Origin of the sequence: Staphylococcus sp. GDY8P119P, assembly GCF_017892075.1 — a bacterium.
In the GTDB taxonomy this organism is placed as follows: Bacteria; Bacillota; Bacilli; order Staphylococcales; family Staphylococcaceae; genus Staphylococcus; species Staphylococcus ureilyticus.
In genome coordinates, this window is record NZ_JAESKJ010000007.1 from 115,344 (window position 1) to 173,014 (window position 57,671).

General features: G+C 30.5%; 41 protein-coding genes and 1 riboswitch (2 of these 42 cut by a window edge). Of the genes, 13 read left to right on the forward strand and 28 right to left on the reverse strand.

All coding sequences use genetic code 11. From position 1 onward, the window contains the following. Window positions 1-459: the 5' end (the start) of a poly-gamma-glutamate hydrolase family protein gene (locus KA830_RS10070; protein ID WP_210134230.1), read on the reverse strand. It extends 1,173 nt beyond the left edge of the window; 459 of the gene's 1,632 nt are visible here — the first part of the coding sequence; the start codon lies at window positions 457-459; its stop codon lies off the left edge, out of view. Between the two features lie 289 nt (window positions 460-748). On the opposite strand from KA830_RS10070, the gene KA830_RS10075 reads away from it, so the two are divergent. After that, window positions 749-2,284, forward strand: coding sequence for a trypsin-like peptidase domain-containing protein (locus KA830_RS10075; RefSeq protein ID WP_204179837.1), 1,536 nt, complete (start codon window positions 749-751; stop codon window positions 2,282-2,284). 487 nt (window positions 2,285-2,771) lie between these two features. Here KA830_RS10075 and KA830_RS10080 read toward each other — a convergent pair whose 3' ends face one another. Further along, window positions 2,772-5,621 carry a YhgE/Pip domain-containing protein gene (locus tag KA830_RS10080; RefSeq protein ID WP_204179838.1) on the reverse strand — a complete coding sequence of 950 codons (2,850 nt, stop codon included), beginning with the start codon at window positions 5,619-5,621 and terminating at the stop codon, window positions 2,772-2,774. Window positions 5,622-5,838: 217 nt separating this feature from the next. On the opposite strand from KA830_RS10080, the gene KA830_RS10085 reads away from it, so the two are divergent. Further along, window positions 5,839-8,034, forward strand: coding sequence for an amidase domain-containing protein (locus KA830_RS10085; RefSeq protein WP_204179839.1), 2,196 nt, complete (start codon window positions 5,839-5,841; stop codon window positions 8,032-8,034). Window positions 8,035-8,196: 162 nt separating this feature from the next. Here the strand turns inward: KA830_RS10085 and KA830_RS10090 are convergent, their stop codons facing one another. Then, a complete protein-coding gene (locus tag KA830_RS10090) occupies window positions 8,197-10,191 on the reverse strand; it encodes a hypothetical protein (RefSeq protein ID WP_204179840.1) in 1,995 nt (664 codons plus the stop codon). 424 nt (window positions 10,192-10,615) lie between these two features. After that, window positions 10,616-10,741: a hypothetical protein gene (locus tag KA830_RS13825; protein ID WP_256633951.1), complete on the reverse strand. Its 126-nt coding sequence runs from the start codon at window positions 10,739-10,741 to the stop codon at window positions 10,616-10,618. A 35-nt stretch (window positions 10,742-10,776) separates the two neighbouring features. Between KA830_RS13825 and KA830_RS10095 the strand changes: the two genes are divergently transcribed. After that, window positions 10,777-11,388, forward strand: a complete 612-nt coding sequence (locus KA830_RS10095) for an MFS transporter (protein ID WP_348634244.1) — start codon at window positions 10,777-10,779, stop codon at window positions 11,386-11,388. A 534-nt stretch (window positions 11,389-11,922) separates the two neighbouring features. Here KA830_RS10095 and KA830_RS10100 read toward each other — a convergent pair. The 4 genes from KA830_RS10100 to isaB all read right to left on the reverse strand — a co-directional run bounded on the left by KA830_RS10100 (window position 11,923) and on the right by isaB (window position 18,817). After that, on the reverse strand, window positions 11,923-15,699 hold the full coding sequence (locus KA830_RS10100) for a MucBP domain-containing protein (RefSeq protein WP_210134231.1): 3,777 nt from the start codon (window positions 15,697-15,699) through the stop codon (window positions 11,923-11,925). Window positions 15,700-16,312: 613 nt separating this feature from the next. Continuing rightward, window positions 16,313-16,951, reverse strand: coding sequence for an NAD(P)-dependent oxidoreductase (locus KA830_RS10105; RefSeq protein ID WP_204179843.1), 639 nt, complete (start codon window positions 16,949-16,951; stop codon window positions 16,313-16,315). Window positions 16,952-17,386: 435 nt separating this feature from the next. Next, window positions 17,387-17,815, reverse strand: coding sequence for an Rrf2 family transcriptional regulator (locus KA830_RS10110; RefSeq protein WP_204179844.1), 429 nt, complete (start codon window positions 17,813-17,815; stop codon window positions 17,387-17,389). 405 nt (window positions 17,816-18,220) lie between these two features. After that, window positions 18,221-18,817 carry an immunodominant staphylococcal antigen IsaB family protein gene (gene isaB, locus KA830_RS10115; RefSeq protein ID WP_070038710.1) on the reverse strand — a complete coding sequence of 199 codons (597 nt, stop codon included), beginning with the start codon at window positions 18,815-18,817 and terminating at the stop codon, window positions 18,221-18,223. Between the two features lie 555 nt (window positions 18,818-19,372). On the opposite strand from isaB, the gene KA830_RS10120 reads away from it, so the two are divergent. Next, a complete protein-coding gene (locus KA830_RS10120; protein ID WP_210123127.1) occupies window positions 19,373-20,305 on the forward strand; it encodes a ketopantoate reductase family protein in 933 nt (310 codons plus the stop codon). Window positions 20,306-20,673: 368 nt separating this feature from the next. On the opposite strand, the gene KA830_RS10125 is transcribed toward KA830_RS10120, so the two are convergent. Together KA830_RS10125 and KA830_RS10130 are read right to left on the reverse strand one after the other, a co-directional pair. Beyond that, complete coding sequence (locus KA830_RS10125; RefSeq protein WP_210123128.1) at window positions 20,674-22,623, reverse strand: purple acid phosphatase family protein; 1,950 nt, start codon at window positions 22,621-22,623, stop codon at window positions 20,674-20,676. 255 nt (window positions 22,624-22,878) lie between these two features. Then, window positions 22,879-23,094 carry a zinc ribbon domain-containing protein gene (locus tag KA830_RS10130; RefSeq protein WP_046207202.1) on the reverse strand — a complete coding sequence of 72 codons (216 nt, stop codon included), beginning with the start codon at window positions 23,092-23,094 and terminating at the stop codon, window positions 22,879-22,881. Between the two features lie 256 nt (window positions 23,095-23,350). Here KA830_RS10130 and KA830_RS10135 point away from each other — a divergent pair, with 256 nt between their 5' ends. Then, window positions 23,351-23,716: a DUF4870 domain-containing protein gene (locus KA830_RS10135; protein WP_070038702.1), complete on the forward strand. Its 366-nt coding sequence runs from the start codon at window positions 23,351-23,353 to the stop codon at window positions 23,714-23,716. 366 nt (window positions 23,717-24,082) lie between these two features. On the opposite strand, the gene KA830_RS10140 is transcribed toward KA830_RS10135, so the two are convergent. The 5 genes from KA830_RS10140 to KA830_RS10160 are packed head-to-tail and all read right to left on the reverse strand — an operon-like array spanning window position 24,083 to window position 31,846. Beyond that, the gene (locus KA830_RS10140; protein WP_204179846.1) at window positions 24,083-24,547 is read right to left on the reverse strand and encodes a hypothetical protein; all 465 of its coding nucleotides are present in this window, start codon (window positions 24,545-24,547) and stop codon (window positions 24,083-24,085) included. Further along, entirely contained in the window at window positions 24,548-26,593 is a 2,046-nt protein-coding gene (locus KA830_RS10145) for an AAA family ATPase (RefSeq protein WP_204179847.1), read from the reverse strand. A 1-nt stretch (window position 26,594) separates the two neighbouring features. Further along, on the reverse strand, window positions 26,595-26,777 hold the full coding sequence (locus KA830_RS10150) for a hypothetical protein (RefSeq protein ID WP_204179848.1): 183 nt from the start codon (window positions 26,775-26,777) through the stop codon (window positions 26,595-26,597). Further along, complete coding sequence (locus tag KA830_RS10155; RefSeq protein WP_204179849.1) at window positions 26,761-28,821, reverse strand: DEAD/DEAH box helicase family protein; 2,061 nt, start codon at window positions 28,819-28,821, stop codon at window positions 26,761-26,763. The genes KA830_RS10150 and KA830_RS10155 overlap by 17 nt, the downstream gene beginning before the upstream one ends. After that, window positions 28,814-31,846: a sigma factor-like helix-turn-helix DNA-binding protein gene (locus KA830_RS10160; RefSeq protein ID WP_204179850.1), complete on the reverse strand. Its 3,033-nt coding sequence runs from the start codon at window positions 31,844-31,846 to the stop codon at window positions 28,814-28,816. The genes KA830_RS10155 and KA830_RS10160 overlap by 8 nt, the downstream gene beginning before the upstream one ends. Window positions 31,847-32,190: 344 nt before the next feature. On the opposite strand from KA830_RS10160, the gene KA830_RS10165 reads away from it, so the two are divergent. From KA830_RS10165 to KA830_RS10185, 5 genes are read left to right on the forward strand one after another with little or no spacing between them, the layout of a single operon-like run. Continuing rightward, complete coding sequence (locus KA830_RS10165) at window positions 32,191-33,444, forward strand: ATP-grasp domain-containing protein (protein WP_204179851.1); 1,254 nt, start codon at window positions 32,191-32,193, stop codon at window positions 33,442-33,444. Beyond that, the gene (locus KA830_RS10170; protein ID WP_204179852.1) at window positions 33,437-34,558 is read left to right on the forward strand and encodes an MFS transporter; all 1,122 of its coding nucleotides are present in this window, start codon (window positions 33,437-33,439) and stop codon (window positions 34,556-34,558) included. The genes KA830_RS10165 and KA830_RS10170 overlap by 8 nt, the downstream gene beginning before the upstream one ends. Beyond that, window positions 34,539-35,834 carry a tetratricopeptide repeat protein gene (locus KA830_RS10175; RefSeq protein WP_204179853.1) on the forward strand — a complete coding sequence of 432 codons (1,296 nt, stop codon included), beginning with the start codon at window positions 34,539-34,541 and terminating at the stop codon, window positions 35,832-35,834. Before KA830_RS10170 ends, KA830_RS10175 begins: the two co-directional genes overlap by 20 nt. After that, window positions 35,827-36,216, forward strand: coding sequence for a hypothetical protein (locus tag KA830_RS10180; RefSeq protein WP_204179854.1), 390 nt, complete (start codon window positions 35,827-35,829; stop codon window positions 36,214-36,216). Before KA830_RS10175 ends, KA830_RS10180 begins: the two co-directional genes overlap by 8 nt. Continuing rightward, window positions 36,183-36,848: a class I SAM-dependent methyltransferase gene (locus tag KA830_RS10185; RefSeq protein ID WP_204179855.1), complete on the forward strand. Its 666-nt coding sequence runs from the start codon at window positions 36,183-36,185 to the stop codon at window positions 36,846-36,848. The genes KA830_RS10180 and KA830_RS10185 overlap by 34 nt, the downstream gene beginning before the upstream one ends. Before the next feature lie 290 nt (window positions 36,849-37,138). Here the strand turns inward: KA830_RS10185 and KA830_RS10190 are convergent, their stop codons facing one another. The 3 genes from KA830_RS10190 to KA830_RS10200 form a co-directional block, all read right to left on the reverse strand. After that, window positions 37,139-38,461 (reverse strand): 5-methylcytosine restriction system specificity protein McrC, encoded by a 1,323-nt coding sequence (locus KA830_RS10190; protein ID WP_204179856.1) that lies wholly within the window; start codon window positions 38,459-38,461, stop codon window positions 37,139-37,141. Beyond that, entirely contained in the window at window positions 38,448-40,481 is a 2,034-nt protein-coding gene (locus KA830_RS13870) for an MrcB family domain-containing protein (RefSeq protein ID WP_204179857.1), read from the reverse strand. Before KA830_RS13870 ends, KA830_RS10190 begins: the two co-directional genes overlap by 14 nt. 87 nt (window positions 40,482-40,568) lie before the next feature. Further along, window positions 40,569-42,305, reverse strand: a complete 1,737-nt coding sequence (locus tag KA830_RS10200) for an ATP-binding domain-containing protein (protein WP_204179858.1) — start codon at window positions 42,303-42,305, stop codon at window positions 40,569-40,571. A 671-nt stretch (window positions 42,306-42,976) separates the two neighbouring features. After that, window positions 42,977-43,080: riboswitch (SAM riboswitch) on the forward strand. 68 nt (window positions 43,081-43,148) lie between these two features. Here KA830_RS10200 and KA830_RS10205 point away from each other — a divergent pair. Then, window positions 43,149-43,331: a hypothetical protein gene (locus KA830_RS10205; protein ID WP_204179859.1), complete on the forward strand. Its 183-nt coding sequence runs from the start codon at window positions 43,149-43,151 to the stop codon at window positions 43,329-43,331. Window positions 43,332-43,555: 224 nt separating this feature from the next. Here KA830_RS10205 and KA830_RS10210 read toward each other — a convergent pair whose 3' ends face one another. From KA830_RS10210 to KA830_RS10220, 3 genes are all read right to left on the reverse strand, one after another. After that, entirely contained in the window at window positions 43,556-44,107 is a 552-nt protein-coding gene (locus KA830_RS10210) for a DUF488 family protein (RefSeq protein WP_204179860.1), read from the reverse strand. Between the two features lie 842 nt (window positions 44,108-44,949). Beyond that, window positions 44,950-48,033: an Eco57I restriction-modification methylase domain-containing protein gene (locus tag KA830_RS10215; RefSeq protein ID WP_210134232.1), complete on the reverse strand. Its 3,084-nt coding sequence runs from the start codon at window positions 48,031-48,033 to the stop codon at window positions 44,950-44,952. A 211-nt stretch (window positions 48,034-48,244) separates the two neighbouring features. After that, window positions 48,245-49,786 (reverse strand): ATP-dependent nuclease, encoded by a 1,542-nt coding sequence (locus KA830_RS10220; RefSeq protein WP_210134233.1) that lies wholly within the window; start codon window positions 49,784-49,786, stop codon window positions 48,245-48,247. Window positions 49,787-50,027: 241 nt separating this feature from the next. Between KA830_RS10220 and KA830_RS10225 the strand changes: the two genes are divergently transcribed. Then, complete coding sequence (locus tag KA830_RS10225; RefSeq protein ID WP_210134234.1) at window positions 50,028-51,149, forward strand: low temperature requirement protein A; 1,122 nt, start codon at window positions 50,028-50,030, stop codon at window positions 51,147-51,149. Between the two features lie 64 nt (window positions 51,150-51,213). Here KA830_RS10225 and KA830_RS10230 read toward each other — a convergent pair whose 3' ends face one another. Genes KA830_RS10230 through KA830_RS10250 form a run of 5 tightly spaced genes read right to left on the reverse strand, consistent with a single transcriptional unit; the run spans window position 51,214 to window position 55,262 of the window. After that, window positions 51,214-52,140 (reverse strand): alpha/beta hydrolase, encoded by a 927-nt coding sequence (locus KA830_RS10230; protein WP_210134235.1) that lies wholly within the window; start codon window positions 52,138-52,140, stop codon window positions 51,214-51,216. 20 nt (window positions 52,141-52,160) lie between these two features. Next, window positions 52,161-52,913 carry an SDR family NAD(P)-dependent oxidoreductase gene (locus KA830_RS10235; RefSeq protein WP_210134236.1) on the reverse strand — a complete coding sequence of 251 codons (753 nt, stop codon included), beginning with the start codon at window positions 52,911-52,913 and terminating at the stop codon, window positions 52,161-52,163. A 14-nt stretch (window positions 52,914-52,927) separates the two neighbouring features. Continuing rightward, window positions 52,928-53,638 (reverse strand): dihydrofolate reductase family protein, encoded by a 711-nt coding sequence (locus KA830_RS10240; protein ID WP_210134237.1) that lies wholly within the window; start codon window positions 53,636-53,638, stop codon window positions 52,928-52,930. A 49-nt stretch (window positions 53,639-53,687) separates the two neighbouring features. After that, on the reverse strand, window positions 53,688-54,326 hold the full coding sequence (locus KA830_RS10245; RefSeq protein ID WP_210134238.1) for an SDR family oxidoreductase: 639 nt from the start codon (window positions 54,324-54,326) through the stop codon (window positions 53,688-53,690). Window positions 54,327-54,347: 21 nt separating this feature from the next. Beyond that, complete coding sequence (locus tag KA830_RS10250; protein WP_210134239.1) at window positions 54,348-55,262, reverse strand: alpha/beta hydrolase; 915 nt, start codon at window positions 55,260-55,262, stop codon at window positions 54,348-54,350. A gap of 176 nt (window positions 55,263-55,438) precedes the next feature. On the opposite strand from KA830_RS10250, the gene KA830_RS10255 reads away from it, so the two are divergent. Next, window positions 55,439-55,993, forward strand: coding sequence for a TetR/AcrR family transcriptional regulator (locus tag KA830_RS10255; RefSeq protein ID WP_210134240.1), 555 nt, complete (start codon window positions 55,439-55,441; stop codon window positions 55,991-55,993). A 179-nt stretch (window positions 55,994-56,172) separates the two neighbouring features. Here KA830_RS10255 and KA830_RS10260 read toward each other — a convergent pair whose 3' ends face one another. Next, entirely contained in the window at window positions 56,173-56,604 is a 432-nt protein-coding gene (locus KA830_RS10260; protein ID WP_016911012.1) for an antibiotic biosynthesis monooxygenase family protein, read from the reverse strand. A gap of 30 nt (window positions 56,605-56,634) precedes the next feature. Beyond that, window positions 56,635-57,671, reverse strand: partial view of a cryptochrome/photolyase family protein gene (locus tag KA830_RS10265; RefSeq protein WP_210134241.1) — the 3' portion only. The gene runs 337 nt beyond the window's last position; only the last 1,037 of its 1,374 coding nucleotides appear in the window; the start codon falls outside the window, past its right edge; it ends in the stop codon at window positions 56,635-56,637.

Sequence of the window (57,671 nt, forward strand, 5' to 3'; positions counted from 1 at the left end):
ACTCGGTTTCTTCGCTGTCGTCGTCGGTGCTTTTGTTGTTGTACTCGGTTTCTTCGTTGTTGTCGTCGGTACTTTGGACGTAACAGGTGCTTTAATCGTCGTTGTTGAAATAGCTTTACTAACAGGTTTTTTTACAGGTACTGACTGCTTCGTCACTGGTGCTTTTTGCGCTATAGGTTTTACTGTTGCTCGTGGTTTTTTAGTCATTACATTTGTAGCAGCTTTTGTTGTCGTTGCTTTTACCACTGCAGGCTTTACTGTTTTCACCGTTGTAGTTGGTTTAGTTGTCAAAGTCGTAGTTTTAGTTTTTTTTGTTACTGTTTGTGATTTTACTGTTGAAGTACTCGCATGTGCATTTTCACTTACTAAAGCGATCGTGCTAATCCCAATAGCAGTCGTTACAAGCCCTAGCACTAACTTCTTGCTAGAAAAAGTACGTATATTCGTATTCATTTTCATTCTTTTCCCCTTAATGTTTTCTATAATTTTAATAATACACAATGTTTTTTAAAATGCAATAATTAAATTATTGTTTAACTTAAGATTAATAGCTTATGATATTAGTAAAAAAATACTGCAATAAAGAAAAAAGTTAGTTATCACAAGTATATTTTGCCAAACAAATGTCTATTTCATTATATTATTCCTATTCTCAAAAATATATTGCCATACACAAAAGAAAAAGTATATAATATTAAAGAAATAATCTTATTTACTTTTTACACAAAAAACAGAGGGGACAGATTAAGTGAATAAACCGTCTTGGGCAATAAAATATATTTCTGCAATCATCGCCATATCTATGATAATTTGTTTGGTGATAATATTTCATGTTGATACAATGGAGGCTGCTGAAAACACTACTGATATCAACTATCCAACTAATCATAAAGTAACTAAAAAATATCCGATAACAACAAAAGAAACAAAAAAGATCAATACTACAAATGAAGTAAAAAATACTAAAATAGTTAGTAATAGCAATTTAAAATCACAACAAAATGAAGTTCAATTTCCCAAGCAAAACACTAAATTGAAATACAATAATAAAGACATAGAATTTAAAAATCCAGTTATAAAAGGGGCTCCAAAAAATACTCCGAAAGTAATTTTGGGTAAAAATGTGCAACCACCATCAAAAACTATAAAAGTACAATCGCACTCACCAATAACCCCAAAGAAAAAACTATCAAAACAACCAATAATTCAAAATAAAAATAAAGCTATTATGCCCACTAACAAAAATCAAAAAACAAATGCATCTATTAAACAAAACCAAAGTGGGTCATCAAAAACCAAAGTTCGAGTAGCTCAACATACTTCTTCTAAGCGTACATCAAAATCTATAAAACCACAGTTACTATCAAGTTCAACTAAAACAACAAAAAAACAACAAACAAAACCATTAGCTAAGCAAGCAAAAGCATCTAAAAGTGTAAAGGTTATTCCAAAAACAAGTAAGCAAACTTCAAAAAACAGCAACTACTATAATCAAGCACCTAAAACTTGGTCATCAAAGATACCAGGCAGCGATAATGTGCGGGATTTTGGTCAAACGACTGAAGCATCCGGCATCAATGATGCATTAAAAATCATGAAAAAATCCGGCAATAAAGGAGTTACTTTAGAACATTCGACTGCAAAATCAGCCAATATTGCAACCGTATTTAATTGGAATCCTATTAAAAAAGCTCTGACATATGGCACTGGAACTGCAATTGGTAAACATACAATATTAACAGCTAATCACGTCGTCAATAATCCAGAAGCACATAAACCAATGTCACCATCTTCATTACAAAATCTTAGAGTGAACCTGCTACAAGAAGGTTCAACCTACACACGTTCTCTCAATGTGATTGGTGTAAAAATGATGCAATTTGGTGATGTCGCATTATTATATACAAAAGAAGATATTTCAAAGTATATGAAAATACGTAAAATTGCTCCAGAAAAATCGATTACTAATATCAAGGCTAATACGCCTATTCATATGTACCATTATGGATTACCAACTGGTAAATTCAAGAATGATCCTATGGGTACGATGTATCATTCTAAGGGAAAATATTCCCTTATGGCTCGCAACATCAATCCAATGGGCTATTATCAAATGATGGCTGAACCTGGTTCTTCAGGAGGTGCCATTTTAAATAGTAAAAATGAAGTTTTAGGTATACACGCTTTTAGAATTGATTCAGGTGATTATAAAAAATACCACTTAAATACGATGGCAGAATTAAGAAGTAAATTACGCAAAGAAGTTATTCAAAATATTATCTAAGCTATTTAATAAGCATCTTCGATTGTTATCGAGGATGTTTTTATTGTTGCAATAATTCGAAATCCTTAAAATGTCTTTTTATATTAAAATGCATACCTTCAATCACTTTTAACGTCTCACAACAGGATTATAATATAGAAAAGCAACTACGAATTAGGTCTATTTTCTAAACAAGTATGCATATACATTCAAAATCTAAACTGATTCAAAAAATAAAAGTCCCACTTCTCAATTGATTGAGTTAGTGGGACTTATGCATGAATTACAGTTCTAGGTAATGATTTTATACTTTTCTCAATTCTAATTACCCAAGCAAGAGGAGATAACAAAATCTTTTATATAAAATTAGATTTCTGTCCTACTCCCTTATTTGAAGTGAAATCATCGCTCATTATATTTTTAAGTTTTTGTTTTAGACCGAAACTGTTTTTCACTATCATCATTCAAACTGATAAACATCATTTTGACGTTTAACTTGTTAGCAACTTTACTCCATTACATCGCTTTCTTCAGCTTTTTCAGTTACTTTTCTCATCAGTGGATCTGTAATTGGTTTGAATATTACACCAATTAATAAGAATCCTATACCAAATAATGAAAGTACTACTAATTTTTGAGTTAGAATTTCAGGAACAGGTCCGCCAACCGCTTCTCTTAATGCATCGATTGCATAAGAGAATGGTAAGTAAGGATGAATCGTTTGGAAAAACTCTGGTGTAACTTGGATAGGAAATGTTCCCCCACCACCTGCAATTTGTAGCACAAGAAAGATGATGGCAATGGCTTTCCCTGGATTTCCTAACAGTGATACCAAAGTATAAACAATGGTAACAAATACGATTGATGCGAATACTGCGATACCAATAAACCAACCAATTGATTCTACTTGTGCTTTCAGTATTACGATATCACCAATAGATACAATAAGCGCTTGAACGATACCTAATAAGTAGAATAATCCACTTTTACCTAAATATATTTCTCTTGTTGATAGGTATGGTGCTAATGATTTGTGTTTATTATCTGTCGTTAATAAACTCACCATCAATAACGCACCTACCCAAATGGCTAAGGCTGTATAGAATGGCGTGCTTGCTGAACCATAGTCTTTCACAGGAAATACATCCTTTTGATCAATATCTATTGGGTTCGCAATCACATTCGCTTGTTTTTTTAAATCGTTCTTCAATAAATCTACCATTTTGTCTACCGCATCATCTTTTTCAATCTCATCAAATAGTTTGTTCGCTTTAGCAAGATCTTTTTCAACATTTGGTAATTGGTTACGTGCGAAATTCGCTAAATTATGCAATCCTTCTTTGGCACGTGGTTGATTGGTATCCAAAATATCAACTAAACGATCGTAACGATTGAATAAGGTCGGTATCGTGCTATTTACTGTTGCTGTCGTATCAGACAATTGTTGCTCTAACCCTGGTAAATCATTTTCAATAAAGGATGCTGCGTTCGCAACGCCTTGTTTAAATTGTGGATAATAATTTTGTGCAGTAGCCATTGCATCCATATATCTTTGCTCAATGGTTGGCAATGCACTTTGAATCGCTTCGATTCTATCTTTGCCTGTTGTCAAAATACTTTGTCCAGAGTTTATAACCTGTTCTATCGTATTTAATTTCGATTGAAGCGTTGAAAGTCTAGCATCACCTTCATTTAATACAGACATTACTTCGTTTGATATGTCGAACAAATTCTGATTTAGTTCTGTTTTAATATAATTTCTTAAATCATCCAAGCTACGATTTACGCGAGGTAGGTCTTTAAGTAATGCTACTGCTTCTGCCTTACCAGAACTTCCGTTTGACAGTGCATCACTAAGTTGATTCTGCTGCTTAATTAAGTCATTTATTTTATTATTTGTCGATTCTAATTCTTTGATTTCATTCGATAAATCGACATTTTCTCTCTCTTCTAGTTCTGTTAATATATCGATAAATTGCTGATTAAATTTACTAGTCATTTCCAGTCTGGATTTAATATGATCCAGTGTTTTTTGAAAATCTTTAGGTTTGTCTGTAGATAAAATACCATATGTGACATTTTCCAACGCTTTGATATCTTCCTGACTACTTTCGGCTTGTTTGTCAGCATAATTAGAAAGTGATAACAATGACTCTGATAATGAAGATTGCATAGCATTAACATCTTTACTACTTACTGTAGAATCATGTTGTTCATTGTCATCATCATCGCTTTGATTATTACTTATTTGCGATGTTTGAATATTTGAATATCGACCTGAACGCTTAGCACTTTGCTGCTCAGTTTGTATATTATCTTCTAGGCGTTGATTAACATTTTGATTTGCATCTTGTGCGCGATCAACGACTTCTTGGTAACTTTCTACGCGTTGTTGAATCGCAGGCAAGTAACCTTGTGCATCGTTCAATCCTTGTAAGCCAGCGTCTACCCCAGTGCTTGCAATATCAACACCTCGATTGATTTTAGGAAAGGCTTCTGGCACATCGTTAGAAGCAACATTAAGCGCATTTTCAATATTTGGCATGTAGTCATTTAATGCCAGTATTAGTTTAGCACGCTCGTTCAATGCAGGTATTGCAGCATTAACTTGATTTAACTTATCTGCTGCATCGATAACTTCACCTTTATAGTCACCTAATCCTCTAAATCGATCCGCATAATTGTCAATTTGATCTTGGTTTTCATCTAAATAAATAAGTGTATCTGCAAAATCGTTAATTTTTGGCATAGCTTTATTCGCTTCGGATACAGCATCTTCAATTTTATTGATGGTTGGAATCTCTTCTTCAAGTTTTACACCTAGACGATTCGCTTCATCTAAAAGTGCTTGTGTCACTGTTTCATTAAACTGTTCATTCGCTTTTTGAACGATAGCACTTGTTCCAGCATCAGTCATTTTAGGCGCAATCGCATTAAGTTTTTGGTTCACTTTATATTCAACGTTTGCTTGTTGTGGGTCTTTTCGCAACGTACCAGTAATTTGGTGTGTAAATTTATCTGGTATATAAATGGCTGCATAATATTCTCCCATTTTCAAATCATGATCTGCTTTTTTCCTACTTACAAACTGCCAATCAAAGTTATCATCTTTTTTAAGATTATCGGTAATTTGATCACCAACATTAATTTTTTTACCTTTGACTTTATCCCCATTATCTTCATTCACAACTGCAATTTTAATATTTTTAGTATTACCATATGGATCCCATGTCGCATCCAAGTTAAACCAAGCATAAAACGAAGGAAGCAAGGCTAAACCACCTAAAATCACTAATACACTAGGCGCTTTAGCAATCTTTTTTAAATCCATAAAAAATAATTTTATTACGTTTTTCATTTATACACCTCAAAAACTAGATCTGTGATTTCTTCTTATATAAAATTCAAATTACTATTTGTTTATTGCATATAAATTGATATACTGAATTCATTAATAACGTTTAACCTTTTCATAGTTGATAGACATCAACTAAAAGCAAGACTATTAACAGTTTACCAAGATAAACAATACTTTGTATATAGTAAATAATATATTTTAGGAAAGAGGTATTTTCATGAGGCAACAAAAATTATTAGTCTGCTTACTTTCAACTTCTTTACTTATGCCATCATTTCCTATCAATGATGCCAAAGCCGAAACCTCAAAAGAAGATACAATGACTACTCAGTCAACTGAGACACAGAAAGACAAAGACAAAGAAAAATCTGATTCATCGCTATCATCATCCCAAAATCATAAAACTAATAACGAGAAATCTGATGATGTAAAAGAGAAATCTAGTGATAATAAGCATAGTAGTGAACGGGAAGATCAACAAAATCGTAAAAATGATGGCCATGCTAAAACAAGTGAGCAGAACAACAGCCAAGAAAACGATAATTCTAAGACTTCTGACAAAACGTCGACAAATATAACTAAAAATACATGGGATACATCAACAGACGATGATCGTTCAAACATATTTGATATGTTTAAACCAACACCTTTGAAACAAAACCAAGACAATAACAGTTTATCTAAATTACTAGATCAATTACTTTCAAATAATGAAGCAACCCAAACCCCTTCCACATTAAAACAAAACGATGATTCAAACAAAGACAATAACAAACAAAATAATTCATTAACAGACCACACTGATTCAGAAGATTCAAACGCGACAGCTTTCATTGATGATAATGAGATAAATGATGATTCAAATGAAGATAGTGAGGAATCTGTACAAGAACAAAGTCGTACAGATTATGACAACGATGCTAATGACACAGCGCGTGAATCAGAAAACAGTCAATATGAGTCAAATCAATATACAGATGAGCATGATGCGCAACAAGATGATACCGAATCCAATTCAGATTCACACCAAAATCAATCTCGTGAAAACACAAGGCAGGATGGGCATAGTCAGAATAAACAAGATGATGAAACAACGACAAGTAATAATGATACAGGTAAGCAGGATAATGACGCAGACACTCGTGACAATGACAGCACAACAGACAATCAATCTGGTTCATCGTCGGAAGATAGAGTATTAGAATCAATTTTAGACGAGTATAGTGAAGACGCTAAAAATAACCAAAAACAATATGAATCTCAAAAAGCACATTCATCAAATAAGGATTCTGAAAATAAGAAAAGTGACTCAGATGAACAGCCATCAAGTAACCATGCTAATCCGCAGTTACCTTCTCAATCACAATTAGCCAAAAAAGAAAAACCGGCTCAATCCTTTGAAAATGACACCAAGCAGTCTAACATACGCACTACTGCTATTTTTCAACAATTACCAAACTTGTCGGGCGATAATAACACTTCAAATCAACTGACAATAACTGAAAATAAAAACACACGTGACTTCATTAAAACAATCGCACAAGATGCACATGACATAGGCCAAGATGAAGACATTTACGCATCGGTGATGATTGCACAAGCCATATTAGAATCAGATTCTGGCATGAGTGCACTTGCCCAAGCACCTCATTATAACTTATTCGGTATCAAGGGAACTTACCAAGGAAAATCCACTACTTTCAATACACTTGAAGACAATGGAAACAACATGTTCCAAATCTCAGCTGATTTCCGTAGTTATCCGAGTGAAAAAGAATCATTAGAGGATTATGCTAAATTAATCAAACAAGGTATTGACGGCAATCCAAATATTTATAAACCAACGTGGAAGCGCGAAGCACATAACTATCGGTCAGCAACTGCACATCTGGCTACCACATATGCAACTGATTCTCAATACGCTGACAAACTTAACAGCATTATTGAGCACTACGACTTAACACAATTTGACCGTAAACAAATGCCAGATTTAGACGATTATAAATTGAAGAACGATGACGATAATAGCAATTTCAAGCCATTTTCAGAAACCACAAATCACTCGCCTTATCCACATGGCCAGTGTACGTGGTATGTCTATCACCGTATGTCACAATTCGATCAATATGTCGGTGGAGATCTAGGTGACGCCAGAAATTGGAACAATCGCGCAGAAAGAAAAGGTTATACGGTTTCTTCAACACCTAAGACACATACTGCCGTTGTATTTGAGGCAGGTCAGCATGGTGCAGATTCAATATACGGTCATGTAGCTTTTGTAGAAAAAGTGAACGATGACGGTTCTATCGTTATTTCAGAATCAAATGTTAAGGGACTTGGCATCGTTTCTCACAGAACCATTGATGCAGATGTCGCTACTGATTTAAGTTATATTACAGGTAAACAAAACTAACTTTATATAGACACATGATAGAATTCAATCACTATTTTAAAATTCTCATTTTCTGCAAAATAAAAGTGCACCATTTCAAAAGTCTCACTTATGTGACTAACTTTGAATGGTGCATTTTTTATATGATAACAAGTAGCCTTAGCACCTGTTTAAATTGATAAACTATAATTTTTTCGACTGTTTACGTTTAGCAAACCATATCAGTCCGCCACCAACGATTAGCAACACAATGCCTACTGGAATCGTTGATTTTTTCATTACTGTACCAGCATCAGGTAACGAGAAATTACCCTCATCATCGAACAAACCACTCAAGAAACCGTCTGATTCACCTATAGATAAAGCACGTCCAGGTGATGGGTTCGGTATGTCTCGCACACCATCTAATAAACCATCACCATTGAATAAGCCACTCAACAGACTTGGTTTTTGAAGTCGTTGTGTCTCTGCATCCAATAATGTCGATATCTTGTCACCTTTATTTAATGATCTTTTATCCAATGTATCAGCAATGCTTGGTGTATTTTTTAAAGGTTCAAAGATACCATGGATATCATCTCTAAAGTTACTTATATCTTTATCAATTTTTAATAAATCATTTAACTGTTGATCAAGACCTGATTTCATTAAATCAACAATATTATGCTTAGCATCTTCTTTTTTAGCAATAACATCAGCAAGTGCTTGTGCCTTCGCATCATTTAATTTGCTAGCCAACATCGTTTCCAAGGCTTGGCGTTTATCTTCAGATTGATCCAATAGCGTTTCTAAAATATCATCACTTGTTACATTGTCCCCAAAATTTTGTTTTAGTAACGCTACAATTTGTTCGTTATCAGGATTGTCTCGCATAATTTTTTCAGCAATACGAGATGCATCCACATCGTTCAAATGCGTTGACAATATCGTTTTAACCAACGCTTGCTTATCGCCTGTCTTATCAAACATCGCTTGTAAAATATCGTCACTTGAAGTTGTAGACAAACCGTCTAATTGACTGATTACCTGATTGGCAATTTGTTGATCTGTTTTACCATCTGTGTCTATACGTTCTAAGATAGATTGAGCATGTCTGTCATCAAAAGTACGATTAATGATATCTTTAACTGCTCGGTCTTTATTGTCTACAGATTTCAATTGATCCAGCACAATATCATGTTGTTCATTTAAATTTTGTTCAACTTGCTTAATTTCTTTTGCCATTTTACTTTTATTCTCTTTAGATATTGAATCACGCTCTGAAAGCATTGATGTTAATGTTTGTAACTTTGCTTCTTTAGTTGCTACATAGTCATCTAAGTTGTCATTGTTTTTAGCTTGTTTTGTCGTTACTTTATCAATATCTTTTTCAAATTTTTCTAATGGTTGGGGAGCATCATGATCTGAACGAGACGTTTTTTCAAGTGTGTTTTTTTCTGCCTGATTTTTTTCACCTGTACTGTTAGTGCTTTTCGCAACCTTATTTTGTTGTTCTTGATTGTCTCCAGTATCTCTTAACGCTTCATTATCGTTTTTTAGTTTACCCCCATCAACTTCATTTGATAATGCATCAATTTTATCAAGCAATTGATCTAAGTTCTGTTGTGAATTTTCACTAGTTATGCGATCATGAGCGTTTTGCGTTTGATTATTTTCTTGCTCAGGTAAGTTACTTGAGTCTGTTTTCTCACTAGGAACAGTTTTTTCTTGATAATCAGTTACATGTTTTTGATTATCTGAAATATCTTTTTTGTCATCGTCCGATTCATGATTATCTTCAGTAATCTTGCTATCTTCTGTTTGGGTGTTAGCAGATACGCTTTGTTGTTCACTGAGGCGATTGTCATCATTCTCAGCTTTTCCCAATATTACTTTGGCCTCTTCAATGCTTTTAGCCTTCTCCATTTTTTGAATTGCATCACGCTTTTCACTACGCTTTATATTTTTCAATTTCTTTATTTTTTCTTTAGATTGTTGAATTTGCTTTTCTAACGCTTGTTCGCTAGTCAAATGTGTATCAGCTTTCACATCAGCACTTTCTTTCGCCATTACAGATGATGTTGGATTTATACCATATCCTATTAAAGTCGTAGTCATAATCAGTGCGATACCAGACAATTTAAATTGATGATTCAAACTTTTTTTATGATTTAAATGATGAGTTTTTATCTGTTTCATTAAATTCACCTTTTCCTAGTTATTCACACCCATTATATCGGTTATATCACTTTATTCAAAGAACAATTTCAAATAACTACAATTTTATTAATTCAATATCAAACGGAACGCTATACCATTTGAAGATGTAATTAATATCGTGCCAATGAAAATTGGTTGTTAAGCGTAAAATATGATGAACTTAACAATTAATCTGAATTAAACGAATATAAATCCAAATTGCTGTAAACAATTTTTATATCTAAATATTTATCATTTCAAAGTTACTAGGTTTCTTCATTATTAAATACAAAGGTTGTTGAGAAGTAATAGCTAATTCTCAACAACTAAAATTATAATATATTCAAATACTCTCAAAATTTCTCTACATAAATTTTATGTTTGTATCTTCACACATATAAAAACTACATACTATATTATTTTATCAAGAATCCATTAACCGCGCGAAAGTTGCTTTATCAATAGAAGCACCTTGTTGTAGTTGTAAATCTAATCGTTCATCAAATTTCATTGTGTCACGTGAAACATTTTTTAATGTATTGCTTAACATCGTCGGTTCATTAATGTCAAATAAATTTTCATATAATATTTTTTAAATATCATCTCTCAGGCTATTTTTTACGTTTTTTATTTTTATGTACGAGTTTTAGTTTTTGGTATTATATGAGTATTTATCTTCAAAGTGTATTTCATTTATCACCGATAACTACAGGATCATTACTCATTTTCACAACCGGCTTTAATTTTATTACTGCGCTAAATATATATAAATTGTTAGAGAGCAAAACCAATATCTCACTCCTCATACAAGGTATCATTATTTCAATTATAGGTATGGTCACGTTAGCACTATGTATCTATTATCATTCTCAAATTATTTTATTTATCCCTTCTCTCATTTTAATCGGTATAGGTCAGGGATTTATATTCACCCCATTAACGAATTTAGGCATGCACAACATATCGACGGACCAATCAGGCATTGCTTCTGGATTAGTTAACTTTTCACATCAGATAGGATCTTCTACAGGTGTAGTACTTGAGCTAGTTTTAGCAACTTTTATACTAAGCTATACAGGAGAACCACACGATAATTTGACATTTTATACAATAGTGATTGGTACTGTTATACAATTTTTAATGTTAGCGTATATTATCATTGTATTTAAAAAAAGTAAAAATAAATATGAATTTTAAATTTAGCTTTTGTATACCTTTGATAGCCTAAACTTAATAAACATGAAAAGGAACCAAAGTTAGAGCAACTTTTTTTATATTTAGATGAAAGTTGCTCATTTATCTTATATCAGTTTCCAAATTCACAGGTGACAGTAAGTAACTATTATTAGAAATGGAAAAGCGGAGAACAAGATGCTATAGATATGCTTGGTAACCAAGAAAGTGACTTAATCTCATTTGGAAAATCTCTACTAGCCCACCATATTTCGCCAAAAAAATGAAATACAAATAAGAATAGTATGAAAATCTTTAATTGCTTTATTCAGTATATTTTTGACTTAGCAAATCATAATTTTTTAAATAGATTGCAACAGAATATCTCTAAAAAGTTCCACTGTTTTGATTTACTATCAATGTTGTAACGAGGTTTTATCGTAGAATTATTATGATATACAAAGCAAAAAAGGATTAAGCAACCCATGATTGCTTAATCCTCAAAGATTATATTAGTGCGATTTAACAAAGTATTCGTAACACTTTAATCCAAAGACTTTAGTTTTTCTTTCTTCTAAACACAGTAAGTAGTATACCGCCAATTAACGCTAGTACACTCGCAAAAAATCCAGTATTATTCGTTTCTCCTGTTTTTGGCAATTGTTTCTTTTTAATTGTATTAGATGTTGCTGAAACGTTTGATGTATTTTCCGAACTTGATACATTTGATGTATTTAGTGTATCTGGTGTGTCTGGAGGATTCGGTGTACTTGGCGTATTCGGTGTATTTGGTGTACTTGGTGTATCCGGTGTGCTTGGTGTACTTGGTGTGCTTGGTGTATTTGGTGTATCCGGCGTACTTGGCGGATTCGGTGTACTCGGTGTATTCGGTGTATCTGGCATACTTGGTGTATCCGGTGTGCTTGGTGTGCTTGGTGTATCCGGCGTGCTTGGCGGATTCGGTGTGCTTGGTGTGTTCGGCGTACTTGGCGTATTCGGTGTATCCGGTGTGTTTGGTGTACCCGGTGTACTTGGTGTATCCGGTGTGCTTGGTGTATTTGGTGTATTTGGTGTATTTGGTGTATTTGGTGTATTTGGCGTACTTGGCGTATCCGGCGTACTTGGTGTACCCGGTGTACTTGGTGTATCCGGTGTGCTTGGTGTATTTGGCGTATTCGGTGTATCCGGTGTATCCGGTGTATCCGGTCTGCTTGGTGTGTTCGGCGTACTAGGCGTATTCGGTGTATTTGGTGTACCCGGTGTACTTGGTGTATCCGGTGTGCTTGGTGTGCTTGGTGTATCCGGCGTGCTTGGCGTATTCGGTATATTCGGTGTATCCGGTGTGCTTGGTGTACCCGGTGTACTTGGTGGTGTTGAGTCTTTCTCGTACGGCACTGGCGTATCCTTTGATGGGTCCTTTGGATCTGTTATAGATGGTGGAATGTATCCTTTTTCTGGATGGTCTGGATCTACTGGAACCAATGGATTACCACTTGGATCCTTCGGTGTATAACCTGGAATGTATGGTAATGGTGGATTATCTGACGGTTCTTCTGGCGTCTCATCATACAATACTGGTGGCCTATTTGTACCTGGTTTACTTGGGTCATACGCATCTCCTGGATTTTCTGGAATAAACGGAATATATCTGCCTAATACTTTATAGATGTATGTCACTGACGTTGTTCCTTCTACAACTTTTCCTTTTTCATGGTCTCCTTCTTTTACTTTTGAGAATAAATATAATTTCCCATCTTTTCCAATGATTTTCGGTTTGTGATCCGTCGTATCATATAGTGTATCTATGTTTGAATCTGATGTATCCTCTATAGATTTTTTAATCGGATTTCCTGTTTCATCGACATAATTTACCACGACATTACCTTGTTTCACTTCTGGTGTCGGATCTTTCTCATACGGCACCGGTGTATCCTTTGATGGGTCCTTTGGATCTGTTATAGATGGTGGAATGTATCCTTTTTCTGGATGGTCTGGATCTACTGGAACCAATGGATTACCACTCGGATCCTTCGGTGTATAACCTGGAATGTATGGTAATGGTGGATTATCTGACGGTTCTTCTGGTGTCTCATCATACATTACTGGTGGCCTATTTGTACCTGGTTTACTTGGATCATACGCATCTCCTGGATTTTCTGGTATAAACGGAATATATCTGCCTAATACTTTATAGATGTATGTCACTGACGTTGTTCCTTCTACAACTTTTCCTGTTTCATGATCTCCTTCTTTTACTTTTGAGAATAAATATAATTTCCCATCTTTTCCAATGATTTTCGGTTTGTGATCCGTCGTATCATACGCCGTATCTACGTTTGATTCCGGTGTATCCTCTACAGATTTTTTAATCGGATTTCCTGCTTCATCAACATAATTCACCACGACATTACCTTGTTTCAGTTCTTCGTAAACATAAGTAACCGTCTTCTTCCCTACCGCTATTTTACCTATCGGTGCATCCGATGTAGTTAAATGACCCTGGTCATCAACTTTACCTATCGTATAATTACCTGCTGAAACGAGTTTATAAGTTTTTCCATCTTTTTCAATTGTCACTGGACGATGGTCTACTACAGTATCATAATCTGTGCCTGCAAACCCACCTTTCACATCTTCAACAAGGCCTTTTAATTCATTGCCTTCCGTATCAACATAACTAACAACTACATCCCCTTTTTGGCTAATATAATAGTACTCAACAGTATCTGGATACTCAAAGTTATTCGAAATATCAAATGTTCTTCCATTATCATATCGGGAATTAGTCACTTCACCTTTTTTTAGTCTCACAACTGAGCTAGACGTTGCATCGCCCCCATCATAATCTGAAACAGATATTGCTACATTTGAAGGTAATCCATTTTTATGGAAACGGAATTTTTGAAATATCACTTTCCCCTCCAAACCGAGTTGTTGATATTTCCCTTCAGATGCGCCATCTACAATTTTTTCTCTAAATTCATAACCATTAGTATTTTTTTCAAAATCATAATTTATATCTGGCAGATTATTCGATGCTATTCTTCCTCTATCTGCACTACTGCCATTCACTGGATCAAATGTATCCGGTGCTTTAGCATAAGTAAACCATACTTCACTTTCTACAGTGCTTTTATCGTCAAGAATTTTATCTTTACGATACATTGTGCCACGACTCGTTGTCGCTTTACTATATCGAACATTACCAATGATTTTAGAAGATTGTTTGTTAATTTTTCCATTTTGATTAAGTGGCGCTCTTGTACTATCAAATGCGTATCCAGCAATTTCTGGAGGTTCTGTTGTATAAGTACTCTTAGTCCATCCATATTGAGTGAATGGTGGTACAATTTCTCTACCTTGTTCATCATAATAATATGTTGTCTGACCTTTCCAATGTGGTAACACAATTGAATAACTCACAACTTCATCCGTTACCAATTGTGCAGAATTTCCATAGATGGGAAGGAAATTTGATGGTTCATTTACATCGATTTTATTTAACCTGAATGAAAACCCATTCTTTTTTGCAACTATATTTAAAAAAGTCATTTCATCGAGCTGAATATCACTAGGTGTAATGGTCTTGATATCAATCTCTTTTATTAATGTATTTTTATCTTTATTAAATACCGTAACGAAAAATTTTGTGGGTGCCCCTACATGATCAACATCCTCTTTTCTAACAGAAAAGACATATTGTCTGTCTCCACTTTCACCTCTTCTAGCTACTTCGAATGTATATTGTTTCGGATCAGCCGCTTTATGAATTTTATATGTCACCTTATTATTAGTTGGGAGTTCAGAGTTAACACTATAACCATCCGCAGGGGGTTGAGTTAAACTTTCATTCGCGCTTCTAAGCATGCTGTTTGAATCATATGCATCTGGAATGTCACGTTTTTTTATAAATTTAGGTGTTTCACTTGCTGTTACATTCTCTGATTTTGAAGTATTTATTTTGTTTTCTAGTGTTGCTGATACTTCTTTTGAAGCATCTTGTTGGTTTTCTGTAGCTTCTGATGTTTCTTTTACAGCTGTGTTCTCAAATTTCGATGTATCTGTTTGATTTTCTGATGTCATCGCCACTTCTTTCGAGAGTACGTTTTCAGCTTTTGAAGCGTCTGTTGAGTTTTTTGATACTTCTGGTGCTACTTTTGAATCTATGGTTCCACTATCTACAGTCAAAGAAGGTTTTTCATCCAATTCAGCAGCAGACGCATCATTTGTTGTACCAACAAATAATATAGCGCCTATTAAAACACTAGCCGCACCAAAATGGTATTTTTTGATTGAAAAACGCTGTTTTTGTTCGTGTTGTTTGAAAATCTTCATTTTCTTTTCTCCTTCCTTATATAAAACTTACTTATATCTTAATATCACCTAACTCAATTGTCCACAATGAGTTTGTTTTATTTTTTAAAAAATTACAAAACTTATTATTTATTTAAAATAAAATTTATAAAACAGATTTTCATGGCGTGATATACCTAAATGAATTAATTTTAATGACTGCTCTACTTTCGAATAGTAATTAAATGTATAAAATCGCGGATTTAAAATTTCATGAATTCGTCAAAATTAGGAATGACTTTGATGATTATTATCAATCCATTAATACTGGTAATTGTATATAAAAAGGTCCCTTCAAAGTTTACATTTTTAAGTGTCTACTTTGAAGGGAGCATATCCTTACGGATTCGTTCTTTTTAAAATACATATTTATTTTTCGCTTTAAATTCTAATAAGTGCAGTAGTTTACTGAAATGAAAATGTACACTACTTATACATACGTATCAATTCATCTGAATTTTTTCATTATTATCCTAGAGTAGGTACAAGATATTTTTCAATAAATCTAATGATTACCCATCCCTATTGTGTAAGTTTTCTAAGATACTAAGTTTCTACCTCTGCCACAATAAAAATTAAATTATCTACTATATACTTACGCTTCTTCTCCGACAACTGTAAAGCGTTCGTTTTTATGTTGTGGATTTTCAATTTCATCCAAAATGGCAATTGCAAAGTCAGCATAACTAATATAGCTATTACCATTTGAATTCACTAATAAATTATCTTTTCCTGATTGATAACTTCCTGTTCTGACACCTTCTGCATTAAAATCTGCAGATGGGCTAAGGAAGGTCCAAGTTATACCTTGTGTAGCTTCTAAATCTTGTAAATTTCTACCTTGACCTTTTGCAGTAGGTACAAATATTTCTGGGAATTCTGGCGTATCTATTAACTTAGTCGTTTGTGCTTCATCAACATATAAACTACCAGCACCGCCTACAATAATCGCTCTTGTATCTGTTCCTTTTAATGCTTCAATTAATGCGCGCCCAGCAGTTACATGTGCTTCTTCCTCACCAAGTGGTGCACCAAAAGCATTCACAACTACATCTAAATCTTTTAAGTCTTCCGCTGTAATGTCGTATATTTCTTTTTCTAGTACATTTATATTACTATTAGATAATTTTGAAGCATTTCTAACGATGGCTGTGACGTCATGTCCTCTTTCTATTGCTTCTTCTAATACCAAATTTCCAACTTTTCCAGTTGCTCCAATAATTCCAATTTTCATAATAAATTCCTCCAATTTTTAATCAATATAATATGTTTAAAATAACTACTAATAACGATAAAATGCTAATAATAAAAGGGTAAACTGCTTTCATTGTTACAATGACAATTTCTGACAAAATGCTATTTTTGACAAGTCACTAACAGATCTAATTGTGCTAACGGTTACGGTTTTGGTCTTAACTCAAACGTTTGCCCTTCTATAGATACATCTGTGCCAGTTTCTTAGATTACTTTTTTATGTTGATCTTTACCTATAAAACAAAATAGACACACACAGAATAAATACTTATTTTCAGTGAACAACCAGCCCTCCTTTCAATTTAATAAGGTTTGTGATAATCGTTTAGGTTGCTTTAAAATAATTTATTAAATGCTTTTTAATTACGGTTGTAATTGTAATAGTTACAGTTACAAGTCGGTCATACGGATAGATTTATCCGTTATTTACGAGTATTTTATTGACGATACTGTCTAATGTGACACCTTTTAATACCGCTTCCATTGCGTCTTGCGCACTTTCTAAAATAACTTCCAACACACTTTGAATATTGGCACCAACTGTACAATTGATATTCGTATCTTCATGTATTTGGAATAAATGTCCTTTTTCAACCACTTCCACAGCTTTATAGACGTCAAATAATGTAATTTCATCCAAAGGTTTCAAAAGCTTAGCACCTGAATTGCCTCGAGATACATCAATAAAACCAGCTTCTTTAAGTCTTCCCATCAATCTTCGAATAACCACAGGGTTCGTATTCACACTATCTGCGATTTGAGTCGATGTTAAAGTATATTCTTTTTCAATCTTAATTAAAGCTAATATATGAACAGCTACCGTAAAACGACTACTTATTTTCATAACAACCACCTCATGTAACCATTATAGTTACACCTATTGTTAATGTCAATGTAATCGTATTGTTCAATCTTGGTAAGTGTTAGAAAGGTGGCATCTTTATATATTAAATTATATTTATGAAGAAACTGGATAAACAGTGCTACGTTTATTGAAATAGCCAAAAAACTTAAATATTATATTAGCAATGCTTAACACGCATTTTCTAAAAAACTGTAAAAGCAGAAGAGAATCAGGTTTAAATCTGATTGTCTCCTGCTCTTGAGGGGTTGAAATATCAGGCTTCCATACGCTTTGTGTTAACTACACGCGCATGATATATAGCCAACTTCATATTTTCTGAATTTTTATCAATAATCAATGCGTTCTATAACTGATAACAATGATTTTGTAAAATACGACATTGAATTATTGCCCAATAATTATTTTAGTTAAATAACCATCTTCATCAAAGAATCCCTTATATGAACCACCATTATTTGTATAAAACGGAATCATTGTCTCATCTTTTAATTCTGAAGCATCATCGTCTTTATCCATGTTAGATTCATGTGCTTTTATAAATTCTGATTTAGTTACAGATTTGGGTTTCGTTTTAAAGCTCATTTGGATAACTTCGTCTTTATCGTTAAAATCTATCGTTGTATCGTAAATTGTTTTACTATAAGCATGATCTTTATACGCTTTAGGATCTACTTTATATCCATTGATAGTTGCATTGTCATATTTCATAGCTCTAACGAAATTATAATCTAACGTAAATGTTGGGTCGTATGTCGTATAGCCTTCATACTTATACCATGGTGTTTGTGATTGTAATTTTGAAACGTTTTGACTATTCATACTTTCTCCACCACTTGAACCACCTTCACCACTACCCCATTTTTGAACTTGTTCCGCTGCTTGTACGTCATTCGTTATCGTCGAAAAATACGTTGCTGAAGATCCTACTACAAGTGTTGATACAACGGCCGTCGTTGATAATAATTTACCTACTTTACGCATAATCAATCACTCCTTTAGTATTGAATACCGCTTGGCTTTAGTTATTTAAACTTCATTCAAGTGGAACAATCCCTAAATTAGTAACGATTTTTCAAATTCCCATCAAATGATTGTAATTGACAACCACGCTCATACTTCTATTTACGATGTTTGAACCAAATAATAATGACAAGTCGCTATACCATGACAATCATTTAACAGTCGTTTGAAGTTATCACTCCTACGATTTGGCATACGTTAAATGCATAGTGTAATTATTCACTTTCATCATACATCATATTTTTTTAAATGCAAGTATATATAGGATTTTGATTGAAGATGCTTAACAATGAATAGCCACTGTTTGGGGGTTTTTATCTTCTCTTAATTTTCACGTAATCATTCATATATTTAAATTTTAAAAGTTATTAACGATTCCATTACCTCTTTACAACTCTCACATAAACATTCAAATAGTTATAAATTGCACAATATTGTTGTCGATATATGTAAATGATATAGTTAAATTGTATTTTAATATTTTTCAAACTGAAAATAACGAAGGAGCGTGTTTCGATGTATAAGATAGGCATAGCGGGAGCTGGTGCGATGGGCGGACGAATTGGTGTGTCCATAAAAGAAGCTGGCTATAATGTTACACTTATAGATAATTGGGAAGCACACGTCAAATGTATTAATACAGATGGTATGAACATTAAAACAGAAACGGATAACTATTCAGTCAACATCCCAGCAGTATTAACCAAAGATGTTTCAACTGAGTTTGACCTTATCATTATCTTGACTAAGGCTATGCACTCGGAAGCAATGTTACAGCAATTACAAGAAGCTGGTTGCATCCATCAAAATACAGCTATAATGAGTATGATGAATGGCTTAGGTCATGAAGAACGATTATCACAAATCGTCCCTTTATCTCAAATTTATCTAGCAGTAACGATGTGGACTGCAGGTCTACGTGGACCAGGACAGCTATTATTAGAGGGTGAAGGATCTATATATTTACAAAGCGCAGATGGTGAGACCGATGACCATACGCATGCTATACTTCAAATTCTTAATGATGCAAATTTGAATGCTCAAATTAGTAATAATGTATTCGAAGCAATATGGTCTAAAGCTACATTAAATAGTGTTTTAAATCCATTATGTACGATATTAAACAAAACGATTTATGAATTTGGTAATTATCCGGCTTCAGATGAAATGGTTATGCCTATCATTGAAGAAATTGTCGCAGTTGCCAAAGCAAAAGGTATTCATTTAGATAGTCATGCACTATTAAAAAAAGTTGAAGCAGCTTATCCAAAAGAAGCTCAAGGCCTTCATTATCCATCAATGCATCAAGATTATACAAACGGACGTTTAACAGAAATAGATTACCTTAATGGGCAAATAGCTGCTTATGGAAAAACATTCAACATACCTACGCCTATTAATGCTATGCTCACCCATCTTGTACATCAATTAGAGTCAAAATTACAATAACTACAAAAGGTCAATTTAATTATTATGCTATCGACGGAGTGTTTCTCAGCACTTCGTCTTTATTTTGTGTTTGATACTGAAACAGGTAAGGATTTAAATAAAAATAGAGTTGCAGGTCTACTATATTATTAGTTTCTGCAACTCTGACTATGCTTTATTCATGAGGGTGTTAAATATCGTATTTCTCTAAAATTGCGATGTAGGTAAAAATGAATACTTGCGATATATCACACGGTAAAGCTCAACATAACAATTTCAATACAGACTCACTATACACGGTAGCGTATAGTGACGTCACACAACCCGATGACTTACCGCTCTATATTTTGATATCATTATCATTTGTCATATCATAACTGAAAGCAGGTTTAATTATCATCTTTATTAATGCGGACACGATCAATCGGGTCACCTAGTTTTTCATTACCTTGTGGTACATGGTATGTTAATACTTCAATATAATCCTTCGTGATATTCACTTTCGTATAAGCAGGTTGGTTATCCTGTATTGATTTAACTGCATAATCCTTTTTTCCATCTAATTCATAGAATTTGCTACCACTAGCAGAGTTTAATGTTACATAAATTGTACCGTTTGGATTTGAATATGTTTGTGGTGCTGCTCCATTTTCATCCCATTTAACTTGAACATCTTTACCATTCATAACATGTGAACGACTATAAGAATGGTCATGTCCACCTAATACTAAATCAACATTGTACTTTTTCATCAATGGCGCAAATTTATCACGTCTAATTTTTGTTGCTAATTTATCAGAATGTTTACCTGCTGAATATGGATTTCTGTGAGTGAGTGCGACAATCCACTTGGGATTTTGATCTTTAGTATCTGCAATCGCACGTTTCATCGTCTCTTCGTGCCCTTTATAATCTAAACTTTCAGAGTTCAAGCTGACAAAAAGTGTATCATTGTGCGTAAAATAAAAATCAGAACTAGCAAGGTTTTTACCACCATTTTGCAAATTAGGAATATTAAAATGTTCAGAATAAGCTTTATTGGCACGATCATGATTACCTAAAGTAGGTACAACTGTGAAATTTTCCATCCCTTTGGCTTCTATAAAACCACTATATGCCTTTTCATCCCAAGGCAAATTGACTTGATCTCCCAAGCTCATTAAGAAATCTGGATTTTTATTTAACTGTGCCATTTGATTCACAGTATTTTGCCATCCTGCATTATCCTCCACTAAATCTCCCGAAGCACCTAGTTGTGGATCAGCGACAGCGATAAAATTCGTTTCTCCATTATTATTCGTATCAAAACGACGTATCGGGGATTTTTCTCCATTTACACCGTTAAAAAAGCGATACATGTATGTTGTATTTTCTTTTAAGTGAGGTAGCGTTGCATGAGTATAATTCATTTTTGGTATATCTTTATTTAACAAACTTTTTGTGTTGCTACCTTTATATGTTTCTCCTTCTAGACGTCTTGCATTAGAAAAATCACCCTGCTCATTTGCTTTTGCAATTTCCACATAACCTTGCTCGTCCGATTCATGATACCAAGTTAAATTCTTTTCGGTGTTATCTTTTCCAATCGTCATGATCGCATAACGATGGTCATTGGATTGTGTTTGCTGTGTAGTTGCTTTTTTATGACTTGATTCCTGATTAGTAAGCTCATTGTTATTTTGTTGAGGTGGATGATTTTGCTGATTTGGATTCTCTGTTGTAGCGGCTTCATCTGATGTTAACGCTTTGTTCGACTTATGATTATCTTCTGCAGTTCTTTTATCTAATTTTTCCTCTTTGGGCTGTTGCTCTGAAGTAGCATCATCATTTTTATCTACTTCATTATCCCATTTTTGATTATTTCCTGGGTTATACTGATTGGACGTTGATTGATTTGGTAACTTTGGTTGTTCTTTCGCTGCTGTATATGATTCTTTTTGTTCTTGATTATCAGATGGTTGTATATGTTTATTACTTTCATCTTGTTGCTTATATGTATTTTGTGTATTTTGATCTACTTCCTCCTCGGCATTTTTAGAAGAAGTTAAATTATCTTCATTTAAATTTTGATCATGATTTGTTTTTGACTGTGCCTTGGTATCATTTGCTGCATCTTCCTGATTATTACCCTCAATGTTAGCTACTTTATTAGCAGGTGATTCTGTTTCCACCGCTTTATCTGAAGTTTGTGTGATTGTATCATCGTTTTGATTCGTTTCATTGATTGCTTCTGTTTTTTTCTGTTGATCCTCTACTTCCGATGCACTAGCATCTTGTGTCCCTACAAAAATGCCTGCCGCAGACATCGTAAATATGATACTCGAGGTGCTTTTTTTCATAAAATAACGCCACTCCTATCTATTTTTTAAGTTACCAATTCATATTGATTACCACGAACGTAACAAAATAGTATTAAGTTCCAATTAAATAGAAGTAAATGTTAAATTAAAAAAGTGAACCAGAAATCTAATTAAAAAGATTTCGTAGTCCACCTCATAATGTTGACTAGTTTTAAAATACGATAAAATTCCATCTGTATTTATACAGTTATCGTAAAACAGTATTTTATGTACCGTCATATTTATTTATAATTTCTATCCTCCAAAAAATAAATCGACAATATCTGTTGTTCTATTTTTATCCACTTTATAAAATTCTGTATACCCACAATTTTTACATGTTATTGTTGTAAAATTATTATGTTGCAAGTCAAATATTTTAGAAAAACCTGAACCTGTCGCTGAAAGTGTTCCTTCTTCAATTTCTGTATGTCCACACTTAACACAACCTTTATGTGTTTCTGCTGCCATTATTTTCCACCCCTTTGTCATAAGCGTTATTATGTACATATCACTGATATGGTCCCTTTAAACTTGATGGGATGTTATAGGCGTTGTGGCCTTTGGAGGTTATGTGATTACGAATATGCATATTAAAATTCAAATACTCTCTGTATGTTAATAATATTTATATGCAAGATAAATTTAAGTATACAAGTTTTGCAAAATCAATTAATATAGTTATATAGTATTTTGATACTATATATAAAAACAAAGGGGTTAAAAAATGAATTTACTAAATCAATCGAAAAATCCACATGCTTTTCCAAATGTAAGTCAAAATGATAAAACAATGGCTATGTTAATTTGGATATTAAACATATTCACAGGTTTTATCGGTCCATTAATTATATGGCTTATGAAAAAGGACGAATCTGAATACTTGAACAAACAAGGTAAAAATTACTTGAATTTTGCAATAAGTTATACTTGTTATATTATTATATCTTGGATATTGACTATCGTACTAATAGGTTATATTCCGCTATTTGTTTTATCAATTGCAGGATTTGTTTATGCAATTATAGGTATTGTCACAGTAAATAAAGGTGAAGATTTTGTTGTCCCTCTTACAATTGAAATCATTAAGTAATAAAAGTGTTCTAATGAGGGTCATTTATTAAAATCTATTTCCACTAATACAGGTTCTTGCTTATCGGTTAGTGATGTGGTTTTTGTTTTTAAAACGTCAAATTAATAAAAAGTGTAGACAATATATTAATATTGCCTACACTTTTTATTAGTTTAACTATAACAGGTACACAAGCAACCCCCAAAGACGCTCTCAAAAAATATTTGCTTAGTCATTATAGATATTTTTAAATTAGACTATGAGCAGCATGTAATACCAATAAGAAAACATTAATTTATAGTGCTAAGGTATAGTTAACTTGTAACTAATATAAATATCTACAAGTTGGAATTACCACCGTTTTTTTAATTTTATTAATCATTTTCCTTAAAACGGAATGTTTTGAATTTCGGCAAGTATGTACTTTGATAAATCAAACGTTAAATTTCCATCTTCATTGTTAAGAAATTCGCCATTCCATCTATGAGGTAGTCCACTTTCAACAATTAGCTCTAGTCCTCCATTTGCATATTCATCGATTATATTTTTAATTTTCATTTTATTATTTAAATTTACAATTTCATCAATATTATTATCTATTTCACTATCAGCAAAAACCATATTAAGTAGCAATGCTTCTTCTTTATATGATAAGTAACTAGTTCTTGTTTCTTTACCTTTATTTTCAATTTGAACTCGTTTTGAATTTTTAAATCCTACTGCTGCAGCTAGTATATATAATTGTTTAATTTCTATTTTGTTTTTTGATTCTTTTTTGTTAAAAGTATCAAAAACATCGTTATATTTACTGTCGGTAAAAAATATCATTTGATTATCTTTTAATATACCCATTTAAAACCCTCCTCTAGTAGACATTGTTTCATTTAAATCTACTGCTTCAATTTCAGAATGGTGTATGTCTAATTGGTTTATTCTATACCATCTTCCTAAACGATTTGTAGATTTAAATACTTTTTCTTCACTTGGAGTTAATTCAGTATCTGTAACAAGTAGTATCCACTGCGCTGTTAAATTTGGTATCTTTTCAATTAAATTATCTCTATTCATTCCACTCAATCGATTAAATGGAGAATCCATAAACAGTGGATAGTCAATTTTATCAACAGAATCCTCTCTAACTGCTAATTTAGCTAATGCAGTTATAAAAGAAAGAGAAAGTATCTGTCTTTGTCCTTGTGAAATATCTTGTGTTATTTTATATCCATTATTATTAAAGGCAACAATCTGGAAATGTGCATCTATTTCAACACTATTAATAACCTCGATATCTTTTTTATCAATTAACTTTTTGAAAATTTCAGAAGTATATTTACCTAGTAAGCTTCTTACATCTTCACTAAATGTTTTTGAAATATCTTTTAATTCATGTTCGAGTGTTACTAATATTTGTAACTGTGATTGATCAAATTCATTTCTACTTTCCTTTTTTAAAAGTTCTTGATATTGCTTTTCTAGTTCTTCTTTTTGCACATCCAATTCTTCAAGTTTATTTTCTTTAAGAGCAATTTCTCTAATGGCATTTTCCTTTTTTGTTTCTTCTTGTTCTATCATACTTTGAATATCCGCTAAATCTACAGAATTTTTGGCAGAGTTAGCAATATCATCTTTAAAGTCTTTAATAGAATCCACTTCTTTTGAAATTTGATTACTCAAATTTTTATAACTCTTTAAATTACTATTGAAATCATGTTCGCTTTTTTTATGCTCATCCAGACTATCTTTTGCTTCTTTTAACAAATTTCTAGCTAGTTCATATGATTCGGAGTGTTTATATGTTTCTAGTAAAGACTCAATGTATTTCTTGTTTTGTTCATGTTCTTTTAAATCATTGTCGCACACAATACATTTATCATTTAATAATGATAAATTCAAAATTTCTTTAGGTATACTTACTTTATTATCACCTAAAAAATTATCAAAATAATTTTTATTCTCATCTAGGAATCCTTCTAATAATAAAGATGGAGCAACCTCAAATAAGCTGCGACTTAGTTGTGTCTTATTATTCTCTAATTGATTTTGTAATAATTCTATTTGATCTTCTTTTTCTTTGATTCTATTTTTAGTCTCAACAATATGTTTGTTTTTTTCTAATGTTAATGAATGTTTTGCGATCATTTCATCCATTACTTGTTTATCCTCATCTATTTTAACTAGCACGTTTTTAATTTCTTCTGACTCTATATCGATATCACTCATTTTCTTTGATATTTGGTTTGCGTTACCATCTTTCATACCTTCAGACAAGCGATGGCGAACAACTTTACTAATATCCCTCACAAATGTTTTAGCAGTTTCAATTTTATCTAGCTGTAACAAACTAAATATTGCATTTTTAACTTCTTTTCTCACGTTAGAATCTGCTTTTGCTATTGTATCTATTTTTTCAGCGTCAAATAAAAAGAAGTCTTTAATGTCTTCATTAATAATTTTATTTATTTTTATATTAATTTCTTGTTTGTCAGATAAAGCGTTCGCTTTGACGTTTCCAGTTTTTGAATCAATTTCAAGAAGACTGACGTCCCCTTCTTGTTCTTGAATTGAATTTGAAGATATTTTTATAGCTCTCATCACTCTTTTGATTTCGTAAACATTATTTTCATGCTCAAATTTTAATGTAACAGAAGACTGAGCAGGTCCAGAAGTATCATCAATAACTTTAAAATTTGTCAAATGTATATTTTCATTCTCTGCATCTTGAGAGATTTTCTTTGAACCAAATAACACAAACATAATGGCTCTATATATACCTGTTTTTCCTTTACCATTTTCCCCAAAAAGAATAGTAGTATTTTGGTCTCCTTGATATGCAAATTCAATAGATTGCTTACCATAATATTGTCTGAAATTTTCTAAATCCATTCTAATAAGTTTCATATTATTGTCCACCTCTTTCTTTAACAAATTCGCTTAAGTGTTTTTTGAACTTATCTTTAGCTAATGTTTCTTCTGTGCTTGTATTCGCACTTGCTAAATCGTTAAGCAATGGTCTTAATAACGTTTCATACTCATCGTCCAAATTTGATAATCTTTTACTTAATTCATTATTTAATGCTGTCATTCTCATACAACTCCTTCATTTCTTTATATACATCCCATGGCTTTTTATACATTAAGTGCGTTAGATTATAATCTTCTAATACTTTACTCATCTCTAATTTATTTCGTGTTGTATTTACCGCACTATCATTAAATTCAGAAAATCTAGGCAATTCCTTTACTGCAATTTTATAAAAATCGTCATAAGTCAATCCAATTGGTAATACAATATAGTCATGTATTACTGCAAAAGTTTTTCCTTTATGTTTTCGAAGAATTCGTCCTCGTCTTTGCACGAATTCTCTAGGATTAGACGTACTTGCTAAAAAATATGCCGTTTTAGTTGCAGGCACATCCACACCTTCATCTAAACATTTAATAGCAACTAAAACTTGAATTTGCGCTTGTTCAAACATAGTTAACAGCTTTTCTCTGTCCTTGTTTTTAACATCCGAATTAAATTTAGAAACTTTTACACCTAAATCTGAAATTGATTTCACAATCATTTCTATGTCTCCAGGTGCACAGTAAACTAGTGTATGAGTAATTTTAGAAAGATCCTTTGTTTTAAAATCTTGCAAGAAAACATTAATCTTGTTATTAGCTTTATTGATTAAATTAGACCTTTTTCTAAATAAAACTTCTAATTTTTCTTTGGTGTCAGCATCTTCTTTATTTAAATTATTAATAATAAGTTGCGTGATTTTATTATATTCTTGCATTTCTGATTCATTAAATTCTACAATATGTGGATAATAATCATATTTTGTTAACTTTTCATTACTAATAGCTTGGTCTAAAGTATATTCATAGACTACTTCTCCAACTGATTTTTTCATATATGAAGTTCCTTCTTCATCCCACCAACGATCTGGCGTTGCAGACAGACCTAATCGAGCGTTGAATTTTTCAAATGGGAAATCTTTGAAGCCTTTAAAAGTTATGTAATGGCATTCGTCTGTAATTAGCATTGCTGAATTGTTCAATTTTCTAAATAGATTCTTAAAATGAGCTGAAGTTGCAGTCTTATATGTCGTAACAACTACAAATTGATTAATAAGTCCTAAATTATACTCTTGAACCATTTCTTTAGTTTTGTTTATCCATGAAGATTGAGAACCCATACATTTAACTACATCTGTTCCTAAAATAAAGTCTATATCTTTTTCCCATTGGTTCACTAAATGCTGAAATGGTACAACTATAACAGTCACACAGCTTTTCACTGTTTCATTATAAGCTTTTGCAGCTAATAGACTAGTTATCGTTTTACCAGTTCCTGTTGCCATTTCTAATATCCCCTTATACCCTGCTGTTTGCCAGCTATTGATTGCTTCTTTTTGGTATTCTCTAGGTTCAATTTTCCTCTCATTTGATTCTGATTCTTTATTTTTTATGGCAAGCGGGGGTATTGAAGATTTGTATTCAATCATTTTTTTCCTTATAGTTTCTGGTAAATTTATTACCTTTAATTCATTTGTTTCATTTGACCACAACTTTTCAAAGTCCTCGATTGCATTATCAATTCTATGTTTATCTTGATCGTTTGAATAAACATCTATTTTTTCAAAATTTTGGCTCAATCCATTATATGTTTCATTAGCAGAACCTGAAAATGCAATTGCATTATTATTTTGATCAGTAAAAACACCAAATTTTTCATGGTATATTGATCCGTTAGTAGTAAAAGCAATTTTAATATCTAATTGTCCTCGATAAATTAACCAAGATAAAACATTTAACGTATCATCTTCAATTGTTTTATAACTTAGTTCAACTTCTTTTAATAAACGTCTTTCAATCACACTTTCACGAGCGGCATGTCCTTTTTCAATAGCTTCAATATCTTCTTGTGACAAATTAGGGTTAGCTACAATTCTAATTTGTCCTCCATTATAGAGGAATACATCTAGGCCTTCAGCTAATAATTTCAAACTTTCACTTGTAAAATAACCAGAAGCTCTATCATATTTAATTGCATTATTTAAACAGGGTCTATAAAAATTCTCAAATAAGTTGTCATGACTAGACCTATATTGTAGTTTAAACCTTAAATCATCAAACATTTATTGTCCTCCCGTCATTTAAATGAAAAAAACCTAAATTATCAAAGATGAAATAGTCACTTTCTTTAATTGTAAAGTATATTTGATCTGCATTTTCAGTTACTAACCCTCTTGATTTTAAAAAGGATAATAAGTTTTCTTCACTATATATGTCTTTAAAATCTTTTTTTATAATTGTGTAAACAAGTTCAGAATAAGATTTGAATTTGTTAGTTATAATAGGTAATTCATAAGTAGAACCATAATATGCCTCAAGTAACTGATAACCATTTACTTTTGCAATATGCGCTATTATTTCAGGTGTTGCCATAAGTGACTCATTAATATCAACATTTATTTCTTGAAGTTGATTCTTAGTTAAATATATATTTTCGTCTAATTTAACTTTTAATATTTCCAATAAAATATTTTCTATATTTGAAGAAAAGTTAAATTTTTCAAGATTCAGAAAAATATCATTGTTATATGGTATTATTTTATTTTCATCAATCAAAATGTTTTTCGTCTTATAGTACCTTTGATCTGAATATCCTTTTTCAACAACAAAATCACGCAATTCTTCTGCGGTAATCATTTGAGGCAATTTAGATACTATTATATCTTCAATATTTCTATATTCTGTATATTTACTATATAAAAATTGTGAATGTCCCATCATATACATGAATTTGGATTTTACAAATTGCGCAAAACTATGGAGGTCTACAATATTATATTTATTTATCAATACAGATAAATTTTCATCAAAAGCAACTTTAATATATAAGTCTGCTGTGATTAAATAGCCCTTTTCTATTTCATTATTCACTAAATTATATAGAACATCGTAATCTTCTTCTTCTTCTATACCTTTAATCAAAACAATTTCTTGATTACCCTTAATTATTATGTCGGTAAGCCTTGGAATCATTTGTTCTAACTTAATTCGTTTCCATTTTAATTCTTTTAATACTTTATCAATCGGAGCAACTGGATGTTCTTCCAAATACTTAGTTAATATGTCTTCAGCAGTTAAATTGTCTGATTCCTTGGGATAAATATATAGTGTGTTTTGATGTCCAACTTTAAAGTCTTCTGAATAAAAGTTTTTGATTATAGAATATAAATGTGAATATGAATAAACTTTATTTACTTTCATTAATTCATCATTATTTTTATATATTAATCTTGGATCTGCATATTGTCCTTGGTTAAACTCTTCTTTTACAAGTTGTTTAAGTTCAGATAAAAAATTCCCATCTATGTCTTTAAAATCTTCATACTTATACGCATTTTTGTCTATTAATATAACATTTCTAGCATCAGATGCTCTTGAGAATAAAGCTCTTGGACTAGAATCAATTCTCTTACCAAATAAAGTTTCAACTTTGTTTTTTAATATCTCATAATCTTCATAACTATTTATAAATATCTCTTCTTTGTTCAAATACATAATATACTCTAATGCTGCTACTATTGTAATGTTAGATTTCACAAAATTATTATTTATTAATTTGTAATTAAATTCACTTAGTAATTGTGTAGCAAATTCTATGTTTTCTTCATGAATATATTCTAATTCATTCAATGGTATGACCAAACTACCATTAGTTATATACCAATCAATTTCATCTTTCATCTTTCTATATAATTCGTGTGAAATTAAAAACATATACTCAGTGTTAACTAAGTATTTTGAATGTTCTTCTAATAAAATAGCAATTATAAAGTCAAATTCTAAATTTAAATTTATAATTTTTAAAATTTGTGATAGTTGAATAATAGTTTTTTTTCTAAATTTAAAAATAATGAAGTTAATTGTTTTATTTAATTCACTAGATGCTTTCAAATTACGTTTTGCTTTTGCTTCAATTTGTCTTACTCTTTCTCTCGTAACATCGATTTTCTTAGCTATTTCTTCTAATGTTTTACCGTTGTTTCTATCTCTAAGTATTTTAAATTCTTTTTCTGAGATTGTTTTTAATATTTCCTCTTTAGTCCTGTTGAAATCGGGAAATTCCTCTAAAAACTTCAGGAATATTTCGATAATTGCCATATCATAAATTTTTGTTCCCAATGCTTTTACTAACCTTGTTTCTTTCAAAAATATATTTGATAGTTCATAAAAATTCATAATGTCAGAAATAGGCATGTCTTTAATGAATATATAATTGTCATGTTTTTTTAATTTTGTCAAATTTGAATTCAAATTTATCAAATAATTGTCATGCTTCACATTATGATTTTTTAAAATTTCCTCTATTACATTTTGCCCATATTCATAAGGTCTATCTGACAATAAATTTTCTTCACAAAAATAGTCGTCCATAAATTTTAAATAACTTCTATTGTATCTACTTAACAATTCATCTAATTCATTATTATATAAATTATATTTTGTATTATCACCATATTTTATTAGGCCTTTCTCAATACAGTAATAATATATTTTTTCATAAGTTTTATTTCTAGTCCCCTTTGCACTTTTATAATTTTTCAAAGCCACGTCAATTTCAGTAATATTATAATTATTATCACTACAATATTTAATGAAGTGTGGGAATAACTTAGTAGAAATATACTTAGACATATCAAGATCACTAGCTATCTTTTTCTCAGAAATTACTTTATGTTTATGATCATATATTAATTCAAATCCATATTCCTTCAATTTCGAAACAAATAACTCTTTTCGTTCTGCTGGTATATATTTATGAAAACCATTAACAGGTATGTAATTAAAAAATTTATCTGAAGTTATTTTTAAATCTGATACAATTTTTGTTAATCCAAACAGTTCAAAAGGAAAAGACTTATACCTATCTTTTTCATCATTAACATATATGTATGGATACAAATTGTATTCAATCCCTTTAAAAAAATTGTTTTGTAATTCTTTTTTAAATCCAATACCTCTAATATGTAATTCTTTACGAATTTGATTCAGTGTATTTTTATCGTATTTATATAGCTCCCTCATAGTGTCAATTAAATGCTCATCCAAATATTCAGACATATATTTACTATGCTTTTTAACTTCATTCAAATCAATATAGTCAGGAAAATTTAATATGGTCAACACATCCCTTTTAAAATCACAAAAAATAATTTTTCTTTAATATTAACATTAAAACTATAACTATATAATAATACAACATACAATATATTTCCACATGCATTAAAAAATATACTTTCCCTGTATTTGATTAAAAAATAAAATATTCTATTTAATTATGTGATATATGTTTAAAACTAACCTCTTCTAAAGAAATATCTATAAACAAACTCGATAAAAACAAAACGCACAATCCATTTTTATATCATTTTAAACTATAAAATTATATGGTATTATTTTTATATAATAAATGTTTTATGAATGAGGAGGCTCATATGAAAGAATATCTATTGTTATTAGGTGCAGATCAGTTTCTTAGAGAAAGATCTTATGCAGGTGGCAAAGCAATCGGAGATTTCCAAGTTTGGACAGCTATTAAGAATGCAAAATATCAATATAATGCTTATTGGGATTTTTGTATTAATGCTAATCCTTTAAACTATGAAGAAATAAAAAATGAAATAGCTTACTATAAAACGCAAGGTTACAAACCTAAATCTATTGTTCCTTTAAATGATTGGACACTAAAAGTCGCTAACAAACTAAATCAAGACTACGGTTTGCCTTACTTTGAAGAACAAGTCATAAACGCTTGTAGAAATAAAAGTATAATGAAGTCAATATTTGAAAAGTTTAATATCCCTACACCAAAGTCTATGTATTTTAATAGTGGATTACAATTAAAACAGCTAATGAATGAATTTAATTTTCCAGTAATTATAAAGCCGGTTGATTTTGGAGGTAGTGGCGGTGTTTATTTAGCCAATAATAAACAAGAATGTATGGATGCCTATACTAAATCGAAACAAACGATGGAGATCTATGCAGATGATTTCCAAGTTTCTAAAAGTGGATTTCTGATTGAAGCATTTATTGATAGTGATGACGAAGTTTCAGTTGAAGTACTGTGTGGTCATAATTTCTATGAAGTCATTACTGTTACAGAAAAATATTTATCATCTAGACCGTGGTTTACTGAAATGGGTCATTTAGTTCCCAGTTTCAGATATAAAGATAAAAATATTAAAGACCTTGCAATACAAGCTTGTAAATCTTTAGGAATTTCACGTGGAGTTGCTCATGTTGAAATAAAAATTAAAGACAACAACCTCTATGTCATAGAAGCTGCAGCTAGACCTGGTGGCGATGCTGTTATGGATTTAGTCGAATCTTCTTATGACATTAACCCCTACAGCCTTCATATATCTATGTATATTAACAATGACGTAAAACCTAAATATACATTTACTCCCAAAAAAACTTCTGCCATAGCATTTATGAAAGCTCAAAAAGGTAAGATCATGCATATTCATTACCCAGATGTATCAAAAGATCCTGAAATCAAAAAAATAAATATACTTAAAAAAGTTGGAGATATCGTAACTGACCCTGAAAATTGGAGCAATCGTGAAGGACTCATTCAATTGAACTGGCCTGAGTTACCAACTTCAAAAACATACAAACATATTCACAAAGCCAATGAATTAACAAATGAAATTTTTGACTGTAGTGATGTTCATAATGATTAAATATTTAACCATTACAGCACTATATCGATTTATCTGTGGAGGTTTAATCCTCATTATAAATTGGGAACTCGCAAATCCTGAATCTACGAGTGATTTAGCGCTGGCTACAATCCTTTCATTTGTGCCAGCAATATTCACTCCATTTCTAATAAGGCTATTCTTTAAAAATTATTCAGGTGTTGGCCTGACAAAATTGTCTTTTTTAGTACTATTTTATATAGTCATTATCATAACAGTATGTTACCGAAACGCTTTGCAATTAATTATTCTAAATTTTGCTTTATGGATTGTATTTTTTCTTTTAGAAACAAGTTTAGAGTTTTGGTTTTCACAATTAGTTAAAAAGGAAAGTGAAGTATTTATTAACAAATATAGTTCCCTTTCAATGACTATCAATCAAGTTGCTTTAATGATAGGACCTTTGTTTGTTTCAGTGATTGTTAATTTTATTACACTTCGTTGGATATTTTTATTGTGTGCCTTAACTTATCTACTTCTTTATATTGTCATTAGGAAGCAAAATAAGGATAATCAACTACCTTCTAAAGATGATGAAGTTCATACTAAAGAATCTGTAAAATTTACACATTACTTTATAAGTATGCTTATGTGGCCAATATTAGGAACTATCAATTTTATGTTACCTACTTTTACAGCTTTTAAGAGTGGAGAAGTTCATGAAGTCGCACTGTTGGACTGTGCTTTAGGTCTGGGAATGGCTTTAATTGGAATAATACTCAGTAAATTACGATCTAATAATTGGTTGTCTCTATTTTTTATAATAAGTATTGTTATCACTGTAATGTGGTATTTGGCTGAAGGAACGCTGGTAATGAAATTACTATTAATGCTATTGTTCGGTTTCACTTTTGGCAGCGCAAGAATTATTTTCAGAAAAATCATTGTTACAGCATACGCTAGTCATACTGTAAAACATATTTATTCCCTGGGAAATGCTTTGGGGCTACCAGTTCTTGCATTCTGTATTTATCTTGGTATATTCAATTTAAACTTTGTTTGGTTACCATCATTTATTTTGTTAATTATATTAATGCTTTTATTGAAAATTGAACATCACGAAAGGAACACTACAATTGAAAAATCATTTAATTAAAAGGAAAGATATTTATAACAATGTATATTACTCGCAACAAGAAATTAATATCGAAACATTATATGATCATCTTTATGGAATGATTGAACCCATTCAATATGTAAATATTAATACTCAAGATATATTTCTATTACAATTACAAACAATTGAATATTTAAGTAGCATGGAAAAAAGAAAGCATAATAAAGCATTAGAGAATTTAAAAATTCTAAACATCAATTCAATAGATAATACTGATACCGTACTTTTAAATAATGCTTTAGAAAAACAAGCAACTTGTAAATACACTGATGCTCACCAAAAATATAGAGAATTACTTAATAATAACCCAAAAAATCGACTTGCTTTCTTTGCCCTTCATATGATGGAATTTAATCTTGGTTGGCAAAAAAGTATGCTTGAAACATCACAAATTGTAGTCAATGCTTTTACAAATACAAACCATTCTTTTTATGGATATAGCAAAGGTATTGAATCATTTGCTTTAATTGAAAATGGAATGTTTGAAGAAGGAAAAAATGCAGCCGATATTGCACTTAGTATAAATCCTAAAGATGTATATTCAATACATGCTATGTGTCATTATTTTTATGAAACAGGTAAATATCAAGAAGGCATATTGTGGATGAAAAAAATGAAGCCATATTGGGAATGTAATAAAGGTATGAGAATTCATGTTTGGTGGCATTTAGCAGTATTTCATTTATTCAACTTGGATTTCAAAGAAGTTAAACAGATTATGACGAATGAAATCATACGCAAAAACATTGAGAATGGGTTTGAAGATTTAGACGTCACTGCCCTACTTTGGAGATTACATTTATTGGATGAAAATAATACCATTCCATATAAGTCATTAAACAATTGGGACGATTACTTAAATAATAGCCACTTTATTTTCAATGATTTACATGCTTTAATAGCCTATATTTTAAAAGACGAAAAAGAAAAAATTGAATCGCTTATTCAACAGGTAAGAGAAAGACAATATAATACAATTAATTACGAACAATATAACTTATTAAGTGGCTTTTACGATTTTGCTAGACAAAATTATTCTGAAGCTTCTAAAAAATTGTTTCCTTTAGTAAATAATACAAATTTTGGAGGTAGCAACGCTCAAAGAGATATTATTCCAATAACACTCTATTTTTCATTATTAAAATCTAACAATTTAAATGAAGCTCGGAAATTATTAAACACCTGCAGAGCATTTAAACATCCTTCTAAATTAAAAGAAAAGCTATTGTTTGAGTTAGAAGGTGATGATGATTAACACTCTACAATTTATAAAAAATAATGATTTGCGCACTTTCAAAATAACTAGTGATAAAGAGAATAATCTAACTGTTGAAAGTGGTCGTTTAGCCATAATAGAATGTTCTAATAAAAGTAAAGTAGCAAAACCATTTCTTATTGGTGTCGGAGAAAAGTTTGAAATACACAAAAATAAAAAGTACTTTATAAATTTATTAGTGTCTAACACACGTATTTCACTTTCAAATCACTATAATTTAGCCATAGAAAATGGTGAAGATACTCAAAAACTATTTGCTGATATCGATGACTACTATTTTGGTTACGAAGAAAGAGATAAAAAAATTTATAGCGTTGGTGCTGATTTATGGGAAACAGGAAAACAAATGAATCATTATTAAAGGTTTTTCGAAAATATCCAAATATATTTAAAGGGAAAGTTATAGATTTAGGGTGTGGAGAAGGAAGAGATACCATTTTTTTACACAAACAAAATATTGATATACAGGGTATCGACATTTCTCACAGTGCAATTGAAAAAGCAAAAGAAAAAATTGGAAACTTTAATGACGAACAATCTATATTCAGCACTGGAAATGTACTTTATTTAAATAAATATGAAGATGAAACTTTCGACTTAGCTATGAATATGGGCTGCTTACACATGATTAATAAAAACTCAGACAGATTATGTCATCTAAAAAATGTTGCAAGAATCTTAAAAAAGGATGGTTACTTCTTAGTTGATCATTGTAAATCAGAGTGGGGCAAAGGATTCCATACAATAGAAGATTACGATCAAGTTAAAGAACAATTAAAGAACTTTCATAAAGAAAATTATATAGATAGAATGGTAAGAATAAATGGAGAAAAAATAAAAATACCATTAAAAGTTATTCCTTATTTAGAAAAGTCAAAGACTGATCTAATAAAAGAAATCACATACTTTGGATTCGAAGTAGTAGAAACTTTTGACACAGACACAGAAGCCTTTGGCAATTCTACATTAGCCCTGTTTAGAAAAACCATTTAGTAGTGCTTAGTATTAGAAAAAGACTGTAAAAATACTTAAAATAATGTGCACCCCAAAAGTTGGACTAAAAATCTAACTTCTGAGGTGCATCTTTATGGATAAACATTATAAAGCTGAATTTGAAGTAGACTTTCAGTCATCTACTGCCAATATGAAAAGAGCAGGATAACATTAATTGCCCAGCCTCTACTCTATACTATTATTCTGTTGTTTTTAATACGAATAGTATTTTCTAAATAATGATAAAGTAATTTAGTTTCACCATCTAATCTTTCAGATTCCCAGATAAATCACATTTTAGCTAAAAATGCTTGTTCAGATTTTTTCATTTTCTTTGAAAAATCTTTATAATTTTCAACTTCTTTAGGGATAACAAGACCAAGTTTAGTTACTTTTATATCCTCACGCATTTGCACATTTCTCTCATAGCTAATCCCTTGATTTAAATATAATACTTCATCCCTAGTTTCTTTATGGTTTGGATAGAAATAATAGCCTATTTTAGAATCAAATCTGAACATATAAGCTAGAACTTGCAAATAGTCTCTATTAGCTATATTTTGGATTGGTTTATATTTTGCATCGGCAATTATTCTATTTTCTTGATTACGTCCAATAAAATCTGGATAAACTAATCCAATTTTCGGTCCTAAATGTCTACTAAACAATCTTTGAGATCCACTACCCCCCTTATTTTTAGGGTGATAGAAATCTGTACTAACTAATGTATCAATATATTCTTCCCACAACCATGCTCCATCAAATAAAATACCATGAATTTTCTCTTTACCATTACCAATATAATGCTTATGACGCTGTAAAATTGTTAAACAAAGTTTCTGCAACTCTCTATATTCCTTATAATAGGCGTGTCTTATAGTTCGCTTATTATTAAACGCTATTATTTTATTTCTATCCATATGATTATAACTTGTAGTAACTTCACGAATTTCCTTCACTTCATTCCTGACACTATTTAACACGCCTGCGCCTTCTTTTCTTTTTTTAATAAATTCTATTGTATGTCTAATTAACTGAAGCATATAGTTATCATATGAAAACTCTCTTTGGGAATAAGCAATATTACCTATAAAAGGTGTGTTATTTTTAATATGTCTTTGTATATCAATAGTGCCCTTTATATTATTATTGTTATATTCATTTCTTGTATATTGTTTGAACAGACCTTTGCGCATAGCTTTCTTTAAATAATATGGAAAAATAAATATAAATAAATCAATAATTTTATTGTCTTGGTCAATTATTGTATTTAGATCAATAACATAAGGTATTTTCAAAACATTTTCTATTAAATATTGAAAAAAATAATCTTGTTGTCCTTCCGAAAAACGCGATTCAATTATTAAATTTTCGTCATTGTAACCTATAAATCCCATAATATTACTGGAACGATATTCTTGGCCAACTTTATTAAGAATAAATTGATCTGTTGTTATACCTTCTTGCTTTTTTAAACTGTTAGGGAATACAAATATGCCCGTCTCATCAAGTTCTGATATGTTTTTATCTAATATTGAAGAAATTATATTGGAAATTTCACTAAACTTATTGGAAGATTCAGTAGAATTATCCTTAATTTTAACCAACTTCATCTTCTGAACCTAATTCTGAACTTATTTGTGGGTTATCATAAACCGATTTAAATGATTCCATGATCTCTTCTTCATTAAACATTCCTCTTATATAATCAGATAATAGCGGTTCTAAAAAGTCTTCCCATAGTTCTTCAAAACTTATATCTTTTAATTTCAAGAAATACGCAGCCCCAATATGGTAATTTCTATCCAACTCATCAACTTGAGATATTGCATCGTTAAGGCTAATCATTCTATTAATTGCTTCATCTTTGTCATCTCCGAGAGAATCTAACATTTCAAGGTTTTCATTCGCCTTAATTTCGACAAATCTAAATCTACGTCTCATTGCAAAATCAAAAGTATCTACAGAGCGATCTATATCATTCATAGTTCCTATAATATATACGTTCTCAGGAATATAGAATTTGTCTTTTTCAGTCTCCATATTTGAATACTGTGTTTTTACTGCTCCAGCTATTCCTCTGTAACTAGGATCTATTGAAAAAAACAGTTCTCCAAATATCTTTGAAATTTCTCCTCTATTTATTTCATCAATTACAAAGATATACTTTTTATGATTATCGCCATATTTAATGTGATTTTCATGTTTTCCGCTCGTTTTATCTGAAGAATTACCAATTTGTGTCTCTAAAGCTTGCTCACAAAACATTTTGAATATTCCTGATTTTAAATCAAACCCCATAGTTCCATCATGAGATATAACAGGTCTAATGCCTTCAACAAAATCCGTATAATCATAATTGGGATGAAATTGAACAAACTCAAATTGTTCTGAAGACTCTAGATCTTCATTAGAAGTACCTATCATATTACAAGCTATTGCTTTCGCTAGATAACTCTTACCTGTTCCAGGAGCACCCCTCAATATGAGGTTTTTGGATTTTAATAATTTATCTGTTAACTCTTTCACTATTTCACTTTCTATCATTGGTTCCACCTCGTTTTTATAACCTATATAATCATCATAAAATTGTTTGAAATATTCATTAGGTGGATTGTCCGAAAATAAGTCCATATCTACAATATTATAACTTTGCCCTGTTTCTTGTTCTTTTTGATCTATTTCATCCCATAATGTCACTCTAACAGTACTCATTTTATAATTTTCAAAAGTTGTTCTAATAGTTGCCCACCTTGCATTTGAGTATTTATAACATACATATGGAATTTTACCGCTACCGTTACCGTTTTTTCTACCATATTGTCCATTACTAAATAGATGGATATGAAATTCAACATCGTAAATTTGTATAGAGTTATAATCTTTAATTTTAGTAATTTTCACCTCTTCAAGGCCTTCATGTTTTATTTCAGTACTTTTATCATTACTCGTAATATTAATTTGACTTTGTTCTACAAAATTTCTAAATAAATTTTTGAATAATTGGTATTTTTTATCTTTTGCATTTAAAATATATCGATAAAATTGATCAAGATTTTGCCCATTTTCTTTATATTTAGCAATTAACTGTTCATAATCGTTCAATAATTTATTCATGTCATTTTCAATTATTGAAGAATCTGGCAAATCATTTATATAATATTCGAAGCCACTAATCGCGGTTTTTTCATAACCTTTCCCTAATGATGTCTTAGCTTTTAAATCAATATCAATAGGCGCGCTTTCAGGAGAATCTAATATTCCATAGATCGCGTTTGATATTTTTACGATGTCATGTTTTTTTAATTTTTTATTTTTAAAATACGTAACACCTTGATTTAAAGTAAGAAATACCTTCTCTCCATCTCCACTAAATAAGAAAACAATATAGATACCTTCAGTAGTAGTATTTGTTATATTTCCATCCATAATAGCAACCCATGGTACTTCTGCAAAATTCCCATTTCCAATACTACCTTTGAGTTTAAAACGCTTCAGCCGTTCTATATTTTTTAGTTCATCGACCATCTGATTTCTTACTAACTTTCCAACTGGTGCCCCCGTAAATTCACCTGATTCCTTTTCTTTAAGGTATGTATTTCCTATCTCTTTAATTAAAGTTGATAATGTCACTAAATATTCCCCTATTCCATAAGTAAAAAATTGTATTATTTATTCCATTATAATGGTTTTGTTGTAAAAATTTAATTTATACGTCGTTTAATAGTTATATTTTAGTTCTATATTATATCTTTCTGATAAAACATCAGCTAGACTATCACTATCATTTCTTATTACAGAATTTTTTAAGCGTTTGTATTTATTGTCCTCATAATCCACAAGAATTTCAGCTACATGTTTTGCCCTGGAAATTGCAATATAAAGCAAGTTTCGATATTTTTCATTAACAAATAAATTTTCCTGTAAATCTACAATAAATACGACATCAGCTTCAAGTCCCTTAAATTTTCTAGCTGTTGTGAATAACACTTTATCTTCCTCACGTTCAAAGCTAATATTTAATTCATCTAATTTACTTTTATTCATATTCTCTTCATTTTCTAATGATAAAATAACAATATTCGATTTTTTTATCCCTTGTTCAATGTAATAATCCACTCTTTTTAATAAGTGTTTATTCATATCATTAAGATTTTTTATAATATTCATAGAAGGTTTCGTGCCGCTTATACCATGTTTACAATACATTTCTCCTGCAGTTTTTAACTTTGAAATCGTTTCAGCTATTTCAAATGTATTTCGACAATTGTTGTATAGTTTTGCTTTAGTTAAATCATTTTTAAGTAACCAATCTTCTGTATTATTATTTGTATGTTTCTGATTCAAGTCATAAAATGCATAATATTTCCCGCCCTTTTTTTGAGTGATTTTATATAAATTGCTGAGTATATCTGCTGTAAAATCTTGAGCTTCATCAATAACAACATTTTTAAAGGGGAATTTTTCAATATTATTTAACAAATTTTGTAAAAATTGTTCTTGCTCTTTTTTATTAAATGATTCATGACCTATTTTATTAACACAACGATATAAGTCGAGCATATTCATAACGTTAATATTTTCACCAAAACTGGATAAACGATTGACAAAGTGTTCTTTTAAAAGCCTATTAAAACAAAATATGACTGTATCATTTTCGTTTTCAGTCAATTTTTTAGCCTGTTCTAAAGCGATTATAGATTTACCAGTCCCTGCCAATCCTTCAACAAGAACGGCTTCGTTATTTTCAAACGATTTAATAACTTCTATCTGACTTTTTGTCATAGCTTTGAAAGTAGTTTGATGATTAATAAATAAATCATTCAATGGTATAAAAGCAGTAAATTTAGGAGCTATTGTATCAATTACTGTTTTTATTGCTTCTTCATTTTTTCTAATAACATTATTATTTGTTAAATCTTTAAACACCTTATCTAAAGTATATTGAACATCATTCATATGTTCTTTGCATAACATTCCATTGTCCTTATACTCTAGTGGTAACTGACCTGTTATATTTTCACTTTTGATATCAGGGAACCACACACAAGAATATAATTCATAGGCTTTAACACCTTTTGGGTATTTTCTTTTTAATGTATTTACTAAACTATATTTTACTTTTTTTAGTTGCTTATATGGATATATTTTTTTATAATCATCTTCGTTATTTTGATCACTTATTTCTTTATTTTTCTTTTGTCTCAGAATATTATCCTCGTATTTTATGAGCCCGCCTTTAACTTCAATACATAAAATTCCATAGGAAGGATTAAAGATAATAAAATCAATCTCTTTATCTAATATTCGTTTCCCATTTTTAACAGGTATATTCGTTGAATGAAAAACATAGTAGTCATCACTTAAATTTTTAAAAGCTTCATATAGCTTTTTTTCAGCTTCACTATTGTTAAAATCCTCTTTTCTTTCATTATCATTTGGAATTAAAACAACCAAAACAATCTCTCCTTTGTTTGACAGTTCTTTATCTTATATAATTCTTGTTAATTATTAAAAATTTCAATTTATATTTCGATGATTTGCAATATATTTTCTATTTTTGTAATTCTCTCATAGACATTATAAGCTAATTAATTTAAAATTGCATATTTATTTTTATAATATTCTGAATTTTCAAGTGTTCAATTCCTTTATATTATTATTTTTTAAATATAATTTATTTCATCTCATTTGATGAAATATCTATACTCAAGTAGAAAAACAACTGAATGTCATTAAAAAACAAATAAACCAGTTTAAGAAACAGCAAAATCAAGAGAAATTATCTTACGATACTAAACAAGTTTCTCTTATGTTATGTCATATATCTAAATATAAAGACAATGGATAAGGTACTACTCAAAAAATTATATTTTACTGTCATTAACCATATTGATATTCGTGTAGAGTTTAAAAAGACAGTTCTGCGTCACACTAAACTTAATAATTCCCTTCCCGTAATGCGTCTCAGCACTTTATTTTTGGTTCATACATTCTTTGTTCAAATCTATTATCTTTTTCCTCGATGAAAATTTTGTAATAAAACAACTTAATTTTCACTCAAATTTGAGTAATGCATTATCACCAATTATTCCATTATGTGTTATAATACAGTTAATAAAATAGTTCTCTTATTAAGAGTGAGTGGAGGGACTTGGCCCTTAGAAGCTCCAGCAACAGCTAAATAGCGATGTGCTAATTCCAACAGTTTTAAATAACTGAAAGATGAGAAGATGTGTAACGCTCTTCTTAATTTGAAGAGCTATTTTATTGAATATAATTAAAAGGTGGTTATATATCATGAAAACATATCATGAACTATTTTCAGAATTAGAGTATTGGGATAATTATCAACCCAAAAATTTTTCCAGTAGTATTTTAAAACAAGGTAAATTGAATGATACTAAGAATCAAATTCTCCAACAAATCGATTTTATAAGTAACAAAGAAGCCATATTAAAAATTCTAAATTCTTCTCATTAACAACAACTCCTACTATATTAAGTTCAAGTAAAAAAGACTCGAATCTAATCGGGTCTTTTTTGTTAATTAATTATATAAATGTATAATTTGGATGCTGTTAAATTATTTCATAATGACCTATTGTATTATTAAATATCTATCAAATAGCATCACTTGTGACACACTACTGGGTCTTCTTTGATTATGTGATTTTTATTCATTACTTTTTAATTTATCATTGGAATTTATTTTGTTATAAAGGGAGATACAACATGCCCATCATCTTCAATGATAGGCATAGCTCCCCATTCTCCTAATTTATGCGATTTTAATTCAATGCCATTATTATTTAAAATAACATGTGTTACATTTTCATTATGTGCCTGTAGCCAATTACTAATAATCAAACGATGACATCTTGAAGGATGACGTTCAGCACATAACAATGCAACCACATTATTATCTTTTTCTTCCATCAATATATTGATACCTTCTTTAAAATCGTCGTTCAAAGTATAATCTGCATAATTGTGAAATGATTGATTTTTCCAACCAACATTCAAATTTTCTCCAACTACGCCAGAACGTTTTCTTCTTCCGCCTAGTAATGAAATATGTTTATATTTTATATTGTGCTCTTTTAGCCAATCCATAAAGTCATGTTGGTTATATTGTGGATGTTTTTTACTATTTGGAAATGAACGAACATCTATAATTTTTGTTATCTTGGCTTTTTCTAGCATTTCAAGAAATGTTTCTAGATTATAATTATAATGACCTATTGTAAATATTGTCACTTCTAACCAATCCCTCCGTCATTTTTAAAGTATAAGTGATGTTATTACAATACCTAATTATCATTATTATTTCGCTTATTAAAGATAAGATAAATTATTACTATTGTTATAGGAATGAAAGCAGAAAAAATAGCCGAATAACTACCATTTTTAATTAAAAACGGTAAGCAGACTGTCATAATTATTAAGCATATAGTTAATACTATAATGGCATAAACTTTACTTTTATTCATCCTGTAACTCTCCTTCAACTTATTATTTTCATAAATATAACAGATCTTCTTGTGTAAAAGGAGTTCTGTACGCTCCTCTCACTTTCTTAGCTTAAATAAAACATTCTGTATAGACTGGATAAAGTATTTCTAAATTTAACTTTGTATTCGCAATTCTGATACCCATGTATAATCTAATCCATTCCTTAGAGCCATCAAAAATACTCCTGTTATCAAGACTGTCCATATATTATTTTCCATCAATTCACTTCATATTATATTATACACAACCTATTTTTTATTTATGATACGCTTCTGCTTATCAGGTAGTGATGCGGTTTTTCGTATTTAAATGTTCGAAACGAGCTGATAAACAATTTAATCTACAGTATAAAAAACATCTATATTTATAATACTTTTGCAATCACTAAAGATGTTTGACAAGACGATTTGAATACACTTAAAGAATTAATGATTGTTGATAATGTAAAAAACTATATCGCCCCTATTACAATACTTTTTAGCAGGGGCGATATTATTAATTATAAGTTTAAGTTTTTATTATCTAAATACTAATTTATTTACTTATTACAAAGACATCTTTACCTTTTGGCATATGATTTAAGATTCCTATTGATTATCTATACTAAATTGAATAAACTCTATTTCCTTTTCATTCAAACCATATATATTGCAAACTAAATTATTTATTCTATCTTCATTAAATTTGAGTTTTTTTGATATTTCAACAATCACCTTTTTATACTCTTCAAAATACTCTTCCCATTCATCTTGTTGTTTTAATGTTAAATGAAGTTTCAATCTTTTAAGTTCAATATTAAACTCTCTAAATGTTAATTGATCAAAATTTTTCAACTTCTTAGTAACATTCAAATCACCCTTTGTGTCAATTAATCTACGAATAAAAGTTTTACTTTTTTCAATCTTTTTATTCGTTAATAAAAGGATTTGTTCAACATTTTCAACTATTTTATCCTTTTCCTCAGAACTTATTTTTGGTAAAGGTAAATTCTCAAGTGCAGATTTTGTGATATTTGTATTTGATTCTCCGTAATATAAATTATAAAAATAACTAATGAGTTTTGAATTTAAAATCCCTAAATAAATTTTAGGATTTTCATTATTTCGACAGTTTATTAAATTCGCATTGGGAAATATTACTTTATTAGAATTATCATATGTGGCAAAAATCTTGTTTTTATTTTGACCCACAATTCTTTGAAGAACTATTTTTTCTTGATAATGCCATTCCATAGTTTTTTTATCCATACCTGAAATATTAACAAATTTATCTACTTCATCAACATAATATCTATGAATATCCCTGCCTTCTAAATACGGTTGACATATCTTATCAATATTCAAATTAGTTATTTGTTCACTTGTAAATATTCCTGATTCTATTAATATATTCTCATGATTTGTAATTTTAGGAACATTCATCCAACCTTTATGCAACTCGACACTATCGCCAAATTTACCTTTAATTAAAAGTAATTTTCTTAATATATTATTTAAATTAGTTATTATCTTTCCCTCACAAATGCTCATGAGTTCTTTACTTGATGATTTACTTTTAATTTTCAATGTATTTTCATTAATACCTTCATTAATTATTGTTTTGTGCTTATCTATAGTCCACAATTCTATTTCGTTATTAGAATTTGCTTTTTTTAAAGTAAGAATAGCTGTTTCCTTATTCACATCTATAAAAGGATAAAATCTATATGGAAAATCTACAATCATTTTAATTTCGTTTTCATTAATTAAGTATTGTCTAAATTTTGTAAAACTTGCATTTGTATAATATGAATTAGGTGTAATAAAACCTAAATATCCATTCTCTTTTAATAATTCCTTAATTGATTTGTAGGTAAAAATTTCATATAGATCAATTTCAGAAACTAGAATTTCTTTATATTTTACCCAGTAGTACTCTCTTTCCTCTTTTGGAATTTGCTTAGTCGCAACATAAGGAGGATTTCCAACTATAACATCGAATCCTCCTTCAGAAAACACTTCTGGAAATGCGTCATTCCAGTTGAATGATTTATTTTTAGCGATAGACGGTTCAGATATTAGGCTATTACCACACTTAATGTTTTTATCTAATGTAGTTAATTTTTTGCCTTTTTGTGCGGTTTTCAACCAAAGAGATAATTTTGTAATCTCAACAGATTCTTCATTCAAATCAACCCCATAGATATTATTTTTCAAAATATCTCTTATATAATCATCTGTGCTAAATAAACTCCCAAAAAGTATATCACCTACACGCTTATTTTCAGCCAGTAGATAATCGAACACGTATACGAGAAATGCACCAGATCCACATGCAGGATCTAAAACTTTAATATTTTGCAAAAAGACTTGATATTTTAAATATGCTTCTCTCTCTCGTTTTTCGTAATTTTTTTCAAGAATTTCTTCTTTTAAACCATATTCTTTTTTAATTTTTTCTTCATTTTCTCTTAAATACTTACCTAAAGAATTATCTACAATGTATTTAACTACGTAATCTGGTGTATAAAAAATACCTTGCTTTTTTCTTTTTGAATCACTTTTCTCATTCGTATCATTAACTTTTGATTTAATTTCCTCTAAATCGCTTACAGACTGTTCAAATATGTGACCTAATATATTTACGCTTAAATCTTGTTCAAAATCATATTTTGAAAGATTGGAAACTTTTTCTAATACTTCATCAGAAATTTTTAAATCATTAAGTACTTTATCTTCTTTAAAAAGACCACCATTATAACCATGAGGTATTTCTAATTTTTGGCTCCCTGAATCTATAGATGTAAAAAAGTTTTTTAACACACCCCAATAATCCATAAAAGGGTGGTTTTTAGCATATAAAGCAACTTCGTTTAATTTATTGTCTGGAATTAAGCCCCTATCTTCTGCAAAGCAAATGAAGACGATTCTATCAATTATTTTTTGAGCTTTTTCAATTCCTAAATCAAAATTTTCTCTAACATTTTGATTATTTTTATACATATCCCGAAGTAAACTTAACCTAGCATTTTTATACTCTTCATAAAATATTTTAGATATTTTTTCTTGTTCTATTCTAACTTCAGATAAAAGATTTTCAGTATTACTTTTTTCGTTATCACTACCTATAAAATTCTTTGCACATAAAATAAAATACCAAGTTTTAAATTTTATATATTCATTTTCTGAATCAACTAAGTCATCTAATGTCCAATTTTCATAATCTAATTGATTATCTTGATAAATACGAAACTCCCAAAAGTTGCTTACTATAACAAATGGGCATTTTCTATATAAGGGTTTGTATTTAAAAGCTTGTTGAACAGGACTTAAATTACCTGCACGTCTCTGCGGTCGATCAATTGGAACATTTGCACTCTTTAATTCAATAACTGCATATACATTATTTTCATCAGAATTAGAAAGAACAGCATCTGGATGTTGTCCGATTATAGTTGCCGGTTGAGGCTGAAAAGTCCAATTTTCAAAAGGCTTGGTTTTATAGCCTAATATTTTTATAAAAAAATCATTATTATAACTTTGCTCTCTGGTAGTTTCTTTATCAAATTTCAATGTTCCATTGTGATAATCATTTTGCCATTGCTTGACTATTTCAATATAGGGCAATATCGATTCAGTTGGAATTTGTTTTGCTTTTTCACGTACTTTATTAATTGGAAAAATATTTGCCATCGTTTATTTATATTTGTTTTTATAAAACAAATAATCCTCCCCTAGAAAAATTTATAAACTCTTATTTGAATTTAACACTAACATACTGAAAACAAAGTATTAAATTTGAGAATAGATAAAAAAGCCAGTTGAAATCATTAAAATTAAACAATACATTCTATTGTCTGGTTGTATTTTAATCTTTTTAAAAGTAAAATACATCATTTTCACTTTATTTATTTTTATTTAAATTATCGTATAATTTTTCGAAATTGGTAACTACTTTTATAAAGCTGTCTTTATCTAATATTTGTAAATTTTGCATGATAATAATATTCAAACTATATTTATTGATACTATATTTAAAACCCTTTATTTTAATATTTTTTGATTTAATTACTTTTTCAAACGATTTAAAGTTTTTATATTCTTTTAATATCTCATCAAAGTATTCTATTACACCATCTTTGGTTAATAGTTTTTTTATACAAGTGATAATAAAATCTTTTTCAAATAAATCTTCAACTTGTATTGACTTCTCATCTGAAACATTTTCATTCCCTTCATATGATTCAATAAATTCATTATTATTTAAAATAATTCTATAATTATAAATATTATCAAATTTATCTTTAATTTTTTTAATTAAAGATAACCCCTTGGAATCATAATCTAAAATTCCTAACGGAGGGGTTGGAAAAACTTCTTTATATACACTAATAAAATCCGTTATTTTATTTGCTCCTTCTATTTCTATAAAAGTTAACTTTTTCTTTGGAAACAGCTTATGATATATAAAATTATGTACATTTTTATCAGTTTTCCCTTCCACCATAACTACTGTTGCATTTACATCTATTTTCAATGTATCTAATAAATTTATACCCATAATTTCATTTATCTTCAAAAGTTTAACTTTATCTTCATTTTTGAAATCTATAAATGTACCTCTCATTACGTCTCTATCAACTAAATATATATTATTTATATCTGTTTCATTTATAAATGCAGTAGAATGTGTACTAATAATAATTTGTGATTCTGTAAATGATTCCTTTATTTTCTTATAAAGATATCTTTGAGCTTCAATATGCAAATGTACTTCAGGTTCATCAAAAAGAATTATATCTGGTAGCTCACTATTTTCTATATTATATTTATTAATCCAATATGACATAATAACCAATTTTTTAACACCATTACTTTTCTCAGATATTGGAGCAGTATCACCATAGCTGTCAGCTACAAAAATTCGATTATTAAAAATTGACAGAGAATAGAATTGCTTACTTAAAACCATTAAGTCTTTATTTATGTTAGATAATACAGATGACATTTCATCATCTTCTAACCCATCTAAGAAATCAACAATCTCAATCATAGATTGTTCCATTGTCGTATTATTATCAACTTTAGCTACTTTAATATTCTTACTTATTGATCTTTTAGCGTTTTCGTCATAAAGTGGATTAATATCAGGTTTTAGATATTTAACAGAATTATTATACGAATCTTCATTATAAATTATTTTTCCCTTCTCAAATGTTGAAAAAATAGCCTTAACTTTTTTTCTTTCAAAATTATCAATTCTGCTTATACTTGTATAAGGGGTATTTGAACTTTTCACATTTAAACCTTCAAATATTGCATTAATTATATTTGTTTTTCCTGAGTTGTTTGGCCCTACAAAGATGTTTAAATTTTTATTTAAATCAACCACTAGTTCTTTAATTGATTTATAGTTGTAAATTTTAAATTGTTCTATTTTGCTCATGGACATTTCTCTCCTTAATATAACAATAATAAATACACATTCTCACAAAAACTTAACTACAATTTCTGTAAACTTTTTACATTATGATTTGTTCAAAATCGCTTTAAGTAGCTACTTAAAAAATCGTATCACTTATGATACGCTTCTGCTTATCGTTTTATGATGCGGTTTTTTATTCATAATTTTTTCTAATATACCCTAAATAATTGTGGTAAAATAGCTACACAAAGGGAGGACAAGTATGTCAACAATGACTCAAAATCGGCACTTAGAAATTAAAAGAGCCGGCTTTCACGAATTATTTTTCGATTTAATATTTGTATATGCCATTCAAAAAATTGCACACGTTATCCTACATACACATCATGGTACGATATCGTTTGAATTATTTTTCAAATATGTCATGATGAGTTTAATTTTATGGATCCTGTGGTCGCATCAAACATTTTTCACTAATCGTTTTGGTGATGCAGTAACAAAAGACGTCATATTTATAATGATTAATATGTTTATATTGATTTTTCTTGCGAACAGTCTCTATCCTAATTTTGAAAAAACGTTTAAACCGTTCTTCTTTTGTGTTGCGCTTATGTATTTAAGTATTGGAGTGCAGTATCTCTTACACACGAGTCGCAAATTAAGTTATGCAGACAAACGAACATGTCAGTCTTTCGCGATTGTGGCACTAACTGTATCTATATTATCATTTCTAGCATTACTACTACCATCTAGTGTCCATTATATTCCAGCATTCTTAGGCGTATTTATTGCAGGTACTGGCTTAATTCCTTTCAGAAAGTATTTAGAACAATCACCAGTTAATATGATGCATTTAGTCGAACGTTTTTCCTTACTAACCATTATTATTTTTGGTGAGATTATCGTTGGTCTTGCTTCGATATTTAGTATCACTGATTTTAGCTATATTTATATTTTCCAATTTTTAATTTTAGTATGTATGTTTGGGACATATTGGCTAATCACTGAAAACTATATTAATCACAAAACACGAACAATCGGTTTTCGTTTAGTGTATACACATCTTTTAATTAATATCGCGTTAGGTACGCTAAATGCAGCTTTAGTCTTTAGCGATAATACGGAATTAAATGCCTTTTTTGAAATTAATTTAATGTACTTAAGTATATTACTCTTTTTCATTGGTATTTGGTTAAATGCACCTTATTTCCATGAAAAATTCAATTATATTAAGCATATCATTTATGCATTAGCCATATTACTTATTTCTTACCTCGTGAGTATTGTGTTTATCACAAACAAACATCTCATGATTATTTCGATTGCCGTTGCAGTTGCGATGATTATGTTAATGTATTATAAAAATAATAAATACGCTAAATAGAATAACTATTTGCATACAAAAAGCGACTACTTTGGAAACCCAAAAATAGTCGCTTTTTCTTATTTTATAGATATTGATTATAGAACGGCACTAACTTACTTAATGCTTCCTCAACTTGTTTCGGTTGGTCATATAAATCATAATGTGTCGCACCTTTAACGATATGCAGATCCTTTTCTGTGGATCGTGCACGATTATATAAATCATAAGCATCACGATAAGAGCCAAATGCACCAGGCACATCGCCAGCAATAATTTGAACTGGTTGCGTCAATAATTTTTCTGCAGGGAAGAATGCGTCAAATGTGTATAAACCTGCAGAACCTGAATAACGCCATTTATTAGGTGAGTTTTCACTTTGACCTCTTGGCGTACGGTAATAGTCTACAGCTTCTTTGACATCAATTTCATCAATGCCTGTTTGTACTAATTCTTCTGGAGAATTCGGAATATATTGTGTTACATATGGTTCTGCACCATTTGCTTCAGCTGTTCGTAATTCTGCAATTTTTTCTAAGTCTCGAATGGCTGCATCAGGTGTGACATCACTTTCTCTACTAAATCTACCAAAGTTAACGCCTACTACTGTACCTAAAGCTTTAATACGACGATCAGATAGCGTTGCACTTGTAGCATAACCACCGCCTGCACAGATGCCAAGTGCACCAATGCGCTCATTATCGACAATATCTAATGTTGTTAGATAATCTACGGCTGCACGTACATCCTCTACTCTATAGAAAGGATTTTCTACATATTCTGGCGCAGATACACTTTCACCTTGATGAGAAGCATCATAAGCTAATGTTACAAAGCCTTCATTCGCTAATTTTTCTGCGTATAGACCCGCAGTTTGTTCTTTTGAACCACTGACTGGATGCACAGATACAATTGCAGGTAAATTTGATTGATTACTTTCTGGTATTCTTAGTATACCTACGACTGTTGTATTATTAGACGTAAATGTTACTTTTTCAGTTTTAATTGTCATTATTATCCATTCCTTTTTAATTATCCTAGACTTTGAGATGGATAGTACGGATCGCGTAATTCAAATTCGAACGTATCAAAATTCACGATACCTAATACTTTGCTACTATCATATAATTGGGTCATAAATTCTGCCATTTCATCTGCAGTATGATATTTCTCAATCTGACTCATGTCAAAATCATTAGCATCTAATGCGACTTGCGCAAATTTAGATTCTGTATTAGCTGGTGCTAAGACCTTAGCTTGAAGTTTAGCATCACGTTGTTTTAATTGATGTGCTAATCCTTCAGTAAAGGCACTTACATAGAATTTTGTAGCAACATAGGTTGTGTTTTCTGGGACAATTAAATAGCCGCCTACTGAAAAAACATTGATAATTTGAGTACCTTTTGTATATTCATAATCTTTAACAAATAACATTGATAAAATAGTTAATGCTTCAACATTAAGGTGTAACATTTGTTGTGTTTTTGATAATTCAAGTTCAGATACTAATCCATAATCACCAAAACCAGCATTATTGACTAGTGTAAATAATTCATATTTTTCACGAATCGCTTGATAAAATGATTCAATCTTATCAACTTGTGACAAATCAAATGGTTTTACTACAACATCAACCTTATATTGTGCTTTAATTTTTTCTTTTAAATCATTTAATTTATCCTCATTACGCGCTACTAATATTAAGTCATGCTGTTTCTCAGCAAATTTGAATGCTGCCGCATAACCAATACCTGAGCTTGCGCCTGTAATTAATGTGTATGCCATCATTAAAAACTCCTTTATTTAGTATAATGAGCCCAAATGACATCATCTTCTAACTGCTCAAGATGTTTGATTTTAAAAGCTTCAGGCACATGGGAACGATTAGGGTTATTATTATCGAAAAGATTTGGTCTATGATAGTGATCATCGACAACTGGTGCTATAACAACACTAACTTCATCAACGAGATCTTGTTGGAAGAATGACCAGTTAATACCGCCACCACCAGACAATGTCATCGTTTCGAGATTAAATAAGCTGTTCAACTTCGATGCCACTAAATTTAAATCTAATTCGGAACTGTCACCACCAAATACATAGGAAATACCAAGATTTCTTAAATGTTCTAAATATGCATCTGAAACTTTTCCTGATATCACTTCGATAACATGCATTTTAGGACGCTCATTATATTGAATATAGTTCTGTGTCCATGCTGCCTTTCCAGAAGGATCAATCGAGATGACATAGTGGCTTAACTCTGTATCAACCACAAAATCTTCTTTACGTGAATATACCTTCGGATTTGCAGGTAACGTTGGCATATCATTGTTGGCAAATGCTTCTTCAATCGTTTTACGACCTAATATCAAAGCATTGGAATGAAATTGCTTATCTATTGACTCATAAGCTTTTGATAATGCACTGCCAGCCGCTTCATGATATGGACCAGTAATGTTACCGTTGATAGATTGGGTCATGTGAACAATGATTTTGGGTTGTGTCATTTTCAAAACCTCCTCATCTTTCAGTTTTTCTAACATTAAAACCTTTTAATTACATCCAGCTTGGTTTATCACCGTCTGTATTAGGTTTGTTTAATCCAATATTTTCTTTTGAATGAAGTGTTGGATCTCGAGAGATTTTAACTGCTAAATCTGCAACGCTTTTACGAGACACTTCAGTTCCTTTAAAAGGTTCATCTCTTTGTGTTACTTCATAATCAATCTCGTCATAGTTCGTTAACCAAGCCGGTCTGAATATTGTGTAGTCTAAATCTGAATTTTCAATTGCTTCAGTAGCTTCTCTAAACGGTGCGAGATACGGACCGATATTTTCATCATTCCACTCACCAAATTTACCTGGCACTTCATGAAGCGTATTCAATGCTGTGACAAAGATTAAGCGTTTCTTATTGTTATCATTCATAGCTTCTATAACTGTCTTAGCTTGATCTCCTAAAGTTTCTCCGGTAGAACTAACAAACACAGTGTCTACATTGTCTAAAGCATTAGTAACGACATTTTTATCTGTCGCATCACCTTCAATGATTGTCACTCTATTTGAATCATATTCTGGTAATTTTGCTTTATTTCTTGCTAATAGCGTTAAATCAAAGTCTGTGTTCTGTAAATATAAGTCAATGGCCTCTTGTGAAATTTGACCACTTGCACCAATAATTAAAATACGAGTCATTTTAATACCACCTTTTTCCTTTTATAGTGTTTCTTTATAGAATGATTCAAGTTTTGGTAATACTTGATCTACATATTCTGGGATATCATATAAATCGACGTGTGAGGCGCCTTCAATTTTATATAATTCGTTATTATTGCCTGCTGCTCTTTCAACAGCATCGACACTATACTCTAACGTATCTGCCTCTGTACCTGCGATTGATAAAAATGGTTGAGTTAATAATTCATCAATATACGTGAATGGCGCAAACGTTAATACTTCAGAAAAGCTTCTTAATAAGATTTTATTTGGCGCATTTTTATGTTGTCCACGTTCAGTTAAATAGTAATCGTGACCTTGTACCATTGTTGAATTTTCAGGCATTGAATCATCAATTTCTTCTGGTACATAACCTGTATAGGCATAATCAGCACCATTTGCTTCTTCTGTACGTTGGTTTGCAACTTGAGTCATAAAGCCTAATTGATCTTCTACAGATACTACATCACCAGGTCCTTTACGGAACAATGCACCAATGTCTACCATACTTACAGTAGCTAGTGTTTTAATACGACGTTCCGTTCTTGCTGCGCTGACTGTATAACCGCCACCTGCGCAAACACCAAGCGCACCAATTCTTTCATTATCAACAAAGTCTAATGTTGTAAGATAATCAACTGAAGCTCTAACGTCTTCTGTTCTAGCAAATGGATCTTCTAAATATTTAGGTGAACCTTCACTTTCACCTTGGTGAGAAGCATCATAAACTACAGTCACATAACCAAATTCTGCTAGTTTCTCTGCATACATACCTGCAGTTTGTTCTTTAACGCCACCGCCCGGATGACATACTGTAATTGCTGGATATTTTTTACTTTCATCAAATTGCTCTGGTGTATATAAATTTCCTGCTAATAAATTCGTTTTACTTTTGAAATTAACTGATTGTTTCATAATATAATTCCTCCATTTTTTAGAATAGATCATTCATGCTCTGTAGATTTTTATTACTCTTGTGTGTATAATGCCATAATAGAGTATTTAAATGAGGTGTTCAATTAACAAGCGGCGACATATGTGTGTTAATACACACATTAATAAAATTGGGTTTTAAATGGAGGTGATTTATAATGAATATCAAAGATTTACGTGTCGTTAAAACCAGAGCAAGCATAAATAACGCCTTTATGACACTATTTTTCGAAAAAGATTTTGATACGATTTCAATTAAAGAAATTACAGAATATGCTCAAGTTGGGAGAAAAACGTTCTACCTTCACTATATCGATAAATATGATTTACTCGATCAAGTCGTATCAGAAAAACTCACGGAGCTAGAACAAATTTGTGAAGCTAAGAAACGTCTTGGTGTACAAGAAGGCACACAATTATGGTTTGAATTTTTCGAAAATAACAGATCTTTTTTTATGAAACTTTTTAATATTAGTAATGCTTCAAATTATAAAAAAAAGCTGCTCCACTTTATTGAAGAAGAATTTAAGAAAAAAGTACCAACAGAAGTGGCTACGGATAAAGGGTTAGATTATCATTTGTACATCAACTTTATTAGTAGTGGGATTATCGGTTTACTCGATATCTATTTAAATCGTAGTGATGACACACACGAACAAGAAAAAATCACTATACAAGTGTCACGCTTATTATCTTTATATGATTTAACCTAAAGCAAAAGTCGTCCAATCTAAGCATTTAGATTGGACGACTTTTTTAGTTTTATTTGTGATATGCTTCTGCTTATCAGTGATTTTGCTAAAATTTTTATATCGCTTAAAAAATAGGCAAGTTAGTATTTAAATAACTCGCCTATATGTTTGCAGAAATATCATTTAATTCAAAAATTATGTTATTTAAATTCTAAACTAATATTAAATGATAGGTTTCTGTTTACAATAGATTTATCAGCACCTTGCTTGGTTCCTCTATTTTTATGGGATGCTTTATATTCCTGAGACTCTTGCCAATGTTTGTAAGCTGCTTCGTCTTGCCAAAACGTAATGATAACATGATGTTCATGTGTACTATGTGGCTTTAGAAATAATAGATTTTCAAACCCTTCAGTATTCTCTAGATGTTTATCTCTATTTAAGAACACACGCTCGAAGTCTGCCTCTAAACCAGGATTAGCATATAAATGGTTTAAAACTGCATAACCATATTGTGGCAAATCATTAATTTGTTCTAATATAGTATAGTGATATGTCACATTAAATCTATTAATAGTTACCTCATTATTATTTTTGTCTAAATAAATACGATGTATTTCATTTTTCAACAAATGAATCACTCCTTTTTATTGGATGATATGTCAAAATTGCTTAAATTTATCCATAACATAATCTCTACTATTTTTATGATTCACGATAGTCTGTGGATAATCTTTTCCAATTTCAATATGATAAATTTCTTGTAACTTGTCTTTATATTTAGTTGGATCATGAATGTATTTACTGCTCACATCATTAAATATTTCTAGCTGTGTTTTAATAAAATACCCTTGCGCATCAAAACGCTCACTTTGACGTATAGGATTAAACATTCTGAAATAAGGCACTGCATCTGTTCCAGTTGATGCTGACCACTGCCATCCATGTACATTAGATGCATTATCATAATCTATCAAATACTGTCTAAAGTACTCCTCCCCCCAAGTCCAATCAATAAATAAATTTTTCGTTAAAAATTGTGATACGACCATTCGTAAGCGATTATGCATATATCCTGTACGATTCAGCTTCTTCATTGCAGCATCAACGATTGGGTAACCAGTTTGACCTTTTTTCCATACTTCAAAATGTGTTTTATTATACGACCATTGCATGTTTCGATATTTTTCAGAAAAGGATTTAGTTGCCGTTTCTGAATACTGTGTCATTAACACATAATAAAATTCACGGAATAGAACCTCTCTTATAAAAGCTTCAAAATTTTTTTCATCGCTCTCATAATCTTCAAGTAAATCATTTATAATTTCACGAATATCAAGTAGTCCATATGCTAAATATTTACCTAATCCACTAACAAAATCCTGCGACACATCGTCAGTCAATTTATCATAATGAGCTATGTCACCATTTAAAAAATCATTCCAAGCTTTACGAACTAACTTTTCTATATCTTTATTATTTTCAAATTTTAAGTCACTTTGATTTGAACCCTTTTCCGCAATTTGAGACAACTGCTTAAATTGATAACTTTTTTTAGGGGTGTGTACTAAGTCCTGACGATTTGCTTTATAAAAACTAGTAAATACTTTATAAGGCTGTTGCTGTTTATTAAAAGTCTTTGTTGGCACAAAATAATGATTCACGCGCTGTCCAATTACTGTAACTTGGTGATTTTCAA

Coding starts and splice junctions, on each gene's coding strand:
- KA830_RS10235 (WP_210134236.1), bottom strand. CDS start 52,913: ATGGCATACACATTAATTACAGGCGCAAGCTCAGGTATTGGTTATGCG.
- KA830_RS10190 (WP_204179856.1), bottom strand. CDS start 38,461: ATGAAGTTGGTTAAAATTAAGGATAATTCTACTGAATCTTCCAATAAG.
- KA830_RS10225 (WP_210134234.1), top strand. CDS start 50,028: ATGTCAACAATGACTCAAAATCGGCACTTAGAAATTAAAAGAGCCGGC.
- KA830_RS10250 (WP_210134239.1), bottom strand. CDS start 55,262: ATGAAACAATCAGTTAATTTCAAAAGTAAAACGAATTTATTAGCAGGA.
- isaB (WP_070038710.1), bottom strand. CDS start 18,817: ATGCGTAAAGTAGGTAAATTATTATCAACGACGGCCGTTGTATCAACA.
- KA830_RS10215 (WP_210134232.1), bottom strand. CDS start 48,033: ATGGCAAATATTTTTCCAATTAATAAAGTACGTGAAAAAGCAAAACAA.
- KA830_RS10100 (WP_210134231.1), bottom strand. CDS start 15,699: ATGAAGATTTTCAAACAACACGAACAAAAACAGCGTTTTTCAATCAAA.
- KA830_RS10185 (WP_204179855.1), top strand. CDS start 36,183: ATGGGAAACAGGAAAACAAATGAATCATTATTAAAGGTTTTTCGAAAA.
- KA830_RS10120 (WP_210123127.1), top strand. CDS start 19,373: ATGTATAAGATAGGCATAGCGGGAGCTGGTGCGATGGGCGGACGAATT.
- KA830_RS10180 (WP_204179854.1), top strand. CDS start 35,827: ATGATTAACACTCTACAATTTATAAAAAATAATGATTTGCGCACTTTC.
- KA830_RS10090 (WP_204179840.1), bottom strand. CDS start 10,191: ATGAAACAGATAAAAACTCATCATTTAAATCATAAAAAAAGTTTGAAT.
- KA830_RS10220 (WP_210134233.1), bottom strand. CDS start 49,786: ATGAGCAAAATAGAACAATTTAAAATTTACAACTATAAATCAATTAAA.
- KA830_RS10165 (WP_204179851.1), top strand. CDS start 32,191: ATGAAAGAATATCTATTGTTATTAGGTGCAGATCAGTTTCTTAGAGAA.
- KA830_RS10130 (WP_046207202.1), bottom strand. CDS start 23,094: ATGGCAGCAGAAACACATAAAGGTTGTGTTAAGTGTGGACATACAGAA.
- KA830_RS10125 (WP_210123128.1), bottom strand. CDS start 22,623: ATGAAAAAAAGCACCTCGAGTATCATATTTACGATGTCTGCGGCAGGC.
- KA830_RS10205 (WP_204179859.1), top strand. CDS start 43,149: ATGAAAACATATCATGAACTATTTTCAGAATTAGAGTATTGGGATAAT.
- KA830_RS10135 (WP_070038702.1), top strand. CDS start 23,351: ATGAATTTACTAAATCAATCGAAAAATCCACATGCTTTTCCAAATGTA.
- KA830_RS10170 (WP_204179852.1), top strand. CDS start 33,437: ATGATTAAATATTTAACCATTACAGCACTATATCGATTTATCTGTGGA.
- KA830_RS10085 (WP_204179839.1), top strand. CDS start 5,839: ATGAGGCAACAAAAATTATTAGTCTGCTTACTTTCAACTTCTTTACTT.
- KA830_RS10105 (WP_204179843.1), bottom strand. CDS start 16,951: ATGAAAATTGGAATTATTGGAGCAACTGGAAAAGTTGGAAATTTGGTA.
- KA830_RS10230 (WP_210134235.1), bottom strand. CDS start 52,140: ATGACAATTAAAACTGAAAAAGTAACATTTACGTCTAATAATACAACA.
- KA830_RS10155 (WP_204179849.1), bottom strand. CDS start 28,821: ATGTTTGATGATTTAAGGTTTAAACTACAATATAGGTCTAGTCATGAC.
- KA830_RS10255 (WP_210134240.1), top strand. CDS start 55,439: ATGAATATCAAAGATTTACGTGTCGTTAAAACCAGAGCAAGCATAAAT.
- KA830_RS10140 (WP_204179846.1), bottom strand. CDS start 24,547: ATGGGTATATTAAAAGATAATCAAATGATATTTTTTACCGACAGTAAA.
- KA830_RS10080 (WP_204179838.1), bottom strand. CDS start 5,621: ATGAAAAACGTAATAAAATTATTTTTTATGGATTTAAAAAAGATTGCT.
- KA830_RS13825 (WP_256633951.1), bottom strand. CDS start 10,741: ATGTTAAGCAATACATTAAAAAATGTTTCACGTGACACAATGAAATTT.
- KA830_RS10150 (WP_204179848.1), bottom strand. CDS start 26,777: ATGACAGCATTAAATAATGAATTAAGTAAAAGATTATCAAATTTGGAC.
- KA830_RS10240 (WP_210134237.1), bottom strand. CDS start 53,638: ATGACACAACCCAAAATCATTGTTCACATGACCCAATCTATCAACGGT.
- KA830_RS10145 (WP_204179847.1), bottom strand. CDS start 26,593: ATGAAACTTATTAGAATGGATTTAGAAAATTTCAGACAATATTATGGT.
- KA830_RS10110 (WP_204179844.1), bottom strand. CDS start 17,815: ATGAAAATAAGTAGTCGTTTTACGGTAGCTGTTCATATATTAGCTTTA.
- KA830_RS10245 (WP_210134238.1), bottom strand. CDS start 54,326: ATGACTCGTATTTTAATTATTGGTGCAAGTGGTCAAATTTCACAAGAG.